Source organism: Sutcliffiella tianshenii (genome assembly GCF_016908565.1).
Classification (GTDB): domain Bacteria; phylum Bacillota; class Bacilli; order Bacillales; family Bacillaceae_I; genus Sutcliffiella_A; species Sutcliffiella_A tianshenii.
Window position 1 is genome coordinate 115,344 of sequence record NZ_JAFBED010000004.1, and the last position, 57,671, is coordinate 173,014.

The 57,671-nt window shown below is 42.5% G+C and carries 62 protein-coding genes and 1 riboswitch (1 of these 63 only partly in view); of the genes, 12 read left to right on the forward strand and 50 right to left on the reverse strand.

What is annotated here, in order from left to right:
- Positions 1-405, reverse strand: partial view of a hypothetical protein gene (locus JOC95_RS10135; protein WP_204415787.1) — the 5' portion only. 60 nt of this gene lie to the left of the window's left edge; the window shows 405 of its 465 coding nt (coding positions 1-405); it begins with the start codon at positions 403-405; the stop codon falls past the left edge of the window.
- 254 nt (positions 406-659) lie between these two features.
- On the opposite strand from JOC95_RS10135, the gene JOC95_RS10140 reads away from it, so the two are divergent.
- The gene (locus tag JOC95_RS10140; protein ID WP_204415788.1) at positions 660-1,043 is read left to right on the forward strand and encodes a hypothetical protein; all 384 of its coding nucleotides are present in this window, start codon (positions 660-662) and stop codon (positions 1,041-1,043) included.
- On the forward strand, positions 1,033-1,515 hold the full coding sequence (locus JOC95_RS10145; protein ID WP_204415789.1) for an endolytic transglycosylase MltG: 483 nt from the start codon (positions 1,033-1,035) through the stop codon (positions 1,513-1,515). Before JOC95_RS10140 ends, JOC95_RS10145 begins: the two co-directional genes overlap by 11 nt.
- Before the next feature lie 48 nt (positions 1,516-1,563).
- Here JOC95_RS10145 and JOC95_RS10150 read toward each other — a convergent pair whose 3' ends face one another.
- The 8 genes from JOC95_RS10150 to JOC95_RS10185 all read right to left on the reverse strand — a co-directional run bounded on the left by JOC95_RS10150 (position 1,564) and on the right by JOC95_RS10185 (position 7,718).
- Positions 1,564-1,914: a cupredoxin domain-containing protein gene (locus JOC95_RS10150; protein ID WP_204415791.1), complete on the reverse strand. Its 351-nt coding sequence runs from the start codon at positions 1,912-1,914 to the stop codon at positions 1,564-1,566.
- A gap of 29 nt (positions 1,915-1,943) precedes the next feature.
- Positions 1,944-3,599 (reverse strand): b(o/a)3-type cytochrome-c oxidase subunit 1, encoded by a 1,656-nt coding sequence (locus tag JOC95_RS10155; protein ID WP_419096235.1) that lies wholly within the window; start codon positions 3,597-3,599, stop codon positions 1,944-1,946.
- 1 nt (position 3,600) lies between these two features.
- A complete protein-coding gene (locus JOC95_RS10160; RefSeq protein WP_204415793.1) occupies positions 3,601-4,068 on the reverse strand; it encodes a cytochrome c oxidase subunit II in 468 nt (155 codons plus the stop codon).
- 19 nt (positions 4,069-4,087) lie between these two features.
- Positions 4,088-4,249: a cytochrome c oxidase subunit 2A gene (locus JOC95_RS10165; RefSeq protein WP_318245812.1), complete on the reverse strand. Its 162-nt coding sequence runs from the start codon at positions 4,247-4,249 to the stop codon at positions 4,088-4,090.
- 170 nt (positions 4,250-4,419) lie between these two features.
- Positions 4,420-5,145: a Crp/Fnr family transcriptional regulator gene (locus tag JOC95_RS10170; protein ID WP_204415795.1), complete on the reverse strand. Its 726-nt coding sequence runs from the start codon at positions 5,143-5,145 to the stop codon at positions 4,420-4,422.
- Positions 5,146-5,312: 167 nt separating this feature from the next.
- Positions 5,313-6,407 (reverse strand): PAS domain-containing sensor histidine kinase, encoded by a 1,095-nt coding sequence (locus JOC95_RS10175; protein ID WP_338083086.1) that lies wholly within the window; start codon positions 6,405-6,407, stop codon positions 5,313-5,315.
- Positions 6,408-6,457: 50 nt separating this feature from the next.
- Complete coding sequence (locus tag JOC95_RS10180) at positions 6,458-7,108, reverse strand: response regulator (protein ID WP_239582835.1); 651 nt, start codon at positions 7,106-7,108, stop codon at positions 6,458-6,460.
- 235 nt (positions 7,109-7,343) lie between these two features.
- Positions 7,344-7,718 (reverse strand): hypothetical protein, encoded by a 375-nt coding sequence (locus JOC95_RS10185; RefSeq protein WP_204415797.1) that lies wholly within the window; start codon positions 7,716-7,718, stop codon positions 7,344-7,346.
- Between the two features lie 272 nt (positions 7,719-7,990).
- On the opposite strand from JOC95_RS10185, the gene JOC95_RS10190 reads away from it, so the two are divergent.
- The gene (locus tag JOC95_RS10190; RefSeq protein ID WP_204415799.1) at positions 7,991-8,767 is read left to right on the forward strand and encodes a hypothetical protein; all 777 of its coding nucleotides are present in this window, start codon (positions 7,991-7,993) and stop codon (positions 8,765-8,767) included.
- 120 nt (positions 8,768-8,887) lie between these two features.
- Here the strand turns inward: JOC95_RS10190 and JOC95_RS10195 are convergent, their stop codons facing one another.
- The 4 genes from JOC95_RS10195 to JOC95_RS10210 form a co-directional block, all read right to left on the reverse strand.
- Positions 8,888-11,023 carry a heavy metal translocating P-type ATPase gene (locus JOC95_RS10195; RefSeq protein WP_204415801.1) on the reverse strand — a complete coding sequence of 712 codons (2,136 nt, stop codon included), beginning with the start codon at positions 11,021-11,023 and terminating at the stop codon, positions 8,888-8,890.
- Positions 10,995-11,399 (reverse strand): metalloregulator ArsR/SmtB family transcription factor, encoded by a 405-nt coding sequence (locus JOC95_RS10200; RefSeq protein ID WP_204415803.1) that lies wholly within the window; start codon positions 11,397-11,399, stop codon positions 10,995-10,997. Before JOC95_RS10200 ends, JOC95_RS10195 begins: the two co-directional genes overlap by 29 nt.
- Positions 11,400-11,572: 173 nt before the next feature.
- Entirely contained in the window at positions 11,573-12,439 is an 867-nt protein-coding gene (locus tag JOC95_RS10205) for a permease (RefSeq protein WP_204415805.1), read from the reverse strand.
- Positions 12,440-12,514: 75 nt separating this feature from the next.
- A complete protein-coding gene (locus JOC95_RS10210; RefSeq protein ID WP_204415807.1) occupies positions 12,515-12,961 on the reverse strand; it encodes a MarR family winged helix-turn-helix transcriptional regulator in 447 nt (148 codons plus the stop codon).
- A 388-nt stretch (positions 12,962-13,349) separates the two neighbouring features.
- Here JOC95_RS10210 and lepB point away from each other — a divergent pair, with 388 nt between their 5' ends.
- Positions 13,350-13,874, forward strand: a complete 525-nt coding sequence (lepB, locus tag JOC95_RS10215) for a signal peptidase I (RefSeq protein WP_204415809.1) — start codon at positions 13,350-13,352, stop codon at positions 13,872-13,874.
- A gap of 38 nt (positions 13,875-13,912) precedes the next feature.
- On the opposite strand, the gene JOC95_RS10220 is transcribed toward lepB, so the two are convergent.
- From JOC95_RS10220 to JOC95_RS10310, 19 genes are all read right to left on the reverse strand, one after another.
- Positions 13,913-14,086, reverse strand: coding sequence for a hypothetical protein (locus tag JOC95_RS10220; protein WP_204415811.1), 174 nt, complete (start codon positions 14,084-14,086; stop codon positions 13,913-13,915).
- 137 nt (positions 14,087-14,223) lie between these two features.
- A complete protein-coding gene (locus JOC95_RS10225) occupies positions 14,224-14,649 on the reverse strand; it encodes a protein-tyrosine phosphatase family protein (protein ID WP_204415813.1) in 426 nt (141 codons plus the stop codon).
- Positions 14,650-14,682: 33 nt separating this feature from the next.
- Positions 14,683-16,413, reverse strand: coding sequence for an arsenical pump-driving ATPase (gene arsA / locus JOC95_RS10230; protein ID WP_419096236.1), 1,731 nt, complete (start codon positions 16,411-16,413; stop codon positions 14,683-14,685).
- 12 nt (positions 16,414-16,425) lie between these two features.
- The gene (gene arsD, locus JOC95_RS10235) at positions 16,426-16,794 is read right to left on the reverse strand and encodes an arsenite efflux transporter metallochaperone ArsD (protein WP_204415815.1); all 369 of its coding nucleotides are present in this window, start codon (positions 16,792-16,794) and stop codon (positions 16,426-16,428) included.
- A gap of 67 nt (positions 16,795-16,861) precedes the next feature.
- Positions 16,862-17,281, reverse strand: coding sequence for an arsenate reductase (thioredoxin) (gene arsC / locus JOC95_RS10240; protein ID WP_204415817.1), 420 nt, complete (start codon positions 17,279-17,281; stop codon positions 16,862-16,864).
- A gap of 58 nt (positions 17,282-17,339) precedes the next feature.
- Positions 17,340-18,638, reverse strand: coding sequence for an arsenic transporter (locus JOC95_RS10245; protein WP_239582836.1), 1,299 nt, complete (start codon positions 18,636-18,638; stop codon positions 17,340-17,342).
- Between the two features lie 15 nt (positions 18,639-18,653).
- Positions 18,654-18,995, reverse strand: coding sequence for an ArsR/SmtB family transcription factor (locus tag JOC95_RS10250; RefSeq protein ID WP_204415818.1), 342 nt, complete (start codon positions 18,993-18,995; stop codon positions 18,654-18,656).
- Between the two features lie 467 nt (positions 18,996-19,462).
- On the reverse strand, positions 19,463-20,917 hold the full coding sequence (locus JOC95_RS10255) for a SulP family inorganic anion transporter (RefSeq protein ID WP_204415819.1): 1,455 nt from the start codon (positions 20,915-20,917) through the stop codon (positions 19,463-19,465).
- Positions 20,918-21,171: 254 nt separating this feature from the next.
- Positions 21,172-21,834, reverse strand: coding sequence for a phosphate signaling complex protein PhoU (gene phoU, locus JOC95_RS10260; RefSeq protein ID WP_204415820.1), 663 nt, complete (start codon positions 21,832-21,834; stop codon positions 21,172-21,174).
- A gap of 12 nt (positions 21,835-21,846) precedes the next feature.
- Positions 21,847-22,671 (reverse strand): phosphate ABC transporter ATP-binding protein PstB, encoded by an 825-nt coding sequence (pstB, locus tag JOC95_RS10265; protein WP_239582837.1) that lies wholly within the window; start codon positions 22,669-22,671, stop codon positions 21,847-21,849.
- Between the two features lie 20 nt (positions 22,672-22,691).
- Positions 22,692-23,576, reverse strand: coding sequence for a phosphate ABC transporter permease PstA (pstA, locus tag JOC95_RS10270; RefSeq protein ID WP_204415821.1), 885 nt, complete (start codon positions 23,574-23,576; stop codon positions 22,692-22,694).
- A gap of 1 nt (position 23,577) precedes the next feature.
- Complete coding sequence (gene pstC, locus JOC95_RS10275) at positions 23,578-24,483, reverse strand: phosphate ABC transporter permease subunit PstC (protein ID WP_204416437.1); 906 nt, start codon at positions 24,481-24,483, stop codon at positions 23,578-23,580.
- A gap of 139 nt (positions 24,484-24,622) precedes the next feature.
- Positions 24,623-25,594, reverse strand: coding sequence for a PstS family phosphate ABC transporter substrate-binding protein (locus JOC95_RS10280; protein WP_204415822.1), 972 nt, complete (start codon positions 25,592-25,594; stop codon positions 24,623-24,625).
- A 241-nt stretch (positions 25,595-25,835) separates the two neighbouring features.
- Positions 25,836-28,016 carry a peptidoglycan D,D-transpeptidase FtsI family protein gene (locus tag JOC95_RS10285; RefSeq protein WP_204415824.1) on the reverse strand — a complete coding sequence of 727 codons (2,181 nt, stop codon included), beginning with the start codon at positions 28,014-28,016 and terminating at the stop codon, positions 25,836-25,838.
- A gap of 127 nt (positions 28,017-28,143) precedes the next feature.
- Positions 28,144-29,433, reverse strand: coding sequence for an MFS transporter (locus tag JOC95_RS10290; RefSeq protein WP_204415825.1), 1,290 nt, complete (start codon positions 29,431-29,433; stop codon positions 28,144-28,146).
- A 143-nt stretch (positions 29,434-29,576) separates the two neighbouring features.
- Positions 29,577-30,185, reverse strand: coding sequence for a superoxide dismutase (locus tag JOC95_RS10295; protein ID WP_224838481.1), 609 nt, complete (start codon positions 30,183-30,185; stop codon positions 29,577-29,579).
- Positions 30,186-30,307: 122 nt separating this feature from the next.
- Entirely contained in the window at positions 30,308-31,267 is a 960-nt protein-coding gene (gene pfkA, locus JOC95_RS10300; RefSeq protein ID WP_204415826.1) for a 6-phosphofructokinase, read from the reverse strand.
- Between the two features lie 112 nt (positions 31,268-31,379).
- The gene (locus tag JOC95_RS10305) at positions 31,380-31,859 is read right to left on the reverse strand and encodes a DUF456 domain-containing protein (RefSeq protein WP_204415827.1); all 480 of its coding nucleotides are present in this window, start codon (positions 31,857-31,859) and stop codon (positions 31,380-31,382) included.
- A 72-nt stretch (positions 31,860-31,931) separates the two neighbouring features.
- A complete protein-coding gene (locus JOC95_RS10310; protein ID WP_419096238.1) occupies positions 31,932-33,551 on the reverse strand; it encodes a Na/Pi cotransporter family protein in 1,620 nt (539 codons plus the stop codon).
- 258 nt (positions 33,552-33,809) lie between these two features.
- On the opposite strand from JOC95_RS10310, the gene JOC95_RS10315 reads away from it, so the two are divergent.
- From JOC95_RS10315 to ispG, 3 genes are all read left to right on the forward strand, one after another.
- The gene (locus JOC95_RS10315) at positions 33,810-34,586 is read left to right on the forward strand and encodes a DUF1189 domain-containing protein (protein WP_204415829.1); all 777 of its coding nucleotides are present in this window, start codon (positions 33,810-33,812) and stop codon (positions 34,584-34,586) included.
- Positions 34,587-34,696: 110 nt separating this feature from the next.
- Entirely contained in the window at positions 34,697-35,047 is a 351-nt protein-coding gene (locus tag JOC95_RS10320) for a hypothetical protein (RefSeq protein ID WP_204415830.1), read from the forward strand.
- 163 nt (positions 35,048-35,210) lie between these two features.
- The gene (ispG, locus tag JOC95_RS10325) at positions 35,211-36,308 is read left to right on the forward strand and encodes a flavodoxin-dependent (E)-4-hydroxy-3-methylbut-2-enyl-diphosphate synthase (protein ID WP_204416441.1); all 1,098 of its coding nucleotides are present in this window, start codon (positions 35,211-35,213) and stop codon (positions 36,306-36,308) included.
- A gap of 31 nt (positions 36,309-36,339) precedes the next feature.
- Here the strand turns inward: ispG and JOC95_RS10330 are convergent, their stop codons facing one another.
- Positions 36,340-36,753, reverse strand: coding sequence for a hypothetical protein (locus JOC95_RS10330; RefSeq protein WP_204415831.1), 414 nt, complete (start codon positions 36,751-36,753; stop codon positions 36,340-36,342).
- Between the two features lie 614 nt (positions 36,754-37,367).
- Here JOC95_RS10330 and JOC95_RS10335 point away from each other — a divergent pair.
- A complete protein-coding gene (locus tag JOC95_RS10335) occupies positions 37,368-37,946 on the forward strand; it encodes a 5' nucleotidase, NT5C type (protein WP_204415833.1) in 579 nt (192 codons plus the stop codon).
- 71 nt (positions 37,947-38,017) lie between these two features.
- Positions 38,018-38,109, forward strand: a riboswitch (cyclic di-GMP riboswitch).
- Between the two features lie 54 nt (positions 38,110-38,163).
- Positions 38,164-38,286 (forward strand): hypothetical protein, encoded by a 123-nt coding sequence (locus JOC95_RS21545; protein WP_263629492.1) that lies wholly within the window; start codon positions 38,164-38,166, stop codon positions 38,284-38,286.
- 59 nt (positions 38,287-38,345) lie between these two features.
- Here JOC95_RS21545 and JOC95_RS10340 read toward each other — a convergent pair whose 3' ends face one another.
- The 5 genes from JOC95_RS10340 to JOC95_RS10360 form a co-directional block, all read right to left on the reverse strand.
- Complete coding sequence (locus JOC95_RS10340; protein WP_204415835.1) at positions 38,346-38,510, reverse strand: YwzD family small protein; 165 nt, start codon at positions 38,508-38,510, stop codon at positions 38,346-38,348.
- A 171-nt stretch (positions 38,511-38,681) separates the two neighbouring features.
- Positions 38,682-39,092: a zinc uptake transcriptional repressor Zur gene (locus JOC95_RS10345; RefSeq protein ID WP_204415837.1), complete on the reverse strand. Its 411-nt coding sequence runs from the start codon at positions 39,090-39,092 to the stop codon at positions 38,682-38,684.
- Positions 39,093-39,929 (reverse strand): metal ABC transporter permease, encoded by an 837-nt coding sequence (locus JOC95_RS10350; protein WP_204415839.1) that lies wholly within the window; start codon positions 39,927-39,929, stop codon positions 39,093-39,095.
- The gene (locus JOC95_RS10355; RefSeq protein WP_204416443.1) at positions 39,929-40,699 is read right to left on the reverse strand and encodes an ATP-binding cassette domain-containing protein; all 771 of its coding nucleotides are present in this window, start codon (positions 40,697-40,699) and stop codon (positions 39,929-39,931) included. The genes JOC95_RS10350 and JOC95_RS10355 overlap by 1 nt, the downstream gene beginning before the upstream one ends.
- Positions 40,700-40,852: 153 nt before the next feature.
- The gene (locus JOC95_RS10360; RefSeq protein WP_204415841.1) at positions 40,853-42,259 is read right to left on the reverse strand and encodes an ATP-binding protein; all 1,407 of its coding nucleotides are present in this window, start codon (positions 42,257-42,259) and stop codon (positions 40,853-40,855) included.
- Between the two features lie 150 nt (positions 42,260-42,409).
- Between JOC95_RS10360 and JOC95_RS10365 the strand changes: the two genes are divergently transcribed.
- Positions 42,410-42,664, forward strand: a complete 255-nt coding sequence (locus JOC95_RS10365) for a DUF2624 domain-containing protein (protein ID WP_204415842.1) — start codon at positions 42,410-42,412, stop codon at positions 42,662-42,664.
- A gap of 41 nt (positions 42,665-42,705) precedes the next feature.
- Here JOC95_RS10365 and JOC95_RS10370 read toward each other — a convergent pair whose 3' ends face one another.
- A complete protein-coding gene (locus JOC95_RS10370) occupies positions 42,706-43,608 on the reverse strand; it encodes a deoxyribonuclease IV (protein WP_224838470.1) in 903 nt (300 codons plus the stop codon).
- 76 nt (positions 43,609-43,684) lie between these two features.
- A complete protein-coding gene (locus tag JOC95_RS10375) occupies positions 43,685-44,992 on the reverse strand; it encodes a DEAD/DEAH box helicase (protein ID WP_204415843.1) in 1,308 nt (435 codons plus the stop codon).
- Positions 44,993-45,314: 322 nt separating this feature from the next.
- Between JOC95_RS10375 and vrrA the strand changes: the two genes are divergently transcribed.
- Both vrrA and JOC95_RS10385 read left to right on the forward strand, forming a co-directional pair.
- The gene (gene vrrA, locus JOC95_RS10380; protein WP_204415844.1) at positions 45,315-46,103 is read left to right on the forward strand and encodes a VrrA/YqfQ family protein; all 789 of its coding nucleotides are present in this window, start codon (positions 45,315-45,317) and stop codon (positions 46,101-46,103) included.
- Between the two features lie 123 nt (positions 46,104-46,226).
- Positions 46,227-47,177, forward strand: coding sequence for a 4-hydroxy-3-methylbut-2-enyl diphosphate reductase (locus JOC95_RS10385; protein ID WP_204415845.1), 951 nt, complete (start codon positions 46,227-46,229; stop codon positions 47,175-47,177).
- 618 nt (positions 47,178-47,795) lie between these two features.
- Here JOC95_RS10385 and JOC95_RS10390 read toward each other — a convergent pair.
- The 10 genes from JOC95_RS10390 to JOC95_RS10435 all read right to left on the reverse strand — a co-directional run bounded on the left by JOC95_RS10390 (position 47,796) and on the right by JOC95_RS10435 (position 57,558).
- Positions 47,796-48,914 carry a Nif3-like dinuclear metal center hexameric protein gene (locus tag JOC95_RS10390; RefSeq protein ID WP_204415853.1) on the reverse strand — a complete coding sequence of 373 codons (1,119 nt, stop codon included), beginning with the start codon at positions 48,912-48,914 and terminating at the stop codon, positions 47,796-47,798.
- Complete coding sequence (locus tag JOC95_RS10395) at positions 48,901-49,620, reverse strand: tRNA (adenine(22)-N(1))-methyltransferase (RefSeq protein ID WP_204415855.1); 720 nt, start codon at positions 49,618-49,620, stop codon at positions 48,901-48,903. Before JOC95_RS10395 ends, JOC95_RS10390 begins: the two co-directional genes overlap by 14 nt.
- Positions 49,621-49,734: 114 nt before the next feature.
- Positions 49,735-50,133 (reverse strand): cytochrome c550, encoded by a 399-nt coding sequence (gene cccA / locus JOC95_RS10400; RefSeq protein WP_204415857.1) that lies wholly within the window; start codon positions 50,131-50,133, stop codon positions 49,735-49,737.
- A gap of 235 nt (positions 50,134-50,368) precedes the next feature.
- Entirely contained in the window at positions 50,369-51,508 is a 1,140-nt protein-coding gene (locus tag JOC95_RS10405; RefSeq protein ID WP_204416447.1) for an acyl-CoA dehydrogenase family protein, read from the reverse strand.
- A gap of 166 nt (positions 51,509-51,674) precedes the next feature.
- Positions 51,675-52,205 (reverse strand): hypothetical protein, encoded by a 531-nt coding sequence (locus tag JOC95_RS10410; protein WP_204415859.1) that lies wholly within the window; start codon positions 52,203-52,205, stop codon positions 51,675-51,677.
- Between the two features lie 113 nt (positions 52,206-52,318).
- Positions 52,319-53,443 (reverse strand): RNA polymerase sigma factor RpoD, encoded by a 1,125-nt coding sequence (gene rpoD, locus JOC95_RS10415; RefSeq protein WP_204415861.1) that lies wholly within the window; start codon positions 53,441-53,443, stop codon positions 52,319-52,321.
- 45 nt (positions 53,444-53,488) lie between these two features.
- A complete protein-coding gene (dnaG, locus tag JOC95_RS10420) occupies positions 53,489-55,303 on the reverse strand; it encodes a DNA primase (RefSeq protein ID WP_204415863.1) in 1,815 nt (604 codons plus the stop codon).
- A 30-nt stretch (positions 55,304-55,333) separates the two neighbouring features.
- Positions 55,334-55,804 carry a YaiI/YqxD family protein gene (locus JOC95_RS10425; protein ID WP_204415865.1) on the reverse strand — a complete coding sequence of 157 codons (471 nt, stop codon included), beginning with the start codon at positions 55,802-55,804 and terminating at the stop codon, positions 55,334-55,336.
- Between the two features lie 300 nt (positions 55,805-56,104).
- Entirely contained in the window at positions 56,105-56,914 is an 810-nt protein-coding gene (locus tag JOC95_RS10430; RefSeq protein ID WP_204415868.1) for a pyruvate, water dikinase regulatory protein, read from the reverse strand.
- A gap of 14 nt (positions 56,915-56,928) precedes the next feature.
- On the reverse strand, positions 56,929-57,558 hold the full coding sequence (locus tag JOC95_RS10435; RefSeq protein WP_204416449.1) for a transcriptional regulator CcpN: 630 nt from the start codon (positions 57,556-57,558) through the stop codon (positions 56,929-56,931).
- Positions 57,559-57,671: the final 113 nt, after the last annotated feature.

A 57,671-nucleotide genomic window follows, 5' to 3' on the forward strand; every position in this document is an offset into this window, starting at 1 on the left:
ATCATCCAAGGAAAATGGCGTCCATTCACCCTTTTCGGGGTGGCATGTCATTTGTTTGCCATAGAATCTCTCACAATCTGACTGTAGGACCGGAAAGAAATCTTCCCCACTTCCAAATCCAACCTCGACCATGAATTGATTACTTTCAGGTATAGACTGGCCAATTAAACTACTGGTGCCTTCTTCTACCACTATATCGAGATACTGCCCATAAAGGCCATTTTTCTGAGAGTTTTCCTTCCATACAATAATTCGGACCGTAACCGGCAAGGACTTTTCGAACTTACCCTTATACATGTGAACAAAGGACTTGCGCCAGGAGGAAAATTTCCATTCAACAGATAATTTGCCATTGTTTTCAAAATGAGTATGGAGGAATTCAGTATGGGCTTCGGACAATTTCAATCACTCCTCCTATCATTGATGAACCAAGCTTTCTTTCATCATATCATGTGAATTTTCTTTCCCACAACCACCCTTTTTTGTCGTCTTTTCAGTTATTGTGTTAATTTTTCAAAGAATGGAGTATTTTTTATGACCGTACCTTAAAATATTTCACAAATATGTCATATTTAAAGGAGGAAATTGTCGAAGAGGTATGTTGCCCTGCTTTTGTGTATGTTATAAAAAAGAGAGAGAAATTTAGATGAGGTGACAACATGTTAATCGCAAGTATTCTACTAATAGCCATCGCTGCCGGGCTAATAGCCCTTTCATTCTTTGTAGGCGACAAATATTCCGAGCTTCAGGAAGAAGTGGAACAGCTGTCATTAGACGTAGTTCAGGATAAATACAAGCTTGAAAGAAAAATCAAAGTATTGGAAGAAGAGCTTCTAATCGGAGCAGCACCCTTACATAATAAGAAAGTCCAAGAAAAGAAAGCTGCCCATCAGGATGTCAGCCAGGAAGATGTAACCATTTCCCTTTTCAAAAAAGGATACACTGCTTCACAAATCTCCCAATTCACTTCCACTTCCATCGAAAAAGTGGAAAGTGTACTGCAGTCAGCAAAACTGAAAGGGAATGCAGTCAATGAAAACTAATTTACGTGCATTTGCAGTCGGGATCATTTTTGCAACCGGAGTAATGGGAGTAGCATATTCCATTGTCAGCTCTGACACTTTAGGAAAATCGGAAGTCAAAGCTTATGCCAAAGAGAACGATATGCATTTATTGACAAACGAAGAATACCAGGAGCTTCTTCCTTCCATTGAAGAAGAGAAGCCAGCAGAACAAAGCACTGAACAAAAACCTCCTGCCGCTGAGCAGGAAAAGCCTGAAGAGGAAGCCCAAGCTGAAGAGGCGAACGAACCTTTTGACGTGAATATTCCGGATGGGATGGCAACCTACGAAGTTTCTGAGCTTTTGGAAGCTGAAGGCGTGATCAAGGATGCAGATGAATTTGATGCATTCCTGGAAGATCGCGATATTGCCACCCGTGTAAGGGCAGGTACTTTCACGATGAAAAAGAACATGAGCTATGAAGAAGCTGCCGGCGTCCTGATTCGCCAATAAATATAGATAAACGAGGATGATGCTTGATGCATGATCCTCGTTTTTTGTTTATTCCACTACCAATAGTGCGGTCATTTCTTGGTGGCCTTCGCCACATGGGATGCTGCAGATGATTTTGTAGGTTCCCGCTTTCAGGTTGGCGGTAGCTTTTCCTTCTCCGTCGATTTTCATGTCAGTTCCCTCGACCGTGATACCGTGGTAGCCTTCCGCATTTTTCAATTGGATGGTTACGTCGCCAGCCTTTGCCTTATATTCCTCTTTATCAAATTTGTAGTTGGAAGCGTTCAGGGTTACTGTTTCCCCGCCTCCTTGTTCAGAGCTTGCATGGTCTTCTCCTCCGCATGCAGCCATGATGGATACTAGCATGATAATCATAAATGACAAGACTAACTTTTTCATTTTCTATTCCTCCCAATGTTTTTAGTTGTTTACCAGAGTTTAAAGCCCGGTGATCCAGGTGGTGCATGGTGGATCATATCTATGATTGGTATTGTATAGGCAAATAGGATAAGGGCGATCGTGATGCCGATCCATAGTTTCCAGTTTTCCAGGATCCTCGGCGTTTTTTCCGCATTTGGTGCAACTTCTCCTAAAGGGAACTCCTCCACACCCTTAGGTGCAAACCAAGCCAGGTTGATCATTACATACATCAGTAACAGAATTGCGATAAAAAGAATGCTTCCCCCTACCGCCATTGCCACTTCATAAGGAATCCAGCCTAATGCATCAGGATGATCGTTATAGGTCGTATAAGAGGTCCGACGAGGCGCCCCGAACAGACCGACCGTGTGCATCGCACCAGACATGAAGAACATTCCGACAGCCCACAGGATGGTTTGAAGGTTGGCAAGCTTATGCATCTTCGCAGTCAGCTTCCTGCCTGTCAAATGGGGTACGAGCCAATATCCGATCCCAAAGAATGTCAAGGCAACAGAAGATGCAACCGTCAGATGAAAATGTCCGGTGACCCAAAGTGTATTGTGCACCACCTGATTCAGCTGGTTACTTGCGTTTACGATCCCGCCCGCTCCGGCAGGAATGAATATGAGCATCCCCATCATCGGTGCAAAAAATCTAGCGTCCTTCCATGGAAGCATTCTGAACCATCCAAACAGGCTTTTCGCTCCCCTTTCGCGCCCTGATAATTCAAAGGTTGCAAATAAGGAGAATGCAGTCATAAGGGATGGAACAATTACCATGAACGTCAAGACAACCTGCAGGTATTTCCAGAAAGGCGATATCCCAGACTCGAGAAGCTGATGGTGGAATCCTACAGGAATCGAGAACAGCAGGAACAGGACAAACGCCAGCCTTGCCAACGAATCACTGAAGATCTTGCCTCCGATTATCTTTGGAATGATCGCATACCAGCAAATATAGGCTGGAAGCAGCCAGAAGTAGACCAATGGATGACCGAAATACCAGAAGAGCGTACGGCTCAACAAGATATTGATCGTCTCCACCCAACCAAAGGACCAGGGGATGAACTGGAACAGTACGGATACTGCCACACCGATCGTTGCAATCAGCCATAGAAGCATAGTCATGATGGCCATGAAGCTGAGTAGTGGCGATAACTCTCCTTTATGTGCTTTTTTCCACAGGTAATATTGACGGATCATGCTGAAGCCGCCGATCCAGCTACCCACAATAACAAGGGTCAGGGCGATATAATACCAAGGTGATGCCTGCAGAGGTGCATAGAATGTATAAAGGACTGTCGCCTTGTTCAGCAGGATCATGATGACACCAAGAACGGTCCCGGCAGTCATCGTCATGAATCCGATCCAACCACTTAGAAGCGATCCAGAGTTAAGCTTGCCGGTGGTACGGCTGATACACGCCAATAAAAATCCGATAATGAAAAATGTTGTAAATATAAGTCCAAGCAGCACGCCATGTGCCGTTAATAGCTGGTAATAGCCTATGCCTGTAGGCAAAGTCAGTGTCCCGCTCCTGACCAGCGTTTGCAGAAGACCTGCCACCGCACCAAGAAACAAAGCGGTAAATGCCACAAAAAAATGTGCCAAAATAAGTTTTGCATCCCGTTTATCAATTATTTCGGAAACCTTGTTCAAATTCATATCAGCTCACCTCAATCTTTGCGCTCATTACTTGATGACCGGCACCACAGTACTCATTACATAGGATCAGATAACTTCCAGCCTCATCAAACGTATGTGTAATGGAATTGATATGTCCTGGAGTTATCATCATATTGACATTGGTATTGGCAATGGCAAATCCATGAACAACATCCTTGCTCGTCACCTTGAAATGTACGGTGGCACCTTTTGGAATCTGAATGTCATTAGGCGTAAAGGAAAATGCCTGGGACACCATCACCAATTCATATTCGTTTTCTCCAATCTTTTTCAAACCCGGTTCATTAAATGGCGCCGTTTCGTCCACTTTTGCAGGATTGATGGTCATATGGTCACTAGGTGGTGTATGCCCCATGGCAAAAGCGCTGACGCCGATGATGGATAGGAATAAGATCAAGGTTCCCCCACCTATCAGAAGCCACCATTTTTCATATTTGTGCATATGCATTGCGATTCACCCCAAATTTTTATAGTCTCGTTAAGAAAAGAGCATAGATCCCAGCCCATAAAAGGAAGATAAAAGCACCAACCAACAGTACGGAAATAAAAGTCCCTTTTAATGTACTTTCAGTCTTTGGAGTTGTTTTGACATTGACCTTATTGATAGGAGTAATTTTAGGCTCCATCATGTGTCTCCCCCTTTCCTTACCTCCTATTGTCAGTGTATTGGATTTGATAAGTTGACACTGTGATAAATATCACATTCAAAAGGATTATTTTGACAGAATGATGAACAAAAAAAGATTAGAGAAAAATGGTGATATTCCATCCTGCTCCAATCTTTTCACAGTTTTTTTAGCTAGATCCTGCAGACCTCCAATGGGCATAACTCACAGTGACACTCATCTCTTAAATACTGCAGATTCAAGATGCGCAGCAATCCATTTTCATCATGATCAATCACTTTTTCCTTCTTTAATGCAGCAAGCATCCGATTCACCGTTTCCCTTGAGGTGCCGATCATATCCGAGAACTCCTGGTTTGTCAGATTTATCTTGATCGTGATTCCGTTCCCTTCCACTTCACCGAAGGAGTTGGAGAGCCTGATAAGGGTGGAACAGAGCGCACCTTTCTTTCCATATAATAAGAGATCACGCAGCTTTAAATTAGTAATCTGGTTTTTCCTGGCCATCCACCGCACAAACTCCATCGCGGCTTTACCATTATTGGAAAGAATGAAATCGAGATCTTCAAGATAGATGACATCTATGATGCAATCCTCTTTTGCCACTGCGCTGAAGCAATGTTTCCCCTCATCCAGACTTCCAAACTCACCCAAAAGATCTCCCTCTCTGAAAAGATGAATCATGATTTCCTTCCCATCATCAGTCATTTTCGTCATCTTCAACTGCCCTTTACTTACGTAAAAAAGCCTGTTTGAAATTTCATTTTCGGCAAACAAATAGGAACCTTTTTTTATTTTGTGCTCGAACATTATTTCATTCAAAAGCTTCCATGTTTCTTCTGAAAAAATGTGCTTGCTATAATCGCTCTTTGGGGGTTGTGGCATTTTCGTAGATTCCATTGGAACCTCACCTTTCGTTACTGACATTTGAATCACTCTATTTCATTTTAGAAAAAGCGGTTCTGTTCAGGTATCAGGGAATATCCCCATAATGATCTGGGGACTCCCCTATTCTTTTGACCATCAAAAAAGGCAGCAGATCATCAAACAGATCGCTGCCATTTCTCTTACTTAATATTATTTGATTCCAGCGGGATTGGAATCGTTGCTCTAACCAAAGTCCCTTTACCAGGACTGGTATCAATATGAAGCTTTCCATGTACGGATTTCGCCCGTTCCTCCATACTGAAAAGTCCGACCCCTAGTCTCTCCTTTAAAGGGTCATATCCTACACCTTTATCCAATACCTCAAGCTCTATCCTATCTTCATCACCATGTATCGATACGCTGACTTCGTTTACTTCGGCATACTTCCTGACATTGGTGAGCGCCTCTTGGACGATGCGATAAACCGCTGTTTCGATTTGAACATCATATCTGCCGGAAACTTCACTTTGAAAATCAACCTTTATCCCGTAATGTTGGGAGTAACGATTAATAAAGGAACGCAAGGCAGGAATCAGCCCCAGATCATCAAGAAGCGAAGGTCTGAGATCCCAGGAGATGCCTCGGATATCTTCTATCATCTTTGTTACATCCTTCTGCAAATGATGAATCAATGGATGTTCCATTTCCGTATGAAGCCGGTTGATGGTGATAAGCAGGCTATACAGGTTTTGACCTATTCCATCATGCAGCTCACGCGATACCTTCTTCCGCTCCTCCTCCTGGACATGGATGAGCTTAGTCATCATTGCTTGAAGCTCTTCCTGGACAAGCTTCCGCTCTGTAATTTCCGTCCGGATAGATAGATATTGATAGGGAGTCCCGTTTTTATCCAAAAAAGGGACGATGGTCGTATCCACCCAGTAGTAGGAGCCGTCCTTCTTTTTATTTTTAATTTCTCCCTTCCAAACATTCCCTTGACGGATGGTTTCCCAAAGATTACGGAAAAAATCTTTCGGATGATGATAGGAATTGATGATCCGATGAGTCTTTCCCATTACTTCTTCTCGTTTGTACCCTGATATCTCACAAAACTTATCGTTTACATAGTTGATGACGCCATTTTTATCAGTGAGTGCAACAATGGAGGATTCATCCAATGCATATTTGATATCCGCCAATTCCCGATCTCTTTCCGCTTGAAATCCTGCCTGGCCATCCTCCGGACCATTCCACCCATCCGTTTTCAACCTTCTTGATTCGGTCTTTTCCTTCACTATGGAATCCTCCAATCTATAGTTTTTCAGAGACAGAATACCTTGCTTTCCTAAAAATCCAATAACCCTTTTTTGGCCGCATATTTTACAAGCTCCGGGCGGCTTTTCATTTGCAGCTTTTCCATCAGATTGCTTTTATGCGTCTCCACCGTTTTGACACTGATATAGAGCATCTCCCCGATTTCTTTATTGGAGTATCCTTTGGCAATCAAACCGAGGATCTCTCTCTCCCTTTCCGAAAGAATTGAATAAGTATCATGATTCTCCCCTTGCTTCAGCCTGGTTACATAATCCTCCATCAGCCTTTTCGTAGCTTTCGGATAAAGGTAAGCCGCTCCTGTAGCAACTGTTTGTATGGCTGAGAGAAGCTCTTCATGTGGTGCACTCTTCAAAATGCAGCCGGATGCACCTGACTGTACGACCCGGAACAAATATTCATCATCGTCATGCATCGTCAGAATCAATATCACTACCTCTGGCATACGCTTTTTCAGTTCTATGGTTGCGGTCAGCCCATCTTTTCCATGTGGCATGCTAAGATCCATCAGGATTACATCAGGCATGAGCCTCTCTGCCATTTCAATGGCTTCATTTCCCTCTGAAGCCTGACCTATCACTTCCATTTCAGAATTTGCATCGAGCAGCATCTTCAAGCCCATCCGGACCATTGCATGATCATCAACCAATAAAATTCGTATCATTGCGCATCACCTCTCTATCCAAAGTATACAACAAATACCTCTTCTATAGTTTTATTTGGGATTATGTTTAGAGAGGGAAAAACTGAAATCACAGACTTTTTAACACATGAAATAACATAAAAGTCAGCCCTCTAATTTACTACTTATAGCAGTGTTTTTTGCAAAATAAAACTCAGTTCATTGTTGAACTGAGTTAATAAGTTATGCGGTTATCGCATTATTTAAATTGATACATCTATTTTTTTTCAATCGCCATACGCAAGTTCGAGATAACTCCAATAAGCACTACTAACGAACAAACCATTTTTTCAAAAGGTGTTCCAAACAATTGTTGGATAAATCCAAAAGACCAAAGTACAACCAAAAACCAACATATTTCGGTTATTCCTCTTTTGTATTTATATAGTTTAATTCTACCAACAATCAACGTAAAAACTACTCCAATAATAGAAATAACGATACTTATAACAGATATTGGTAGCTGTTCAGCGAATGATTCAGACCTTCCACCATTAACCCATGTGAATGGAATACTTTTGCTTATAATAAGAAAGTGGATTAAGATAGTCAAAGAGTAAAAAATGATTCCCATAAATACAGCAGTTTTCATATTAATTTTCCTGAGTTTTTCTAAAATAAAATCACCTCATTTTTCTTCCTGTTTCAATTTTATTAATCCAGTAATATACTATTCCTATATCTCTTGCCAATTAACAGGTAACTTAAAGTAAGAAAATATCCATCCCTTTTTCTGTAGAAAAAAATTAAGGTTCATGGTAAAATCACATTAGGAAAATAAAGGCAATGTAACCTTTGGGTTCAACCTCGCTGAAAAGTAGGTTGGACCCTTTTTGCATTCTTAAACTTAAAGGAGGACTTTTGATGTTGAGAACAGAAACGCTGTTGCATCGGCTCGACGAGATCGGCAAATCGCTCGAAAGAAAAGGGGGTGCACTTTTATTGTTAGGTGTCGGTTCCGTTGGAATCGAGACTGCCCGGCTGGACGATTATTCAGATTTGGATTTCTTTGTCATTGTAAGGCATGACCAAAAAAGCAGATATATCGACCATTTGGATTGGCTAGAGGAAGTTCACCCATTAGCTTATTCTTTTAAGAATTCGGAGATTGGCTATAAAATTCTGTTCGAGGACGGCATCTTTGGTGAATATGCGGTATTTGAGGAATCGGAGCTGATTAATGGTTCTTATACGGAAGGGAGAGTCGTTTGGAAGGATCCCTCCTACAACAATACGGGAATTTCAAAACCTTCCAACCCGATACCTAGCCCCCAAAAAGACTCCTTAGACCATCCTTTGAACGAAGCTTTAACTAATCTCTATGTGGGACTTTGCCGCTTTGCCAGGGGAGAGCGCCTATCAGCGACGAGGTTCGTACAAGGTTATGCTGTGGACAGGATTTTATCTGTACTTCATTTGATTGAACAAGAGGTGGATTACTTTCCCGATCCTTTTGGAAACGAGAGGCGCCTGGAAAAAAGATACCCTCGTTTCGCGGAAACCATTGCAGACATGGTACAGGGATATGATCATGTACCTGAATCTGCACTTCGTATTTTAAGCTTCATAGAAGAAGTGTATCCCGTTAATCGAAAACTAAGCGATGAAATACGACGTTTAGCCAAAATAAACTGCTGTTAACCTTGAAAAAACTAGAAAAAAATAGCAGGTCTAATTCTGTTGCGAATTAACCTGCTATTTTTTATAGTTATAAAACGGAATCACTCAGGAGTATACTCCGGGGAGATTTATTGACTCGGTTTATTTTCTCACTTTCAATAATCTCAATGAATTGACGATGACAATCACAGTAGCACCCATATCTGCAAGGATTGCCATCCATAAGGTAAGCCATCCTGGAATGATCAATAGGAGCGCCAAGACTTTCAACCCTAGTGCAAGAAGGATATTCTGCTTGATGATGGCTAGTGCTTTACGGCTCAGTTTAATGGTATACGGCAGTTTTTCCAGATCATCGGCCATCAGGGCAATGTCTGCCGTTTCCAAAGCCGTGTCTGTCCCTGCTCCACCCATTGCGATGCCGACCGTTGCAGATGCCAATGCCGGGGCATCATTCACGCCGTCTCCAACCATCGCTACCTTACCGTATTCTTCCCTAAGTGACTTGATTGCTTCAAGTTTATCCTGTGGAAGCAATGCAGCCTTCACTTCGTTTATTCCTACCAGCTTTCCAATCGCTTGGCCGGTAGCCATATTATCACCGGTTAACATGATTGTTTTTTTGATACCGATACTTTCTAGCTGTTGAAGTACTCGTTTACTGCTCTCCCGTACTTGATCTGCCACTGCAATCAAGCCGATTATGTGTTCACCGGTCCCAACAAGCATGACTGTTTTGCCTTGTGTCTGCAGGTCTTTTATTTGTTCATTAATGCCCGGAGAAACAACCATCAACTCGTCAAACAGTGATGGACTTCCGATAAAGTAAGTTTTATTTTGAATGGTTGCTTTTGCACCTTTACCGGTTATCGATTGGAAGTCTTCAGCATGATAGTCAGCTTGGGAAATCCCTTGCTGTTCCGCTTTTCTCATAACCGCGGATGCAAGGGGATGCTGCGAGTACTTTTCAATGGCCATGCTGATGCCAAATATCTCTTCTTCTGCCCTGCCGTTAAAGGTCAGAATATCGGTAACCTCAGGCGTTCCTTGCGTCAGGGTTCCTGTTTTATCAAAAGCGATGACATTCAACCGGCCGGCTTCCTCCAAATGAATGCCACCTTTTATCAATACTCCCATTTTGGCTGCGTTTCCTATTGCCGTTACAATGGCGACAGGGGTGGATATGACTAACGCACACGGACATCCAACCACCAATACCGCCAATCCCCTATAAATCCATTCGGACCAATCCCCTCCAAGAAACAAGGGAGGAATGAGGACAATCAAGAGTGCAATGACCATGATTGCAGGAGTATAGTATTTCGCAAATTTATCAATGAATGCCTGAGTAGGCGCCCGCTCTGCCTGAGCCTCCTCCACAAGATGGATGATTTTCGCTATCGTAGTATCTTCCACCCGTTTGGTCACTCTTACTTCAAGTGCGCCTTCTTCATTTAAGGTTCCGGCAAAAACTTCATCGCCTACTACTTTCAGGACTGGGATCGACTCACCGGTTATGGTGGATTGGTTAATGGACGACTGTCCGCTTACCACTTCCCCGTCCATGGCAATTTTCTGACCGGGTTTGATGAGTAGGATATCATTGATCCTAATATCCTCAACATCAAGTTCAAACTCCTCTGTCCCTCTTCTAACGGTGGCTTTTTTAGGGGCAATATCCAAAAGGGAACGAATGGATTCCCGGGCCTTATCCATGCTATAGCCTTCAAGTGCCTCGCTGAGGGCAAACAGGAAAACAACTACCGCACCTTCGCCCCATTCCCCTATGATGGCTGCCCCGATGATGGCAACGGTCATTAAGGTTTTCATATCAAATTCCAGCTTGAAAAGATTCTTGATCCCGACCTTGAATAACGGGTACCCTCCAACAATGATGGAAACCCCGAAAAGAAGGATGGCAGGGAAATACTCCTCGTCGTACCTATAGACTGAAATATAGCCTAAGAGAAGAAAGAACAAAGAAATCATTGTATTCCTGTTTTCTCTCTTTTGCCAGAATGGGATTTTCTGCTCCACATCCCTTTTCTGTTTTTCAGGAATCACTTTTATCCCATCAAAAGCTCCCGCTGCTTCAAGTTGTTCGACCGTTGCTTCCCCATAAACAGTAATTTTTGAAGCCCCAAAATTTAGCTGCACTTCATTTACCGTCTGGATATCACGGATGTTCTTTTCGAATTTAGCAGCACAGTTCGTACAGGAAAGCCCCTGTAATCTATATGTCTCTTTACTATTTTGTAATGCTTTCTCCTCCATCATGGACTACACCTTCTTTGGAATGTATTAATGCTATGGAAACCAATTGATGAATATGGTCGTCCGCCAATGAATAAAATACGAGCTTCCCTTCCTTGCGGACCTTTGCAAGGTTCATGCCTCTCAGCAATCTCAGATGGTGGGAGGCTGTTGCGGTGGAAGATTTAATGATATTCGCCACATCACAAACACACAGCTCCTTCTCCAGGGTTAATGCATAAGCTATCTTTAATCTGGTGGAATCTGAGAGTGCTTTGAATATCAGTTCCACTCCATTCACTTCTTCCACTCTATTTTTAAGAATGTCTACCTTCTGCTCGTCATAGCAAAATGTATCACATGTATCTTTTTCAACAGCTTGAATCACTTTTTCTGTCACCAGTCATCCCCCTATTCAAACGAACATTTGAATGTTATTCATATTGTTATCGTATGTGTTGATGAGGAAATTGTCAACGATTATTCAAACGAACTTTTGAATATATACAAAAAATTGACACCTTCCCTTTAGTATCCTGAAGAGGGGAAGATGTCATCCACATAAACTTTTCTTTACACCAGGTAAAATAAGAATCCTGACACTGTACTCATACTAATGACGGAAAGCACAAATGCAGCAACCAGCTTCTTTTTGAAAATAGAGTTCAGCAGGGCCAACTCCGGTAGGCTTGCGCCAGCAGAACTGATGACAAGTGCCATGACTGGACCGAGCGCCATGCCTTTTGCAATCATCATTTGGGATATTGGGATCATTGTGCTTAATCGGATATATAACGGAATCCCGATTATTGCAGCGATCGGTACGAGCCACCAATTATCCCCACCGAAATATTGTGTAATGAAGCTAGTAGGAACTGCACCATGAATGATCGCCCCGATCGCAGCACCGATAATGAGATATGGGTACACTGTTTTCATCAGCACAAGTGTTTCAGAGGCCGCTTGTTTAATACTGAATCCTTTCTTTTCTGGATTATAACTTTTCAGGATGACATTTTTCACTTGCTTCTCAAACCCCAATTTTCCAAGTGTCAATCCAATCGCCACAGAGAGTGTGGTTGTGATGATGGTGTAGAATAGTGCCACCTTCCACCCGAGAAATGCAGTCATGATGGTGAGTATCGTTGGATCCAGTACAGGTGAAGCAAAAAGGAATACCATCACAATGCCAAAGGAAACCTTCTTCTGAAGCAGCGTTACAACAACAGGAATGGTCGAGCAGGAACAAAATGGTGTAACAAAAGCGAACAGCACTGCAAGGAAAGAACCGAGCCAAACATTGGGATGGTTCATCCACTTTTCCATTTTGTGATAAGGAATGATCATTTGAATCACGGAAACCAGGAATGTAACAAGAATAAATAATAAGGTTAGCTCAAGCGCAATATAGAAAAAGCTTGAAAGGACTTCTTTCCACATAATAGACACCTCTTCTTCGGATTTATTTGCATTTTGCAAGTATTATTTAATTTTAAAAGCAAGCTTTTCACTTGCTTAGGAGAAGGGTTTGCAGCACATATTGCTTTTGCCCATTGCTGCATTCAGTATTTGCAGTGATTTGATTACTTCGTTTTGCTCTTTTTCATTTAAGTGGGAAAAGACATTTTCCAGGTAATGCTTCATTTGATCGTTGATGCCTTCTTCTACTTGCTTCCCTTTGGCAGTCAAGGATAGATGGTATACTCTTTTGTCTTCTGCAGATTGGTTTCTTTCCACGAGTTCCATTTTTTTAAGTGTTTGGATCTGTCTGCTGAAGGTGGTGATGTCCATCCCGATTGTATCTGCCACCTCCTGCATGGAAGGGAGATTCTTTCGTGCTATTTCATAGAGGATATGACTTTGCACCATTGAGATATCCAGACAGTCGACTGTACAGCAGTTTTTGTTCAGCATGCCAAATCGGCGCATGGTGACTTGTAGCATCGCTCTTATATCTTCCATTATTTTCACCTCTTAAGTTTATTATAAAGAATTATTTGCATATTGCAAGTATTTTCTAAATGGTTTTTTGAATATTTTTTTTGCATCTAATTGGGTATTTTTGTTTGACGGTTTTTGTCGAAAAATGCGTTTTATCGATATCTCAAGAGTTTTCGTTGATATATGGAAAAATTCGTTGATAAAAATATATTTTCATTGATATCTGGGTCAAATTCGTGGATAAATCCTTATTTTCGTTGATAAAAGATTTTGAGGGACAAAACTATGTACAACTAGGGCGTACAATTAAATAAAAATGCGGGTTTTTATATAAAATGGAAACTTTTCTAGTATTTGTTTCGTATTTATTATAGGATAGTTGATCAGAAAAGCTTTAGGTGGGTTGCATATGGAGAACGATAGCACGAAAACAGAAGTCTTCTCTTGGATCAAATCTCTTTTGGCTGTGGTGGTGCTTGTGATTGTATGCCGACAGTTTCTATTTACACCAGTCACTGTCAATGGAGGTTCCATGAGTCCTACGTTTCAAGATAATGATCGCGTTATGGTGTTGAAAATGAGTGAGATCGAACACTTTGATATGATTGTGTTTGAAGCGCCAACTTCTAGCGATAAGCATATTAAAAGAGTGATTGGGATGGCCGGGGATACTCTGAAGGTAATGAATGATAGGCTATACATAAACGATGCGCTTGTGGAGGAACCATATTTGGAGGAAAACAAGGCGTCTTCTCCTTTTGCATTGACAGAGGATTTTGAAGTAGTGGTCCCGGAGGATTGTTTGTTCGTCATGGGTGATAATCGATTGAGCAGCGGTGACAGCAGATTGTATGGATTTGTCCCGAAAGACAATGTGTTCGGGGAAGTGAAAATCCGGTTTTATCCTTTGAGCGGGATCGGTCTCCCTGAATGATTAAACGAGCATGGCGTCATTGCCATGCTCGTTTTTTTTTAGCAACAATCGCTATCCTTCATACCATGCAACACAAGGCCTTTACCTTGTGGACCTTCCTGGACATCCAAGACCAGATCTGTTGTCATGCTTTCGATTTTCGGATCGATTGCGACTATTATTTCATTTAATGTTTCCACTTTATCATCTGCTTTTGCCTCATCCAGAGACAATCCTAATTGTGGACTTCCTCAGCCCCAGCCTGCAAAGTAGACACGTATGTTTTTTGCTCCGTTTTGACGGAGTATATCAACAAGGACGTCTCTTGCTTCGTTTGTAACCTTCACGGCCAGTCACCTTCCTTTGCTTTTTATTTTTGATACATGTTATGAAGTACTTCCTTCAATTCAGGCTTAACGTTTATGATGGGACGAATGGCTACCGCCTGTTTCTCTGCATCCTCTACAGTATTAGCCTTCCCCATCTGCAGAAGGGTACCCATGGCAACCGTCCCTGTTCTGTTTCTTCCACCTGAACAATGGAAATAAACCTTTTTGCCTTCTTTTTGAGCCTGTACCACGTAGTCGATGGCTCTTTTCACGGATTCATCTTGTTTGGCTTCATCGTCTACAATCGGCATATGGATTCTTGGGAGACCACCCTCCAGATTGTCTGATTCTGCCCGCAGGTCGATAATCACATCCAGTCCTTCATTTTGGTGAGCTTCTCTTGCTTGATCTGCCCCACCGATAAAAATGTTTTCCATTAATGCTTGATAGCTTTTTTCTTGTGGCATATCTATCCCTCTTTTCTAATCAGTGGCTCCGCTTCATGGGCGCCATGGTATGATGGCACATTTCTCATGTTTACTTGCGACCCTATCAATCCAACGTATCTCGTGCTTTCCTCGTCCACCCAATACTTTATCATCTGTCTTCGTTAAGGCAAAGCTTTGGTTGATGATCCACCACCTCGGTAAAATGGAGGCACGTTCAAGGTCTGCATGCAGCCGCTCCGCTTCAAGGACAGGTGTAGCCTCTGGCAAGGTAACAATGAGAACGGCAGTTTCCTCTTTGTTTCTCAGACGCGGTAAGAGATTCTGCACTTCCGGAGAGACCTCTCCTGTCGACCGAAGGAGCTCTTTATGATAGGACTTTGCAGCATCCAAGAGCAGCAGCGTATGACCTGTGGGAGCTGTGTCAATGATGACAACCTCTTCATCTGCCTGACCAACGATTTTGGCGAATTTCTGAAAAACAGCAATTTCTTCAGTGCACGGAGAATTCAAATCCTCCTCCAGGTAAGCAAGCTGCTCCCCTTCCAGCCCCTCTCCTGCCCTATCTAGCACCGTTTTTTTGTATAGCTCCACTTCACGCTTGGGATCTACCCGACTTAGGGAAAGATTTCCCGCCACCTTACGGGAATGCAGCGCCTGCTCAAGGTGGGCCGCCGGATCTGTAGTAGTAAGATGAACGGCAACCCCTTTTTCTGCAAGCTTAACAGCTAACTCAGCTGCCAGCGTCGTTTTACCTACTCCGCCTTTCCCCATTGTGAAAATGACCCTCAGATTCTCTTGAATGACATCCTGTGCGACATCGTCGAAACCAGATAGGTCGGATAAGAGTGTGGGAGGCATAGCTCCCGCCTCATCAAGTTTCAGAGTCTCACCTCTTATCCACGCTTTCAAGGACTCCATGCCGGTCAAAGAGAATGAAACGTACGGCAAATAAGAAATGTCCGTCCCTTTAAAATTATCCGTTACCATCCCCAAAGCTTTTTGCTGCTTTTCATAAAATGCATGGGAGACTTCGTCGTCAAGCACCGGATTTCCTAATAGACCATTTACAATAAGATGCTGGTTCTTCAAGCCGATATCCTTCAATTCAGCTGAAGCACGGGCCGCTTCCACAATGGGGGACTCATCCGGACGGGTCACAAGGAATAGCTGTGTCTGATCCGGATCTGATAGAGCTTTCACCGTCTGCTCGTATAATGACTTTTTTGCATCAAGGCCGGAAAGAGGCCCTAAACAGGATGCACCATGTGTACTTTCCTCCAAAAAGCTGTTCCATGCAGACGGCAATGACAAGAGTCTTAGCGTATGTCCCGTTGGTGCCGTATCAAAGACAATCACGTCAAACTGTTCCGTAATATCTTTCTTCGTCAAGAGTGTAGAGAACTGGTCAAACGCAGCAATCTCAACGGTACATGCCCCAGATAACTGTTCCTCCATGGTGGCAAGGACAGAATCAGGCAACTTTCCTTTATAGGGTCCGATCACACTTTCCCGATAATCCTTCGCCGCTTCTTCCGGATCGAGGTTACAAGCGAACAATCCATTTACCCCTTGAACCTCCGATATCTCATTAGTTAAATCCTGTTCAAAAACATCCTGCAGATTTGAGGCAGGATCCGTACTGACAATCAATACCCTTTTGCCCTCTTCAGCAAGGGAAATAGCTGTGGCGCAAGCGGTTGATGTCTTCCCTACCCCTCCTTTTCCTGTGAAGAAAAGATAAGGGGTCTTCACCATCTCTTTCGGATCAAAAGTTAATAGCAAGGTAGACACCTCCTAGCTTTTTGGATTTAACGTGATATTCAGCTTTGTCTTAGGTTCTTGGTGTGTAAGGTCTTCTTTCTTTATCCCTGTCCAGGAAGCAAGCTCTTCATTGGTAGGATATGAGGCAATTTTTTTCACTTTGTCATCGACGATCACAACAGGCAAACACTCTGGACCTTTTTCCATCAACAAGTCATTTACTTGCTTATTTGTTACAAATGGCTCAGGTTCGGAACCGAGGTTGTATCTGCTGATCTTTATGCCTTTTTGCTGTAAGGAGAATATGGAGCTTGCCACTCTTGTAAGTTCGGGATCGACCGAAGGACCACATACACCTGTAGAGCAGCACATTGCCGGATCAAATATTTCAATCTTCGTCATTTCTAATACCTCCCCTTTTTATAAAAAGAGCCGAGAATGGTTAGACTCGGCTCTTCGTTTTTGGTTATTATTTTCCAGTCTCTGCAAATGTCTTGATACGATCGCCGATTTCATCACGAACGCGTTGGAAGAACTTCCACTTTTCCTCTTCGGTGCCTTCCGCTTTAGCAGGGTCATCGAAGCCCCAGTGCACGCGCTCCTTGTTAGGAGGTGTTGCCGGACATACATCAGCCGCATGGCCGCAAAGTGTTACAACAAGATCTGCCTTTTTCAAGATTTCAGGGTCTATCGTATCGGAAGTTTGGTTTGTGATATCCACGTCCACTTCATTCATCGCTTTTACGGCATTCGGATTGACACCATGTGCTTCAATACCAGCACTGTAAACATCCCACTCATCGCTCAAATATTTTTTTCCCCAGCCTTCTGCCATTTGGCTGCGGCAAGAGTTACCTGTACATAGGAAGTAGATAGTCTTTTTTGTCATGATGAAAAACTCCTTTAAGTTATATTTGATAGTTTATATTAACAGAGAATCTCTGTTATTAACCGATAATCAATAACCAGAAATATAGGCCAAGCAAGGTGATGAATAGTGTCGGGATGGTCAGGATGATACCCACTTTGAAGTAGTATCCCCAGGAAATTTTCACACCTTTAAGGCTTAGTACATGCAGCCATAGAAGTGTTGCAAGAGAACCGATCGGCGTTATTTTTGGACCCAGGTCAGATCCGATGACGTTTGCATAGATCAGTGCCTCACGGATCACACCGTCTGTTGCCGTATCCTTGATCGCCAGTGCATCAATCATGACAGTCGGCATATTGTTCATGAAGGACGACAGAATTGCTGCGATGAATCCCATGGAAATGGTAGCAACAAACAGTCCTTCATCCGCTGCCATCTGGATGAGATCCGTCAGGACATTCGTAAGTCCCGCATTTCGAAGGCCATATACCACCACATACATCCCGATGGAGAAGAATACGATGGCCCATGGTGCACCTTTGACAATTTGTCTAGTATGAATGACAGGACTTCTTCTGCTTACAAATAAGAAGAAGATGGCTACTGCTGCCGCTACAAAGGAAACCGGGATTCCTGCAAACTCACTGATGAAATACCCACCAAGCAGAACAGCAAGTACTGCCCAGGAAAGTTTAAAAAGCTTTTTGTCTTGGATAGCTTCCTCCGGCTTTTTTAACACGGACATGTCATAGTCCTTTGGAATGCTTTTACGGAAGAACAGATAAAGCACAGCAATGCTTGCCCCAATCGCAAAGAAGTTCGGTACAACCATTCGTGTTGCATATTCCACAAATCCTATTCCAAAGAAGTCCGCTGAAACGATATTTACCAGGTTACTGACCACAAGGGGCAACGAAGTCGTATCTGCGATGAATCCACTCGCCATGATGAATGGAAGGATCATTTTTTCCTTGAAATTCAAATTTCTTACCATTGCCAGAACAATCGGCGTTAAAATCAACGCAGCACCATCATTGGCGAAAAACGCTGAAACCAATGCCCCAAGCAAGGTAATGTAGATAAACATCCGAGTTCCGCTGCCTTTTGCAAAGCGGGCCATGTGCAGTGCAGACCATTCAAAGAATCCGATTTCGTCCAGAATCAATGAAATAATGATGAGTGCAACAAATGTAAGTGTTGCATTCCAAACGATGGAGGTAACGTCATACACATCCTGCAGTGAAACGACTCCGACAAGCAGCGCCAGTAGCGCCCCGGCACAGGCTGACCAGCCAATGGAAAGACCTTTGGGCTGCCAGATGACAAATATTAATGTAAGTAAAAAAATCACAGATGCTAAAATAATTTCAAGCAAGCGTAAAACCCCCGTCTAGTTACAAGTTATTCTAAGTCCTTTTCTCTCCAGCTCCAGCATTTTCTCCTCAAGCTTAGGTACATGCTCCAAAATGGAACTGACCATCTCATAATGGGCATGGCCACTGTTTAGTGAATACATGATCCATTGGCCCTTTCTGGATTCCTTTACAAGCCCGATGTCCTTGAGTTTCTTCAAGTGCTGGCTGATGGAGGGTTGACTCATCTGAAAGATCTCGACAAACTCACAAACACAGCAGTCATGATCCTGGAGCAATGCCACCATGGATAGCCTTGTTTTGTCCCCTAACAGTTTAAGAGTTACAGCCGCTTCTTCCATTTTCAAGACAGTTTGCATAGTATCACCAACCTTTGGAAAAAATAGTTATATAATAAACCGCTTATATAACAATATGTTTATATAATAAAACACTTATATATAAGTTTCAACCTCTCTATTGTAAAAAAAACGTAAAGATTAATTGCAGAATAATGAGACAGTTGATACACTAAAATTAAGAAAGCGCTTCCAATAAACACATGACCGGGAAAGGTGATGGCTGTAAGATGATGGATTATCAGTTCAGACGACGAGCTTTTCAAAACCTGCATGTGGAACAAGAAGAGGCTAAAAATGAAATGATACAAATTTCCAAGAAAAGCAAATCAGTGATGGCTTACCTATCATCATTTTTTTCCTTTTTTCATCACACTTGATAAAGGGGCCTTTTAACGCTCCTTTTTATTATGCTCATTAATATTTTCGTGATTAATTTTAAAACTACCAAAAAAAAGAGTGAGACAATTTGTCTCACCCTTCATACTTTAATGCCCCGATGGAGCAGATAATCCAATTCTGTTAACAAGTGCTTCACTTTCTTCGTTCAGCCCAATCATCGTAACCTTCTTGCCTAGGCGTTGATATTTAATCACCGTTTTGGAAATTGCCGTAACGGCAGATTGATCCCAAACATGTGTGTTGCTGAAATCAATCACGATTTCTTCTGGATCGTTTTGATAGTTGAATAAATCAACAAAATGACTCATTGTTCCAAAGAACATCTGTCCTGTAATTTTGTATACTATTTTATCGTACTCCAAGAGTATGGTTGCTCGAATCTTTGCCATTTTCCAGCCAAAAATCAAAGCACTTAATACTACTCCTGCGCCTACACCTTTTGCAAGATCATGTGTATAAACCACAATGGCTACTGTTACTACCATCACAATGGCATCGGACCGCGGTATCTTGTGCAGTTCTCGGATGGACTGCCAATCAAACGTTCCAATGGAAACCATTATCATGACACCGACCAAGGCAGCCATTGGAATTTGCACAACAATGTCACCCAGGACCATGATCAGGAACAATAGGAATACCCCGGCTACAAAAGCGGAAAGCCTTCCTCGTCCTCCAGATTTAACATTGATGACAGATTGGCCGATCATCGCACACCCTGCCATCCCGCCAAAGAATCCGGTAACAACATTGGCGATACCTTGTCCTTTCATCTCACGGTTCTTATCACTCTTCGTATCTGTCATTTCATCTACGATTGTTGCTGTTAACAATGACTCTAGTTGCCCCACAATCGCAAGTGTAAATGCGTATGGCAAAATGATCATGAAGGTTTCCCATGAAAACTCCACCATAGGCACATGGAACATAGGTAATGACCTCGTTATTTCACCCATATCACCAACAGTATTTAATCCGAATCCTCCTCCGAATACTACAACTGCAGTGATGACGACAATTGCAAATAAAGCGGAAGGAATTGCTTTAGTAAAACGAGGCAAGATATAGATGATTGCCAGTGTTGCAGCAACAAATGCGTACATCACCCATGTTGCATCCACAAATTGCTCTAACTGAGCCATAAAAATCAATATTGCCAAGGCATTTACAAATCCGATGATTACTGCCTGAGGTAAAAAGGAAATAAATTTACCGAGCTTAAATATTCCCATCAATATTTGAATGATTCCGGTAAGGACGGTCGCAGCAAATAAATACTCCAGCCCATGGTCCGCCACTAATGTAACCATCAATAGCGCCATTGCTCCGGTTGCAGCAGAAATCATCCCTGGTCTCCCGCCTGTAAAAGCGATAACCACGGCAATACAGAAGGATGCATATAATCCTACCATCGGATCCACTCCCGCAATGATGGAGAATGCAATAGCTTCCGGAATGAGGGCCAAGGCAACGGTCATCCCTGAAAGTATATCCCCACGCACGTTACCAAACCATTCTTGTTTTAAAGTTGCTATGTTCATAGCACACCTCTTCCCTGTTATTTAGTTTTTGTGACTTTCTACTCTCAAGAAAGTCGGGTCCGTTTGCAACAGGAAAAATCATAACATAACTTTGAAAACGTGAAAATGACTAGGAAAACGCAAACAAATGAATATACGTCTATTTATCTCTATTTTTCTCTACTTTTCTCTACTTTTCGTATATCCATCAAAAAATGACAAATTTCATTACCAAAAAAAAAGCCCTGTCTATAAAGTGACAGAGCCTACCGTTCCTATTCATTCAATTCGTAGTGTCGACCTTTTACAAGGTATAAAATGTTTTCCGAAATATTTGTCGTATGGTCAGCCATTCTCTCAATATAGCGGCAGATGAAGGATAGCTGTGTGATCTGCGGGATCATGTCAGGAAAATCCTTTGTCATTTTCAACAGCTCGCGGATGTTTTCGCCATAAAGCTCATCCACTTGATCGTCCATCTCAGCTACTTGCTTTGCCAATACAACATCTTCATCATAATAAGCCTTTAATGAAAGTGATAGCATTTCCGTTGCGATATTATGCATTTTTACTATCTTATCAATCGGAATTAGATCCTCTGATTTTTCACCGATACGGATGGTTGATTTTGCAATGTTTACAGCAAAGTCCGCGATTCGTTCCACATCCGTAGAAATTTTGATGGCAACAATGATTCTTCGAAGGTCAACTGCCACCGGCTGCTGTTTTGCTATCAAAAGAATCGCAAAATCGTTGATTTCCTCATCAAGTCGATCTGCTTTGTAGTCATCTTCAATGATTTGAAGCGCTTGTTCTATATCCTTGTTTGTCAGGGTATTGATGGATTTGCCTAATGCAATTTCCGCCAGGCTCCCCAGTTCCAATAACTTATCTCTTAATGTGTTCAAATCTATCTGAAACTGTCCACGAACTGTCATTGTTCTCTCCCCTTATCCGAAGCGACCTGTAATATAGTCTTCTGTACGTTTATCAGACGGGTTGGAGAATAGCTTATCCGTTTCGGTGTATTCTACAACTTCCCCGCTCAAGAAAAATGCTGTTCTATCAGAGATACGTGCTGCCTGCTGCATGTTATGCGTCACGATTACGATACTGTAATCCTTTTTCAGTTTCTGAACCAGTTCTTCCACTTTTAATGTAGAAATAGGGTCAAGTGCGGATGTAGGTTCGTCCATCAGGATCACGTCAGGCTCAATGGCAAGACAACGCGCGATACATAGGCGCTGCTGCTGTCCGCCGGATAGGCCGTATGCATTTTCGTTCAGGCGATCTTTGACCTCATCCCAGATTGCAGCTCCACGCAAGCTTTTTTCCACGATTTCATCCAGAACCTTTTTATTGCGGATGCCATGGATTCTTGGTCCATAAGCAATATTGTCATAGATGGATTTTGGGAATGGATTCGGCTTTTGGAATACCATACCTACATTTGTTCTTAATTCTTCCACTTTATATGATTTGGAAAGGATGTCTTTATCTCTGTATAAGATTTCACCTGAAACCCTTACACTTGGCACAAGTTCCACCATACGGTTCAACGTTTTGATATAAGTTGATTTACCACAACCGGATGGTCCGATGATAGCTGTCACTTCGTTCTCGTAAATCGGAAGGTTGATGTTTTTCAAAGCCTGATCTTCACCGTACCAAAGGTTCAGATCTTTTGTATGATAAACTATTTTTTTGTCTGTTGGAGTGTTTAGAGTTGAAGAAGTCGCATTCTTCGTTTCACGTTCAGGTACCACAACTTGCATGGATGATTCCTCCTCTTAGATTAAAATCTTCTTTGGAATTTATTTCGAATAATAACCGCAATAGAGTTCATGACCAATAAGATGAACAGCAATACCACAATCGTTGCTGCCGCCAGATTTGCGTATTCTGCCACAAGAGCTGCGTCAATGGTCCAGTAGTAGATCTGCATCGGAAGCACCGTGAACTTATCAAAGATTCCTTCTGGAAGTGGAATCAATAGTGCAGGGATCCCCAATACAACAAGTGGAGCAGTTTCCCCGATTGCACGGGATAACGCTAGGATTACTCCTGTTAAAATACCCGGTATGGAAGCCGGCAAAACGATGTTCTTAATGGTCTGCCATTTTGTGGCACCCATTCCATAGGATGCTTCCCTTAAATATCCAGGCACGGAACGAATTGCTTCCTGACTGGCTACTACTACGATAGGAAGAACAAGTAATGCCATGGTCAATCCACCAGCCAGAACAATATTTCCAAGGCCTGCTGCGCGGACAAAGATAGTCAACCCCAAGATACCAAAAACGATCGAAGGAACACCGGCAAGATTAGAAATATTCATCTGTAAAAATCGTTGAAGACGGCCTTTCTTGGCATACTCTTCAAGATATATCGCAGTACCTACTCCCAGGAACAATGTAATGGGTGCTACAACAAGCATCAGCCATAAAGTTCCCATTATTGCTCCCATGATCCCGGCTCTATCGGCCATGGTGGATAATTTATTCGTAATAAACTGAAGATCGATCCAACCCATACTTTGTGAAATAACACGGTAGAATAATATGATCAGAACAACAAGGCCGATTAGCGTGGCAAACAGGAAAATGGATTTAGCAAAATTGTTTACCGTCAGTCTTGAGTTCATCTTTTTTTGCACTTGTGCTGCATCAACATATTTCATCTTAATATTCCTCCCTATACTTGCGAGAGATATACTGAGCGATCAGGTTCATGATCAAAGTAAATACGAACAGAGTCATCGCAACAGCATACAAGCTGTAATATAAAGTTGAACCAGCTGGTGCATCTCCACCGGTCACTTCGACAATATAAGCAGTCATCGTTTGCATTGATTGTGTTACATCAAACGTAAAATTCTTTGTACTTCCACTTGCAATCGTCACGATCATCGTTTCTCCGATCGCACGGGAAATGGCAAGAACAAAGGATGCGACAATTCCAGACATTGCAGCAGGAACGACAACCTTCCATGCCACCTCAAGTTTCGTAGATCCAAGTGCTAATGCTCCCTCTCTCATTGCATTGGGAACGGAACTCATGGCGTCTTCCGATAATGAGGCGACCATTGGAATGATCATGATACCCATTACGATACCCGGACTGAGGATATTTGTTGGTTCCAAACCAGGAATGATTGCTCTTAATAGAGGCGTTACAAAAGTAAAAGCGAAAAATCCATACACGATTGTCGGGATTCCGGCAAGAACCTCTAGAATCGGTTTTAATATTCTTCTGACTTTATCTGAAGCATATTCACTTAGGAATATCGCTGACATTAATCCGATGGGGATTGCCACTACCATTGCAATGAGTGAAGAAATGATTGTTCCTGTCAATAATGGCAATACTCCGAATTGGGCATTTTCACCCAAAGGCTTCAAAACCGTACCTGTAAAGAAATCCAGGAAAGGGACTCTTTTAAAGAATTCCACTGTTTCAAATAATAAAGTAAATACAATGCCGATAGTAGTGAAAATGGAAATTGTTGCAATCACCAAAAGGAATTTTGGCACAAAAGCTTCGATAAGCCTGTTTGTATTGAGAGTTGACTTATTCTGTTGAATCATTTCTCTCACATTGATATTATCTTTCTGTTTCGCCAATTTAAAATACCCCTTTCATCCTAAAACAAGGTTCATCCAAAGCCTGTTTTAGTACACATGGGAAGATGAGCAGCATCATAGCTCCCCATCTCCCCAGAAAAATTTACTTTAGACCTTCTAGTTCTTCAACAGATTTCTGGATTTCTTCATCTGTCAATGGAGCAAAGCCTGTTTCACTTGCAACTTTTTGTGCATTTTGCATAGTGTAGATTGCATAATCAAGAACTTGCGGCTTTTCTTTCGCCAGTCCAACATTCAAGTATGTGAATACTGGACGAGTGAAGTTTGCATATTCTCCATCTTCAGCAATTGTGTCAAGGGATGGTTCTACAGGTCCGTTCCCGAAGTCAACCTTAACTGCGGTTAATTTATCTTTGTTGCTTTCATAATAGCCATATCCGAAAAATCCGATTGCATTTTTATCTTTTGATACAAGATCCACTAAAGTGGAGTATTCTTGCTGTAGGTTTGTACCTTCAGCTAGATCTTTTTCTTCAAGGATGTTTTCCCAGAAGAACTCATATGTTCCGTGGTTTTCGTTTGGTCCATAAGTTTTGATTTCTTCATCAGGGAAATCAGAACGAACATCAGACCATTTTTTCTTGTTTCCTTCAGCTAAGAAGATGTCGATGATCTCTTGCTCAGTCAATTCTTTAGCCCAGTCATTCTCTTTATTGATCACGATTGTTAAACCGTCAAGTGCAACTTTCATTTCTTTAACTTCCATACCTAATTCGTCAGCTTGTGCTTTTTCTTCATCTTTAATTTGACGGGAAGCGTTGTTGAAGTCTGTACCATCTTCAACCAGGAATTTCTTGAAACCAGCAGAAGTACCTGCACGGCTTACTTCAACTGATACGCCTTCTTGAGCTTCTGTCATGTATTTTTCAGCCATTACAGACATGAAAGGGAATACCGTTCCAGATCCATCAATCACTACGCTACCTTCAAGTTCTTCTCCACCTTCAGCAGATGTACCATCTGAAGATCCATTGTTTGAGTTACCGCATGCTGCAGCAAAGACTGCCAGTGATGCCACGATTGTAAGTAATAAAAAACGTTTGAAGCTTTTCATTTCTTAATTCCCCCTAAGGTTTTTGTTTTTTGATGTTTCTGTTTATCTTGCCCTACGAGATTTATAATATAATCAACGTATTAACCACGTATGAATCAAGTGTAAAGGTTTTGTAAATCTCTGCTTTTTTGATGAAATTTGGGGGATAATAGCGATTTTTGTGAGAATAAAGCCATTGAAATAAGATATTCTGGGTAGATTGCAACAAAAAAAGCACTCGCAATGAGTGCTTTTTTACTGTTTATTCGTTGTCTTCAGGGTCTTGTTGTGCATCTTCCGGCAATGTGCCATCTTCAGTTGTGATGGTGTTTTGTTCTTCCGGATTATCTTGACCAATTGTACGTTTCTTTTTAAGTTCAAAATAAACTCTCATAATTTCGTCCCCGATTTCGGTACTGATTCCCCCAGTTTGGGAGAAATTCGTAGAAGCATTAGGAACCATGATTGCAAATGCAAGCTCAGGATTATCATATGGAGCATAACCAATCAGATTGAAGTTCAATGTACTGTGGATAATAGGTTCCTTGCCTTCTCTAATTTCACGATAGAAGGATTGCGCAGTTCCAGATTTACCTGCAGGTTTGAACTCTTTCATTTTGGATCCACGTGCCGTTCCTTGAAGTCCATGATAAACACGTTTAAATCCCTCTTGGACTCTCTTTATTTCGTCATCTGACATGTCAACCCTGTTTAAAATTTCCGCTTTGAATGGCTGAAGCACCGGCCCCAAACCCTCTTCCTCGACAGGCTCCCTTATTTCCCTTACCAATTGCGGGCGCATTCTATATCCTCCATTGGCAATTGTAGAAACATATTGAGCAAGCTGCAATGTTGTATATGTGTCATATTGTCCAATTGCCAAATCGAGAAGTTTACCTGAAGTATCATACTTTCCAATAAGTCCTGCAGACTCCCTCGGAAGATCGATTCCTGTTTCCACTCCCAGTCCAAACTGTGCGAGATAGTTCCTAAAAACATCATAATCCTCATTGTCTACCGGCAAAGGTTCGCCAGGTCGGTAGGTGCTTCCAGCTATCCCCATGACGGTTCGGAACATGTACACGTTGGAAGAGCGCTCAAGTGCTGTCAGATCATTAATATTACCCATGGCAACATAAGATGCTTTTCTAGGTGTTCCTTTGATGTTAAGTGGTGCATCATATAAATATTGCCCCGGGCTGATTGCACCATGTTCAAACCCTGCCAGTACTGTTGCTCCCTTTACAGTAGAACCTGGCTCGTAAGCTTCTTGTATGGTACCTAAAGCGTTATCCTCAACTTTAGTTTGCCCATTTTCATCTTTAACGAGCTGTTTCCCTGCAAGAGATAGTACTTCCCCTGTTTTCGGATCCATTACAACTGCAAAAGCCCTGTCCAGAAATCTTGCAGGTGCACCTTGGGTTGCTCTAGCTTCTAGTATTTTATCGGCTAGAACCTTTTCCACTGCCTGTTGTAATTCCATATCTATGGATAGAACCAGGTCTTTTCCGCGTTTACCTTCAAAGACTTTTTCCTGTCGCAGTAGATTACCGGATGAGTCCGTTACATTTTTTACTCTTGCTTTTTGTCCTTGAAGTACATTTTCATAAAATAATTCGATTTGACTCTTACCGACCCGGTCATTTCTACTATATCCTCTGGCAAGGTATTCTTGAATACGGTCCTCCGGGATTCCGCTTTCCGAATCAGAGACACTTCCTAAAACTGACCTTAGTGTATCATCAAATACATACTCACGTTTCCAATCAGTCATGATGTCTACGCCTGACAAGTGTCCTAAACTTTCACTGATGATGGCATATTCCTTTGCAGTAACATCTTTATTCTTTACGATTTGGGGTGTTAATGCATAACCTTTATTAAATTCCCTGAATATTGCAAGTACCTGCATTTCTTCTGGGTTTGAAGTGATTTCTTGTAGATTCTTATCTGTGATTCGATCCAATTGAAGCTGATACAGTTCACTTTCTTCCAGTTCTCCATCTTCAACTTTTTTCAAATCAGCTTTAGTAATAAGTTTCTCTGCTTCTTCCGGACGTGTAAGGATCCAATAATCCTTTTTATCACGTTCTTGTATATCTTCCGTGTCCAGCGTGATTACTTCCGACAATTTTTTAGCTATCTCCAACTGTTCCTTGGAAGAGGTTGATGCCATCCTTGTATATGTAATCGCATTTAACGGTGTATTATCCACCACCACGTTATGGTTGCGATCGAATATCTTTCCCCTTGGTGCCAATGTATTTACAGTGACATTCTCTTCTCTATCCACTTCCTTGCGATAGTCCTCCCCAAACACGATCTGGACAAATCCCAAGCGAAGTATAAGGGCAGAGAACAATAGGAAAACCGCAAAAAACAAAAGATTCAACCTATATGGGACATAATTCTTTTTCTTCTTTTTTTGTTTCTGATTGGTCATACCCTACACCTTTTCATCTGTAATTTTTGCATAAAAAGCAATAGACACCTATTTGTAATCTCCCTAGGTGTCTTTGTCTATCTTTATTGTATAAGAAAACTCTTCAAATATCTATTAATAAATGGAACTAAGGCTTAGATTCTCCCTCACCGTCCCGTAAAGTTGTCACAATTGGGTGAGGTTCTTCCTTTATGACGGGTTTAGCCGGCTCCAGTTCGATTTTCCTTACAAAAGGATAAATCATTGCGTGACCTGCACCGATGATACACATGAGGACCGGTATACTTTTTTGCTGATCGAAAAATAGGACGGCGATCAGGAAAAGTATAACGGAAACGGCCCTGCCCCCGTTCAGGAAAATTTCGCGGACCACAATATACTCGATTCGCATCTCGCCTGCCTTCCAGCTTCTTCCTATCACGTCATATGTCAGGGATACGTACGGCACCAATAATAATGGGTAAGCGATCGCAATCGTCACAGCGTAGAAGAGAAGCTTCACATATGTAAGCTCGAAAACAAGAAAGAATATCGCCCCGTACAGGATCAGCCCGCCAATCAGTATGGCTTTTTTCCTGTGGTGCTTCTTGATCAGCCTTGTGGCAAAATAGTAGGCTACAAATGCCACAGCCGAATTCAATAGCCCAAAGGTTCCGAGAGCCATTTCACTGTTCGTTGTGATATATACCAAGACGGATACTGCAAAGATGAAGGTACCTTCCCTTAATCCTTGAAAGAAGTGGGCATTTGTAATATAACGCCAATTGTCATTGTTTCTTCTTTCCTTGATGATGCGCTTCAGTTCATAGCTTCCCTCTGCTCCCCTCCGCTTGATAAACAGGCTCAAGACGACCGCAGCAGAAAATAGGACCAGTGAAATCGTAAAGATGACCGTATATCCAGTAAACTTCTCCAAGTTGGAAATGATGTAACCTGCAGCAAAGGGTCCAATCATCCCGCCAACAGATGACAGTATCCCTAGAAATCCATTGAAAAAGTCCCTTGTCTCCGGCTCCGTAATTTCAAAAGTCAACACATTAAACGCTAGCCAATAGAACCCGTAGCCGATTCCAAGTAAGGAACCGAGCATCAATAAATAGGTAGAAGCCTGATCCCCGATAAAGAGTACGGACAAATAAAAAAGTGCTAAGAATACGACTCCTAAACGTAGCACTATGACCCGATCGATTTTTTTTGCCCATCTACCTGCCAGGATGAATGTCAAAGGCTGAAAGATGACCACTGCCAGATTATAAAAGCCCAGATCGCTGAACTCCCCAGACTGCTTCCACAAGTAAACATTCACAAAAGTGTTTGATAAAGCGATACTTAAGGAATAGAGTCCCCCGATGACCAAGAGCAACAGTAAGTCCTTATTCACTTCCACATCACCAATTAACTTTTTTAGTGCAACCATAATACCCTCGCTCCTTTATCTACGTTTATTGTGGCTTAAAGGGGAGGTAATATGTATTGTTTTTGGAAGCCTTTATATCACACTTCTGGAATCCCAACAAAAAAAACTCCCGCCCACTAAGGACGAGAGTCATCAATCAATAATTATTTCGCTTCGTTATAAAGCTTTCCAACAACATCCCAGTTGATTACATTGTAGAAAGAAGAAATGTAATCAGGACGGCGGTTTTGGTAGTTCAGGTAGTAAGCGTGCTCCCAAACATCAAGGCCAAGGATTGGAGTTTTACCTTCCATCAATGGGTTGTCCTGGTTAGGCGTGCTTGTCACTTCAAGCTCACCGTTGTTTACTACCAACCAAGCCCAGCCGGAACCGAAACGGGTTGTAGCAGCTTTAGTGAACTCTTCTTTGAAGTTTTCGAAGCTACCGAATTTGCTAGTGATGGCATCTGCCAATTCACCAGTTGGGGAAGTGGAGCCACCTGGAGTCAGGATGTTCCAGAATAGGCTGTGGTTCGCGTGTCCACCACCGTGGTTGCGAACTGCAGTTTGGATTTCTGCAGGAACAGCTTCCATGTTGGAGATCAGCTCTTCGACGCTTTTTCCTTGAAGATCAGTTTTGCCTTCAAGTGCAGCGTTGATTCCAGTTACATAAGTATTGTGGTGCTTAGTGTGGTGAATGTTCATTGTCTCTTTGTCGATATGAGGCTCCAATGCGTCATAAGCATAAGGTAATTGTGGTAGTTCGTATGCCATAATTATCTCCTCCTAATTTTTATGTAGGTATAAACCATGGTCAAGCCCATGATTCATTATTTTCAGATTACCAAAACTTGTAGTATCTTTCAAATAATCCGCCTTAATTTTGTCACAATTATTTAAATGGATAGTTCCTGTGAAAGGCGGTACATCGTTTCATCAATATGATGCGGCTTGGAAAAGACTTCATCAAACGAATAGTCGACGATTCTGTTCTGTTCCATTCCGACTGCACGTCCACCTTTTCCTTCTATCAGCAATTCAACAGCACGTCCACCTAGCCTGCTCGCCAGAACGCGGTCAAAAGCCGTCGGTGTGCCTCCTCTTTGTATGTGACCCAACACAGATACCCTTGTCTCAAGGCTTGTTTCCCTTTCAATCAGCTTCGCGAAGTCCATTCCGTTGCTTACGCCTTCAGCAAGGACGATGATGGTATGCTTTTTGCCACGCTTTTGCCCGCTTTTTATACGTCCCACAACATCCTCGAGCTTGAAATCTATTTCGGGGATGATGATGGTTTCCGCTCCACCGGCCAAGCCAGCCCATAAAGCGATATCACCGGCATGGCGTCCCATTACTTCTATGATAAAGGTCCGTTCATGCGAGGTTGCTGTATCCCTGATTTTATCAATAGCATCGATTACAGTGTGCAAGGCCGTATTGAAGCCGATTGTATAATCGGTCCCTGCAATATCATTGTCGATTGTGCCCGGCAGTCCGATACAAGGAAAGCCGTGTTCCGTCAGCTTCTGCGCACCTCTATAGGAGCCATCCCCGCCTATGACAACAAGACCCTCCACACCATGCTTGTTAAGCTGTTCTATCCCACTATGCTGGCCTTCAAGTGTCTTGAATTCCTCGCTTCGTGCGGTATAGAGCATGGTTCCACCCCTGTGAATGATATCGCCTACCGAACCAAGCTCAAGTTTCTTGAAATTCCCGGCCATCAGTCCAGCATAGCCCTGATAAATCCCATATACATTCAAATTATGATAGATCGCTTTTCTTACCACCGCACGCACGGCTGCATTCATACCAGGCGAATCTCCACCGCTCGTCAGAACCCCAATGGTTTTCATCTTCTTCACTCCCTATAATTGAAAAATAAAAGCTTGCCAGTTAAACCAAGCTTAGTATATCCATATTAAACCATTCCATGTCGGTAAAATGCCAATGTTAAGCTATTGTGTCCTAAATAAAGAATAGGAAACAAAGGATCATCACCATCTGGATCAATCCTTTTGCAAGTACACTGCTAAAGAGTCCAACTACAGAACCAAAGCCGATTTTCACCGCTGACTTCCATTCCTTTTTGTTGAAAAGCAACTCCCCAAGTATTGCACCCAAAAACGGTCCAAGGATAATGCCTGCAACCGGAATGACAAAGGGGCCGGCCAATAGACCGATTGTACTTCCCCAAATCGACGCTTTACTTCCACCGAACTTTTTTACACCCAACAGGTTGGCAAAATAATCGGCAACAAATAAAAGTACAACAAAGAGAGAAGTGATGATCCAAAACCAGACGGTCAACTCTTCGAATGAAAAGAACACTCCATACAACAGGAATCCCCCTACAATGAACAGCACACTTGGGATAATCGGGTAAATCAAGCCAACGAATGATACGACAAACAAAGCAATGATGATGATCCAGTATACAATTTCCATGACTAACCTCCCTTTCATATAAAAGAAAAACCGGACCCCTAGAGAGTCCGGCATTTTCTAAGTTACTATCTATTATAGCGTTTCGTGGTCCTCACCTAAAACTGCTTCTGCAATATTTACTGCATGATCCCCGATACGCTCTAAGTTGCTCACGATATCGACAAAGACGATACCAGCTTGACCAGAACATAATCCTTCGTTTAAGCGAAGAATATGCTTTTTACGTAAAGCTCTTTCCATTTTATCGATCTGGTCTTCCTTCAGTCTTACATCGTTTGCAAGTTCTTTATTGTTAGTACGTAATGCTTCGATTGCTTCTTTTACAGTAGTAATGGTCAATGTAAACATTTCTTCTAGATCTGTATCGGCGGCTTCAGTCAGGTCCACCTTATTAGCGATCTGGAAGTCCACCAATTCCACTATGTTCTCGAAGTGATCTCCGATTCTTTCGATGTCTCGAACAGTATCCATCAATACGGAATGTTCCTCCGACTCATTATCAGATAAGGAGCTTGAAGATAATTTGATTAGATAGTCCGTGATTTTTCTGTCAAGATTATTGATTGCATCTTCGATCTGATAAGCCTGTTCAGAATACTTTGTCGTACCCGTTTTCAAATACTCATGAGAGGACTCTAGTCCTTTAACAGAAAATTCACCCATTCTGAGTACTTCTTCTTTTGCCTGACCGAGAGCAAGTGAAGGTGATTGTTCAATGAAAATCGGATCCAAATGTTTTGCCTTATACTCGACTACACTATCTTCACCAGGAATAATCTTGGTAACGATAAGCGCCAGTATTCCAATAAACGGAAATTGGATAATCACGTTTGCCACATTGAATGTACCGTGAGCAAATGCAATGGTCATTTCAGGATTCAAATTTAATGACTCCCTAAAGAACATGATCAACTTTTCAAATGGCCCTAAAATTATCAGGACGAGCGTGGTACCAATGACATTGAATAAAACGTGTGAAAGTGCTGCACGTCTTGCAGCAACTGAAGCACCAATTGCAGCTAGCACAGCGGTAATGGTTGTTCCTATGTTATCACCGAACAATACAGGTAAAGCAGCATCCAAGTCAAGCGCTCCTTGACCAAACAATTCCTGCAGAATACCAATGGTCGCACTTGAACTCTGAACAAGTACCGTAAAGACTGTTCCTACAACAACACCCAAAATCGGACTGTCACTCATCGACACAGTGAGATCGACGAAAGCTTGAAGCTCTCTAAGCGGCTTCAATCCGTCTCCCATGATATCCAATCCATAGAATAATGCTCCAAAACCAAAAACGATTTGACCCAAATAATGTATCTTCTGATTCTTAAAGAAGAAAAGAAAGATTGCCCCTAACGCAATTATAGGTAAGGAATACTCCGATATTTTAATACCAATGATGAAGGCCGTAACAGTTGTTCCGACATTCGCCCCCATGATAACACCGATTGCCTGGCGCAATGACATAAAGCCGGCACTGACGAGACCAACTGTCAATGCAGTTGTACCCGAACTAGATTGAATCAATACCGTTACAATTATACCTGCAAGAACTCCCATGAAAGGGTTGGTCGTGAATCTATCCAAAATATCCCGCAGCTTATCTCCTGCTGACTTCTGCAGTCCGTCTCCCATATATTTAATACCAAAAAGGAAAATACCGAGACCACCAATAAATTCAAATATCATTTTCTGAATATCTAAATCCAATACGTTCAACCCCTTAATTTATGTACTTATAATCGACAAAAAACAACAAAACCAAGTACAATTATTAACCTAGAGTGAAGTTAATGTAAATAGAAAACCTGATAAATTTACATTATCTTTACAAACTGTAACTTGAAATTAACAAAGGATTCTGATGCTTCAATAAAATATTGTATACATACCCATATTAAGGTAACATTAGGATGAAAAATCAATATCTTTAAAGGACTGATCTCATTGAATATTTTCAAGCAATTCATTAAAAGCCTATACTCGCCTAAAACGATGGCAAGCTTTCGATTTCAGGGAATCGGAAAAACGATACTTTTTGTATTTTTCCTTGTACTTCTTACTTCTATTCCCAAGTTTGTCAATATTGGAACCGATGTAACCAATTTCTATAATAATGCCCAAGAAATCTTTGAGTCGGATGTTCCTGCTTTCTATATAGAAGAGAACCAATTTCACGCTGATGTGCAGGAGCCATATGTTATGGAGGAAAGTGGGATGACCATCATTTTCGATCCTGAAAATGAACTTTCCCTAAGTGAACTCAAAGGATATCAGGAAGTGCTCGCGTTTCAGAAGGATGAAGCCCTGCTTGTTTATCAGGGAACTGTCGAATATATTCCCTTCTCTGATTTCCAGGGTGCATATATAGGAAAGGAAGAGGTGGTCTCATTCCTGGATTCCATGGAAGGGACGCTTCCCGTTTGGATCACCGTCATCATCATTGCAAGCTACGTTTTCTTTAGTGCAACCAAATTCATTCAAGTGACCATTCTTGGTCTTATCGGGCTGATTTTAAAGAATGCCCTTCAACGTTCGAACCTGAACTTCCGTCACACATGGATCATGTCTGCTTACGCTGTCACTATACCTAGCGTGTTCTTTGCCATCATGGAGGCACTATCCATCCCTGTACCTGGCGCGGTATGGTTGAACTTTGCCATTGCGGTATTTGTTCTTTTCCTGATAATTAAGGAAGTGAAGGTCAAAAAAATTCAAGAATAATTTATTGAACCGCTGGCATAGGTCCGGCGGTTTTTTTGTTCTGATTTGTCATAACCTCCGTGGACAAGCATATAGTGAACTAACTATATTGTCTTAGGAGGAACTTTCTCATGATTCGACTATTCATTGCAGCCCTTATTTGCATCACTATCTTCAGCATCTATTATGACCTGTCAAAAGGCACAATACCCATTGCTAACGAACAACAGGCAGCCCCGGTCATGACCACCCCTTCTTTGACAGAGGAACAGGATACAGATACGGAAACTGATTCCAATGCAACCTACATAGAAGTGGAAGTGAAAGCCGGAGATACTGTTCTTACTGTAGCTGAGCGAATCGCCAATAAGCCCATCCCTGTCAGCATCACACAACTCGTGGAGGACTTTCAAATACTGAATGAAGGAATGGCGCCCGAGAAGATCCAAGTAGGTAAAACATATAAGTTTCCCCTATATTAGACGCAATTAAACTCAACACTTGCCAATCCAAAACGCAGTTGTTAAAATATGTTGGGAGTTAGTGGATAATACTAGCTTTTTTCCAGGATTAAAGGTAATCTGATGAAGATAGATGTTTTGATCTTAGATCATTCCTAAAAGGAGCGATTCACTCGTGAATGAAATGATACATCGTACTAAAACACGCCCTGTAAAGGTTGGCGACCTTACAATCGGCGGAAGCAATGAACTATTTATCCAAAGTATGACCACAACAAAAACTCATGATGTAGAAGCGACAGTTGCTGAAATCAAGCGATTGGAAGAAGCCGGCTGTCAGGTTGTCCGAGTTGCAGTTCCTGATGAGCGTGCTGCCAACGCCATTGCTGACATCAAGAGACAAATCAATATTCCATTAGTGGCAGATATCCACTTTGACTATAAGCTAGCTTTAAAAGCCATTGAAGGCGGCATAGACAAGATTCGAATCAATCCGGGTAATATCGGACGACGCGAAAAGGTGGAAGCTGTAGTAAATGCAGCCAAAGCCAAGGGCATTCCAATCCGTATCGGTGTCAATGCAGGTTCCCTTGAGAAGCGCATCATCGAAAAATACGGCTACCCTACTGCTGACGGCATGGTGGAAAGCGCGCTTCACCACATCAAGATACTTGAAGACCTGGATTTCCACGATATCATCGTGTCCATGAAAGCATCTGATGTGAATCTTGCAATCGAAGCTTATGAAAAAGCTGCTAAAGCTTTCGACTACCCTCTTCACCTTGGTATCACTGAATCCGGAACATTGTTTGCCGGCACGGTGAAAAGTGCAGCAGGACTCGGAGCGATCCTCAGCAAAGGCATCGGGAACACTCTACGTATTTCCCTAAGCGCCGATCCTGTTGAAGAAGTAAAGGTAGCCCGCGAGTTGCTGAAATCATTTGGACTTTCCTCAAACGCTGCTACATTGATTAGTTGTCCTACTTGTGGACGCATAGAAATCGACTTGATCTCTATTGCAAATGAAGTGGAAGAATACATTTCCACTATCAAAGCACCAATCAAGGTCGCTGTCCTTGGATGTGCCGTAAATGGTCCAGGTGAAGCACGCGAAGCGGATATCGGAATTGCAGGGGCACGAGGCGAAGGTCTTCTTTTCCGTAAAGGAGAAATCGTCCGCAAAGTTCCCGAGGCAGTCATGGTCGAAGAACTAAAGAAAGAAATCGATAAAATTGCAGAAGAATACTTTGCAAACCAGGAAGCCGAAAAAGCAAAAGCTTGACACTGAAAAGTGCCAAGCTTTTTTCTTTGCTTTAAAAAAGTGGAAGTACAAACAAACCAACGACGATCGATACTATACCGATACCTATCGCCCATGCTCCTAACCCTGCGGCACCGCGTTTGCGGGCAATGAAGCCCACAATGATGCCGGCAGCACCCATGATGATCGGTAAGAAGAATAAAGATAATATAGAAAGAGCAAGTCCCAGGAAACCAAGTCCCCTACCGCTCATTCCCATAACATCGCTTCGTTCTTCCTCAAAGACCTCTTCTCGTTCCATGCTTCTATCGGATCGCAGTGCAGTTGGAGCAACCGCAACCTCTGCCGCATTTTCTTCCAAATACAGCTGTTGCGATTTTCCTGCAGCTACGTGAGGATCTTGATAAGCTAATTCTGAATCAAAACGGTCACGTGCTTCTTCGTTTTTCTCCATTTCATTTGCCATTCGTATCCCTCGCTTTCATAAGAAGTTAGGAGCATTACTTATTATGACCCCCGCCATCGAAAGAATAGATGTTAACTTTTTCCGAAGCGAAATGCTTTTTTCAAGAGGGCTAGGCTAAAAATCAGGTGTCAACATTAAACACCCTGTTTGTCTCCGTTCCAGGTGTTCGCTTTCCGCGGGCGGCCTCGGGAGCCTCCTCGGCGCTTCGCACCTGCGGGGTCTCCCTTGACACGCTGCTCCCGCAGGAGTCTCACACCTTGCACTCCAACCAACAGGGGTGAAATTTAGTATAAAATTTGCCTTTCAAAAATTTGAAAATTGATTTTTTCTGCAATTTTTCATTTCAGTGGAGCAAATAATGTTAATAAAACTGAGTTGATTGTAGCGGAGGACACTTGACTCCTGCGGGAAAGTAGAAGGCATGGGAGACCCCACAGGCGAAGCCGAGGAGGCTCCAGGAGCAGAAATCAACGGGCTACATTTAATGCTTACTTACCTAATAACAACAATGAATGTAAAAACAGCCTAATTTGAAAGTAAACTTAGTTCTTATTAACTGTTTTTAGGACAAATTATGATAAGATATCTTTATGTAGAAAAGCGGGAGGTACCTTATGAGAAAAAGACTTGGCATCGATATTGATGGAACATTGACCTGCCCCACCACCTTTGTTCCATTTATCAATAAAACCTTGAATAAAAATATCACCCTCGATGATATGACCCAATACGACCTCACACCTCTAATGGGATTGTCTGAGGAAGGCTTTTGGGAATGGATGGACGAAATGGAGCCTCTCATCTATCAGGATGCCCCATTGGCCAATGGCGCAAAGGAGATTGTCCAAAAGTGGCAGGGTGAATATGATCTATTTTTTATAAGTGCACGCAGGAACCATCTGTTTGAAATCACGAATAATTGGTTTGCCAAGCAAGAGATTGATTATGATCATTTGGAACTGTTGGGCACCCATAATAAGATAAGTGCTGTCAAGCAGCATAATATCGACCTCTTTTTTGAAGATAAACACGATAACGCTGTGGAAATCAGTGAGGAATGCCAAATCCCTGTGATACTCTTTGATACACCCTATAATAGAGAGCCTGTTCCAAAGGGAGTACATAGAGTGAGCAACTGGTTTGAAGCGGAGCAGATTGTACAAACAATTCTTCATTCCACTTCCATGAAGTAAGACTTATTACCCATTTTCGACATTTTTCTTTACTTTCTGGATATTTTTGTCGATAATTATGATGAAAAAGCCGTACGAAAAGGCAAAATCATTGAAAAGTGATGACGCAAAGCCATGGAGCTAAAGTTCTTTTTATAAAGAGCCATGCCAGCCAGCTACCGAACACGCACACGAAACAACCTCCGTATCGGCTTTAACGAAAAAGGAGGAAAATATTATGCATAATGAAGAAACATGGTTTACACCAGAACGTAAAGAAAAGGTCATGTACGCATCCCTCATTGCCTTCGCAGTATTTGTCGGTGCCGGGATTACAGTACTTGTTAACACAGCCATCTAATTAAAAAAGCTGACTTATCACACGCATTATATGCGTGGATAGTCAGCTTTTTCAATTTGTCAGCCATGTTTTCTCATGGCTTTAATTAACTGATTTTTTATGCTATCAACAAAATCAATTGTATTGATGTTCTGATTTTTCGTGCCTATTTCTTTTGCTGTTTCCAAAATGACAACAAGGTCCTCCTGATTCAAAGAGGACTGCTCTACCTTCTCCCTGGACATTGCATACACCCTTATTTTTTCATATATGAAAAGGTTCGACTGCTTTCCCTATTTTTCGAGGGCTAGTCATACAGATAAGACTATAGTACCTTTATATGACGGTTTCGTGGAAAAGGTGAAGTAAAAAAACGACTGCAGAAGCGCAGTCGTTTTTTGATCTGGACATCAAGTCTATACACATTCAGGACATTTCCCATAGATCTCAAATTTATGCCCGGTTACATCGTACCCGTTAAGGTCTTCACCTAGGTCTCGCATCGGGCAGGTTTCGATTTCCTTCGTTTTCCCACAGTCCAGGCAGATAAAATGGTGGTGATGATGGGTTGTTGAACAGGTAAACCGGAAATGCTTTTCTCCGGACAGCTCCGTACTTTCCAAAATATCCAGCTCGACAAAGAGAGCAAGATTCCGATAGATCGTATCGAAGCTGAGTCCTGGATAGCTGTCCTTCATAGCATCCAAAACATCCTTTGCTGTCAAATACTTATCCTCTTTTGCAAACAGCTCCAGCATTTCCTGCCTTTTACCTGTATACTTGTATCCCTTGTTTTTCATTAAGAGCAAGGCTTGTGAAACATTCATTTACTTTCCTCTCCTTACTTTATTCCAAAGAATCGTAATAATGAGAATCAAGACAGAAATAATGACGATTGTTCCCCCTGGAGCAAGGTCAAGGTAAAAGGAAGTTGCAAGTCCACCAATCACTGCAATTTCACCAAATAGCACAGAGAGGAAAATGGTCTGTTTGAATCCACGGCTCAGACGCATGCTTGCCGCCACTGGCAACGTCATGAGGGAAGAAACAAGCAGGATCCCGACAATACGCATGCTTGCTGCAATGACAAGCGCAACCATGATGATGAAAATCAAATGAAATATTCTGGCATTCACCCCTGATACCTTGGCATGCTCCTCATCGAAAGATAACACAAAAAATTCTTTATAGAAAAGGACAATGGTTGCAACAACCGCAATCGCGATGACAAAAATGGTCCAAAAGTCCACACGCGTGACCGCACTGACACTACCAAACAAAAAATTGAACAAGTCGGTGTTAAATCCATCTGCAAGCGAGATGAATATGACTCCAAGGCCAATTCCGGATGAAAGAATGATGGGTATGGCAAGCTCCTGATAATGCTTATAGACTCCCCGAAGCTTTTCGATGAATAGCGCCCCTGTCACAGAAAACGCCATCCCAAAATAGATCGGGCTTAAACCTGTGAAAAGCCCGAGCCTCTTTTCCATCAGCAGGCTGGCCGCTATCCCTGCAAGCGTCACATGGCTTAGGGCATCCGCTATCAATGACAATCTTCTTACGACAACGAAGACACCTAATAATGGTGCTAAAAAACCAATCAATAATCCTGTATAAACGGCATTTCTTAAAAATTCGAATTGCATGAGTGCTGAAATCATTACATATGCCCTCCATCATGGTGGTGGTGACTCAACACATGGACATCATGACCATAAAACTGAGATAGGTCATGAGAGCATAATTTTTCAAATTCATCTGTCAGGCCATGGAAGTGCAAGGTTCTATTCAGGCATGCTACATGGGTCACTTTTTCTGTTATAGTCCCGATATCATGCGTGACCATCACCAGCGTGATTCCGAGATCTTTGTTCAGCTTTTCGAGCATCTGATAGAAGTTATGGACATTTTTCGCATCCACGCCTACTGTCGGCTCATCCAATATAAGCAGTTCAGGGTCACTTACAAGGGCTCTAGCAATGAAGATGCGCTGTTGCTGACCGCCTGAGAGGTCGCCGATATTACGATGGGCAAATTCCTCCATCCCTACAGCCTTAATCGCATCCAACACTTTCCTGTTGTGTTCTTTATTAAAGAAACGGAGCAAGCCGACTTTTGAAACAAGTCCTGTAGATACCACTTCAAAGACTGTAGCAGGAAAGCCAGAATTAAAGCTGTTGGCCTTTTGTGAAACAAATCCTATTTTATTCCACTCACGGAATTTCCGGATGTCCTTGCCAAAAAGCTGAATGGAGCCTTTTTGTGGTTTAAGCAAGCCAAGGATACATTTAAGCAGGGTGGATTTACCGGAACCATTCGGACCGACCAAACCTAGGAATGCCCCTTTTGGTATTGTCAGCTCGATATTCTCCAAGACATTCTGCTGTTCATATTTAAAGGAAAGTCCTTTTATTTCTAATACATTTTCGATAGGTTTCATCTATTTCACACCTTAAAGATAAGAATCATTACGATTTTACAACAATAGTTTAGTATACAGGAGACATGTTGAAAAGTAAATCAATAAAACTGGCTTCTTATATTATCCTCCACCATTTTCAAAGCTAAACAAAAAAGCCTGATATCAGGCTTTTTTATGCAAGGGCAGACGATAGCAGAAAGTGGACCCTTCTCCAAGCTTGCTATCGATGAATAGCTCCCCATCATGATCTTCAATTATCTTTTTGCAAAGAGGAATGCCAAGTCCATTTCCTTTTTCTTTCGTAGTGAAGAATGGTTTACCGATCCTCTCAAGTACCTCTTCAGTCATGCCTTTTCCATTATCCATGACGGTTATTTCATAGAACAGGTCCGATTTCTTGGCACGTAAAAGAAAAAATTTGCTCTTCTGATTATCCTGATATGCCTCGATTGCATTTCTAAGGAAGTTTAGCATCACCTGCTTGATCATCGCCTCGTTCACTACTACCTGTTCTTCCACTTCATCAATTTCAAAATCAAAATCGATATTATGAAGCAAACACTCTGATTGAAAAATGTAAACGAGTGAACGGAAAATCTGTTGCGGCTGAATTGGCTGCTTTTTCACTTTTTTACGTGAAACCGACAGGAAGTCCTCGATAATGGAGTTCATCCGATTGATCTCCGCCATGATGGTATCATAGTATTTGCTCCAGTTGTTTGTTATCTGGGATAACTGAATAAACCCCTTGATAACGGAAAGAGGGTTCCTCAATTCATGGGCCATCCCAGCAGATATCTGTGAAACAGACTCCATCTGTTGCTTGTATATCAACAGATTTTCAAACTTTTGCTGATAAGAGCGGTCATGGATAATGAAAAATACCTTCTCCGTCTGTTCAAAGTAGACACCTTGTATCTGGAATAGCATTTCATCGTCATAACAGATGCGTTCCTTGAAAGTTTTATTGAGATAAACTTCCTCGTGGATTTCCAATAGCTTCTGCTTCAAAAAGCTTGGAGTATGTATGCTGGAAAATTCGGCATTGCGGTATGTATCCTCTCCCACATCAAGCTCAAGGACGGTCAGGCAGCGGTTGTTGATATATTCAATGGTAGCCTGTTTGGTAAGGACCAATATGGCTACATCCAGGGAGTTTGTCGTGAATTCATTCAATTTAAGGGATTGCTCGATGGTGCCATAATGCAATGGCAGGATACTCATCACATCGTTGGTTTCAATGACATTGCCGCTCAAATAAATGCGGTTCTCCGCAAACTTGCCGTTGTACACTACTTCTATGTACTTTCCATCAATTCGATGAAAAAGAATCTTTTTGCGCATTTCCCCATTTGCCGCAATCAATTCTTGTATGTATGTAAAGACCTTTTCCCTGTAGCTGGTGGGAAAAGTCAAGAAAAACGATTTTTCCTCTTCCAATAACGTGAAAAAAGAAGCAGCATGCTCATTCCACTCTTCAATTGAACCGTTAACATTCAATATCAAGCGTAAATCAGAGCTTAATGTATGAAAGATTTGTTGTTCTTTCCGATCTATGATAAAAGACAAGGTCACTCCCCCTTGTTACCTTTGGCTACTATTAATGTTAAATTTGTTTATCTTTTTTTAATTATACAATAATTTCCCAACTGTTGTCATATTATTTCGTAAAGGTAGCACTTTTGTTTATTTTCCATAGGCTATCATGGGAGGGATTTGATGAATATCTATCAACAAATAGTCAACAAGAAGCTTCATAATATTTCACCCGAGGAACTATTGAACTACAGTGCTCAGTACAATATTTCATTGACTTCAGATCAGGCGAAAAAAGTTTCCGCTCTTTTACAATCTAAAAAAGTGAATGTCTTTAACACTTCTGAACGCATCCAGCTGATGAAGGAAGTTGCGAGAATCACAGGCCATGAAACGGCTAAAAAAGTGAATCAGTTATTTATGGAGTTTACAAAATAAAGAAGAGGAGCAGGGGTTGATCCCCTGCTCCTCTTCTACTATTAGTCATTCATTATTTTAGTCAGAATATCTTCCTCAAACACTTTGTTTCTCAGCATTTGGATCTCGTGCTTGTAAGGAGGTTTTCTGTCTTTTTTATCTTCTCCGACATAAGGCGTCTCAAGTATTTTCGGAATGGCTGAAAGCTGATCATGATGCACGATGTAATTCAGGGCATCAAATCCGATGTTACCGAATCCGATATTCTCATGACGGTCCTTCGCGGCGCCACGCACATTTTTACTATCGTTGATATGAAGTACCTTGATACGATCCAGACCTACTATATCGTCAAACTGCTTCAACACGCCATCAAAGTCATTTACGATATCATAGCCTGCATCATGGACATGGCAAGTATCAAAGCACACGGAAAGCTTTTCGTTGAGATGCACACCATCGATGATAGCAGCTATTTCTTCAAAGGTCCTTCCGCACTCCGATCCTTTCCCGGCCATCGTCTCCAAGGCGATTTGCACATTTTGTTCTTTAGTAAGTGCTTCGTTGAGTCCCCGTATTATCTGGGAAATACCGATTTCTGTCCCGGCTCCAACATGTGCGCCTGGGTGAAGCACAATCTGCTTCGCACCGATCGCTTCGGTCCTTCTCACTTCTTCCGCCAAAAAGTTCACACCAAGCTCGAAGGTTTCCGGCTTTTCCGAATTTCCGATATTGATGATATAAGGCGCATGTACAATAATGTCCTTGATTCCATTGGCCTTCATATGACTGAGGCCCGCTTCAATATTAAGATCTTCTATTTTTTTTCTTCTTGTATTCTGGGGAGCGCCTGTGTAAACCATAAATACATTCGCCCCATAAGAAGCAGCCTCTTCACTTGCAGCTAGAAGCATTTTCTTCCCGCTCATCGATACATGAGAGCCGATTAAAAGATTATTTTCCACTACAACATCACCTCTTTAAAAAATCCATCTTCATTCTACCATAATGTTGTCGGGAAAAGTCGGATTAGAGCTCGCATTATCTTTTCTTTAAACGACGTTGTCTTTTCTTGAATTGCTCCACTTCGTACTTATGCTTCTTTTTATAGCCAGGTTTAACTTTCTCTGACTTTTTAACCGCTGTTTTCGCAGCAACATCTATCTCATTGACTTTCTTTTGACGATTCTGACGCTTATTGCGGGCACCGATCTCAACAAGCTCGCCGCCTTTTAGGTCCATCTGCGTGAAGGTGATCCCAAGCTTCTCAATTTGAGACAATGCGTTTTCATCCGTCGGTTCATAAAAAGTAATCGCTTTTCCGGAATATTCGGCACGGCCGGTACGTCCAACACGGTGTACATAAAAGTCCAGGTCAGTCGGGATCTCAAAATTGATTACATGACTGACACCTTCAATATCGATACCTCTTGCAGCCAAGTCAGTTGCAACTACAAATTGATAGTCCAGCTCATTGATCTGCTTCATCATCTTCTTGCGCTCACGTGGATTCAGGTCACCATGGATCCTTCCTACCTTCAATCCTTGTTCAAGGAGGGAATCCGCCACTTCATCGGCTTTCTTCTTTGTATTGGTAAACACAATTGCAAGGAATGGATTTAATTGAACAAGTACATCATGCAAAAGCTTCATCTTATTTTTGGATTTAACCGGGATGAGCAAGTGATTGATTTTCGCTGCAGTAACCTGCTTCGGTGCTACATGTGTATATTTCGGATTTTCCATATACTTGCGCAAGAACGGTTTAAGCTTTTCAGGAATCGTTGCAGAAAATACTAAAATCTGAAGATCCTTTGGCATAGCGGAAGCAATTTTATCTATATCTTCAATAAAGCCCATTTCCAGCATCAAGTCCGCTTCATCGACGACGATCGTTTTGGCTGTATATACCTGTAGTGCTTTTTCACTCATCAAGTCCTTGATACGGCCTGGAGTACCCACTACAATTTGCGGCTGCTGCTTCAAACGGTCTATTGTACGTTGTTTGTCTGTTCCGCCTATATAGCAGCGGGCCGTGATTTCCTCTTCCGGCGCACAAAACTTTGTCATTTTTAAAACTTCCTGGTAGATCTGGTTGGCTAATTCTCTTGTTGGCGCAGTGATGACGGCTTGTACCTCTTGAACAGAAGGGTCGATTTTGCTTAAGATCGGGATCAAATAAGCATGCGTTTTACCTGTTCCTGTTTGGGATTGGCCGATGGCGCTTTCTCCATTCAATAAGGATGGGATCATTCTTTCCTGGACCTCGGTCGGTTTTTGAAAACGAAGTTCTTTTACCGCTTCCAATATAAACGGTTTCACGTTGAATTTCTCGAATTGTGTATTCATCTATCTTCCTCCAGCATTTCTAATTTAAAATCATGATTTATCTATATTAATGTTCCATAATTTTCAAAAGGATCATATACCTAAATTTGTCTTGTCTCATTTTTTACCCAAACTACTATTATAAATGACTTTTCCCGTTTTGGCTACATTACGGTTGTGCCCATTCTTATAGGACGATAAACATTTCATATGGTTACCGCATAAATTATAAAAGAATAAGCATTTGACTAGATATAAAAGCTTAATGTTTTTCTATTTTCCCCATTTATCACTCTGAAGTAACATTCACACAAGAATTTATATGACAGAAAGGAGGATTACCATGTTTTTTGGACCAAACCGACCGATGCCACCCAATAATGCTTCACCATTTCAGTTCGGGGGTGGCATGCAGCCCTTTGGACAGATGCAACCACCAAACATGTCAAATATGCCTAATCCGATGATGATGAGAAACCAGTCTCCATTTATGGGGGGGATGGGGGGAGCATCGAGAGGACCATTATTTGGAGGTAATTTCGGTGGACCTGGTATTAGCGGCCTTGGATTTGGAGGACCTGGTTTTGGTGGCTCCGGTTTTGGTGGCTCTGGTTTTGGAGCACCGGGATTTGGAGGTGCGAACATTGGCGGTTCCAGTGGCGGCGGTGGCTTACTGGCCAAACTTTTTGGCAGGGGTGGAGCAAGGAGCATCGGCGGAATGGGCGGACTCGGCCAGCTGGCTAATGCCGGTGGCGGCTTAGGACAATTGGCAAACAGCGGCGGCGTACTGCAGCAGATTGCTAACCCAGGGAATCTCACCGGGATGTTGACGAATGTTCAAAAAGCTCTTAAAATGGCTGAATCCGTAATGCCGATGGTTCAGCAATATGGGCCTCTAGTACGAAATGTGCCTGCCATGATAAAGTTATACAGCGAATTGAAAAATGTCGATGTAGATGATGAGGATGAATCAGCATCATCTGAATCATCCGATGTAAGCACAGAGTCTGAAAGCAAAAAGAGCGCTTCTGCCTCTGCAAAACCACGCAAAAAGAAAAAAACCGAATCAGATGTTAAGGAAGTAAAAGAAGCAAAAACCAAGGGAGCACCCGGACCAAAGCTATATGTATAGAGCTGCCCTTATCTTCCTTTTGTACTATCCCTCCCATTTATATTATAATAAGAGAATAGTAGCGAGAGAGTGTGTATCGGATATCACTCTCTTTGTTCATTTATAAGGAGGGTAACATAGTATATGGAGATTATTAAGATTGCCCCACGTGGCTATTGCTACGGCGTTGTGGATGCTATGGTTATTGCAAGAAATGCAGCTTTAGACAAAACGTTACCACGCCCAATCTACATTCTTGGTATGATTGTTCATAATAAACATGTTACAGATGCATTTGAAGAAGAAGGTATCATTACGCTTGACGGTGCGAACCGAAAAGAGATCCTGGACAAGATCGATCACGGAACCGTCATTTTCACCGCTCACGGCGTATCACCGGAAGTCAAGATCCTCGCACGTGAAAAAGGCCTGACAACCATCGATGCGACATGTCCCGATGTAACCCGGACGCATGACCTTATCCGCGCGAAGGAAGCGGAAGGCTATGATGTCATCTACATCGGTAAAAAAGGTCATCCAGAGCCGGAAGGTGCAGTCGGGGTTGCTCCTGGAATCGTACATCTTGTTGAAAACGAAGCAGATGTAGCAGGGCTCGACATTGAAAATGAAAAGATCATCGTTACGAACCAGACTACAATGAGCCAATGGGACGTTGCTGACATCATGATAAAGGTGCAGGAGAAATATCCGCATGTAGAGCAGCATAAAGAGATCTGCCTTGCTACCCAGGTCAGACAGGAAGCTGTTGCCGAGCAGGCTGGGGAAGCGGACGTAACGATTGTGGTCGGTGACCCAAAAAGCAACAACTCCAACCGCCTTGCACAGGTATCCCACGAGATTGCAGGTACACCTGCCTATCGTATTTCCGATATCAGTGAATTGAAGGTCGAGTGGCTGATGGATGCGAAAAAAGTCGCAGTGACTGCCGGGGCGTCCACTCCAACACCAATCACGAAAGAAGTCATCGCGTTTATCGAGAACTTCGATCCGACGAACGAAGCAACCTGGAATACGACGAAAAATGTTCCTTTGCAGAAGATACTGCCAAAGGTGAAAAAAGCGAAGACGGTTTAAAAAAGATTGCCGCCGGGATTGGGTTCCGGTGGCTTTTTTGTTTGGATTCTGATCCTGTGCGGGTGAACTAGGTAAGCTATCGACATGGTGAGGGTATCTCCCCCGGGCCAGCCTGTTTGATTCCCTCTCTTCTTCTTTTTTGACTGGGGGAAGGTATCATTTCGGTGTTTTGATTCCCTCGCTCCTTCTTTTTTGGTTGGGTGAAGGTATCATTCCGGGGTTTTGATTCCCTCTCTCCTTCTTTTTTGACTGGGGGAAGGTATCATTCCGATGTTTTGATTCCCTCTCTCCTTCTTTTTCGGCTGGGGGAAGGTATCATTCCGGGGTTTTGATTCCCTCTCTCCTCCAATTCCGACTGGGCAAAGGTATCATCCGGCACATTTGATTCCCTCCCTCCTCCATTTCCGACTGGGTGAAGGTATTATCCGGCACTTTTGATTCCCTCTCTCCTCCAATTCCGACTGAGCAAAGGTATCATTCCGACCTTTTGATTCCCTCGCTCCTCCAATTCCAATTAGACGAAGGTATCATTCCTGGACCCCACACCTCTTACCACCAACCACCCATACAAAAAAGCAGTCCGACACCACATGTGCCAGACTGCCCCTTAAATACCAATCACATAAACGTAAAAGGATCTGTATTCGATTCTGAAACCACTACTTCGAGGTCCCACTTCCCATCAGAAGCGGCAGCCACAAGCTTATCTGCTGTCCCTTTTTTCATGATCTTTTCTGCATAGTGACCAGGGTCCACTACATTCAACCCGATTGCCATCGCATCATGTGCGGTGTGGAAATAAAGGTCACCTGTCACATATACATCAGCGCCAGCGAATTTGGCATGGTTGATATATTTATTCCCATCGCCACCAACTACAGCAACTTTCTTTACGATATCGTCGACATTGCCAACTACCCGGACATTTTTCACATCAAGCGTCTGCTTCACATGCTCGGCAAATTGAGACAGAGTCATCGTCTCAGCAAGCTTCCCTACCCTACCCAAGCCAAGTGTTTCCCCTTCGTTCTTCAGGGCGAAGATATCGTAGGCCACCTCTTCATAAGGATGAGCTTTTATCATCGCATTCAACACTTTTTTCTCCACGGATACCGGATAGATGGTTTCCACTTTCACTTCCTCGACCTTTTCAAGCCTTCCCTGCTTTCCGATAAAAGGATCTGTTCCTTCCATCGGTAGGAAACGGCCTTCGCCTAACGAGCTGAATGAGCAGTGGCTATAATTGCCGATATGACCTGCTCCTGCTTCCCCCAATGCTGTACGCACTTCCTCTGCATGAGAATCCGGCACAAAAACACTCAGCTTCCGCAGCTCCTCTGTCATGGTCGGTACAAGTACCTTTGTATCGACCAAGTCAAGCGCTTCTGCGAGCATGTCGTTCACCCCGCCGACGGCTATATCCAGATTTGTATGTGCCACATACACACTGATATCATGCTTGATGCATTTTGTGACTATGCGACCTGCTGCATTAGCATCGGTTACATGAGGCAACGAACGGAAAATTGGCGGATGGTGCGCGATGATCAGATCTATTTCCTTTTCAATCGCTTCATCGACTACGTTGTCCAAAACATCCAAAGTGACCATCACTTTTTTCACCGGTTTATTCAATGTTCCGATCTGCAATCCGATCTTATCGCCTTCCATTGCGTAGCGCTTAGGTGAAAAACGCTCAAACCATTGAATGATTTCATGGCCGTTAGCTGTTTTCAATGCCAAGTTCCTCCTCTACCAGCTTGATCTTCGCTTTCAATTCGGCTTTCTTCATTTCATTTGCTTCTGTTACAGGAGCTTCTTCAAGCTGACCTACGATCTTCATCCAATGCGCTCTTTCATTTGTCCACTTTTGAATAAAAATATCATTCTTCTCCTGACTAAGAAATGGTCCCATTAATAATCCCGCTTCTTTATTATTCAAGTATGGCTTAAAGCTATCGCCACGGTCGGCAACCAAAATTTCATAGATACGGCCTTCATCATCCAAGATCTGTTCCGCAGTGAGCTCCCAACCATTGGACAGTAGCCATTCCCTTACCTTCTTTGCGCCGATATTGGGCTGGAGGATCAACCTTTGCACGCCTGCAAGCTTATCCTTCCCTTTTTCAAGAATGGTCTGGATAAGCGTTCCGCCCATCCCTGCAATCGTGATGCATGTCACTTCGTTCGGGGAGATGACCTCAAGCCCATCCCCTTTTCGCACATCAATCACATGGGAAAGGTCCGTTCTTCTTACCTGGTCCAATGCCGATTGATAAGGACCTTCCACCACTTCCCCTGCAATCGCCCGCTCGATCATGCCTTGCAAATAGGCATAACACGGCAAGTAGGCATGGTCAGATCCGATGTCTGCCAATACGCTGTTTTTCGGGATAAAAGAAGTGACAGCTTCTAGCCGCTTTGATAGTTTTAATTCATTCATCTAAGATCACCACAATTATTATGTATTTTGTTTCGCATGCATTAAGTATAAAAAAAAATCCTTCACAAATGCAAAGGACCTTTTATATGAAAACATGTTGTAAAGAATGAGGGATTAATGGCCTCCGCCGTCTTCTTTCTTTTCGCCTTCTGCGCCTTCTTTACCGTAGTTAGCCAACCATTCGGATAATACTTCAGCTTCCTGCGCGTTAGCTTGGCCAGCTGGCATCGCGCCTTGACCATTGATGATGATATTCTTGATTTCTTCTTGATTTAATCTTTCGCCTACATCAACAAGAGCCGGTGCTCCCGCTCCACCTGCAAGGTCATTACCATGACAGCCAATACAAGACTTGGATGCATAGATTTCCTCAGCAGACATGTCCGCTGTCGCTCCATCTTCACCGTTAGCAATTTTCTCGGCTTGATCTAAACCAATAAAAGAGAATAAGAACATCAATCCCAGTCCTAAAACTGCAATGAATGCAAAAGGAATTAGTGGATTACGATTCATAATTTTCAAACCTCCTTATGTACATGTACGAATGTCGAAACTTATACAAGCACTATCTATTTTACTTTATATTTTACTATAGGAAAAGACCAAAATGCCAACTTCTGTTTTAAATTCACAGTTTAGACAAAAACCTTCATCCACGATGAAGGTTTCAGTCTGTTGGCAATATATTTAGTTTTCTCTAAAGCTTCTTCTATATTCTATCTTTTTAAAAAGTTTTTCACAAAAATAATCAGCAGCCTAAATGTCTGGCAATGACCATTCTTTGGACTTCAGAAGTCCCTTCGCCGATCTCAAGGAGCTTGCCGTCCCTCATGAATCTCTCGACATGATATTCTTTCATGTATCCATACCCGCCGTGCAGCTGGACTGCCTGATCTGCAATCTCCATGCAGACTTCTGACGCATACAGCTTACACATGGACGCTTCTTTTGAAAACGGTCTTCCTTGATCTTTCAGCCATGCAGCTTTATAAACCATCGTTCTTGCAAGCTCGAGTTTCATTGCCATGTCGGCCAGCTTGAATTGGTTTACTTGGAAGCTTGATAAAGATCTGCCGAATTGTTTACGTTCTTTGGAATAAGCGAGCGCTCGCTCAAAAGCTGCCTGAGCTATTCCCAAAGCCATTGCACCAATCCCGATGCGTCCGCCATCGAGCGTGATCAGGAACTGTCTGAAGCCCTCTCCGCGTTTCCCAAGAAGGTTCTCTTGCGGTACACGTACGTCTTCAAGCACTAATTCAGTCGTATTGGAAGCGTTTAGCCCCATTTTTTCATAGTTATCGATAACCTGGAAGCCCGGTGCATCCGTCGGGACAATCACAGCTGATATTTCTTTTTCATTTCCATTTCTGCCTGTAATGGCAGTCAGCGCCAAATGCTTAGCATAGGATGCATTCGTTATGAAGCATTTATTTCCATTGATGATATAGTCATTTCCATCTTCCACTGCCGTCGTCTGTGTCCCTCCGGCATCAGAGCCCGCGTTCGGTTCTGTCAACCCGAATGCCCCCAAGGATTCACCCTTACAGATAGGAACGAGGTATTGGCGTTTCTGTTCTTCCGTACCAAAAAGGTTGATCGGCGCCCCTCCCAATGAAACATGGGCGGAATAGGTAATCCCGGTGGATCCGCACGCACGACTTAGTTCTTCTACTACAATCGCAAAGCTTACTGTATCAGCTCCCGCTCCCTCGTATTCTTCAGGAAAAGGCAGACCCATCATTCCCAAATCAGACAACTGACGGAAAACTTCAACCGGAAACTTTTTGTCACGATCCCTTTGAAGCGCCCCTGGTGCCACCACTTCATCAGAAAACTCCCTAATGGTCTTTCTTATCATTGCCTGTTCAGATGTTAAATCGAAATTCATCATTTTCCCCCCTTGATGTTTAGCAAAAACCTTTTCCCGTGAAATTCCTATCAAAAGGAAAAGTAAATCCCATCTGCATTTTTCATATTGAATACGCTTTCAAATGTATTATAATAGAAAGGAGGGAATATTCTCAACTTTTTAAAATAACAAAATTATAAGTAAATTACTTTAATATAATAACTCCAGCAATCAGAATAACAGTGATTATGGCAGCTGCATTCATGTAGTACCATTTCTTCAGGACCCCCATCACAAACCATCCGATAGCCTGAACGCCTACTGCAGCCAGCATCCTTGTGGAATCATAGCCTGTCGCTTCCACAAGTTTCAATGATAGGAGAAGTACCAGCAGGGCGATTGTAATGACTGGTATATGTATAAAGAAATGTTCTTTTCGAAAAACATAATATCCCAATAACGATAGCAGAATAAAAAATATTATCGGGAGCATTTGCAAATCAATTGACAATTCAGTAAAATAAATGACAAGAAATGTTATTGGAACGAACATCGGAATAAGGATTGCAAGAAACAAGTGTAAAAGATTCTTTTTTGGAGCCTTTTCCCGTTTATTGCTCCCTTCTCCCTCGGTATACAGCGCTAGCAGATAGTCACAATAGTGTTCCGGAAGCATGCGGCTTTCCTTCCAATACTTTATCTCGCGAATGATAGTATCTTTTCTTTGTCTATCCAAAGTATTTAACACTCCTCTTGCAGGTGCAGATAACTGAAAATTAAAAATAAATAAAAGAAAAAAAAGAAATAGTCCACCTTAATATAAAAGCGAACTATTTCGGAATATAGATTCTATTCGAGGAAATCCTTTAGGCGTTTGCTGCGGCTTGGATGTCTCAGCTTCCTAAGTGCCTTCGCTTCAATTTGTCGGATACGCTCTCTTGTCACACCGAATACTTTCCCTACTTCTTCAAGTGTGCGAGTACGTCCGTCATCAAGACCGAAGCGCAGTCTCAGTACATTTTCTTCACGATCAGTCAAGGTGTCCAATACATCTTCAAGCTGTTCTTTCAGCAATTCATAGGCAGCATGATCGGATGGAGATGTAGCGTCCTGGTCCTCGATGAAATCGCCAAGATGCGAGTCATCCTCTTCACCAATCGGAGTTTCCAATGAAACAGGCTCTTGTGCAATTTTCAATATTTCACGCACTTTATCCGGCGTAAGATCCATATCTTCCGCAATTTCTTCTGGACTTGGTTCACGTCCAAGATCCTGAAGCAGCTGTCTTTGGACACGGATCAATTTGTTGATGGTTTCCACCATGTGTACAGGAATACGGATGGTTCTCGCCTGATCTGCTATGGCACGGGTGATTGCTTGACGGATCCACCATGTGGCATATGTAGAAAACTTGAAACCTTTTCTGTAATCAAACTTTTCTACCGCTTTAATCAGACCCATATTACCTTCCTGGATCAAATCAAGGAACAGCATTCCGCGTCCGACATAACGCTTTGCTATACTTACCACAAGGCGCAGGTTCGCTTCGGCAAGGCGACGTTTTGCTTCTTCGTCCCCTTCTTCGATGCGGTTTGCCAGGCTGATTTCTTCTTCAGCAGACAACAGGTCCACACGTCCGATTTCTTTTAAGTACATGCGCACAGGATCATTGATTTTAACACCCGGTGGTACAGTAAGGTCGTTAAGGTCGAATTCCTCTTCCTTTGCAAGCTGTTGAGTGTTTGGGTCATCATCTGATTCAGCTTCACCGATTATTTCGACACCTTGTTCACCAAGGAACTCATAGTACTCATCCATCTGGTCGGATTCCATTTCGAAGCCGGACATTTTTTCTGCTATCTCTTCATAAGTCAGGACTCCACGTTTCTTCCCAACCTCTGTTAGTTGCTCTTTTACTTGATCGATGGTCAATTCTGTTTCCATCTCTTTTGATTGCGCTGATTTTTCAGCCATCAACAGTCCCCTCCTTCCAACATTGAACGCGATAAAGAGGCATATTTATTGTTTTAACTCTTTTTTCAATTGGATAATTTCCATCGCGATTTGTGCAGCACGCAAGAAGTCGTTTTGAACTTCTGCCTGTTTCTTTTCTTGTTCTTTTTCCTTTATTGTTAACAACTTTGGGTAATTAAACACCTGTTTCATATAATCCCGGAGAACTGCTTCACTTAATTCATCCTCAAGTGTCAGCATTCCGAGCTCCGAAATCTTCTTCTTCAACTCCATCTCTGGGATGCGCTCCATCAATACGCTGATATTCGGTTCATATCCTTCCTCATAAAAGGCATAAAGATAAGCTGCTATCGCCCGATGCTCCTCCATTATGAAAGCACCTTCTATGGATGCTTGCACTTTGTCGGAGACTGCTCTATCTTTCAGCATATGTGCCAATAGAAAGCGTTCTGCATTTTCGTAGGCAGGTTTTAACGTTTTGGAAAAAAGCTTAGGCTGGTTAGATATAGTAATTCTATTCTGCTCCCGATAATCCTTTTTTTGGTTAAGAGATTTATACACCTGAAACTGCTGTTGCTTCAGGGCATCAAGGGAGATGGAAAATTCATCTGCCAGCTGACGTAGATAATGATCCCTCTCTACCGCTTTTGTGAGCAGGCTTATTTCCTTCAGGACATCTTCTATATACCGTATCTTTTCTCCTTCGTCTTTTAAGTTTCTGCCTCTGCGAAGGTATTGCAACTTAAATGCCATAAACGTTAAACTTGCCCCTATTACATCCTGTTTGAATGACTCTGGCCCTTTTTTGCGGATATAGTCATCAGGGTCTAGTTTATCTGGCATCAAGGCTACTCGAACATAACAGTCCTGCTCTATAAGGATCTTTGCCGCACGGTATGCAGCCTCGATCCCTGCGTTGTCACCGTCATAGCAGATGATGACACTTTCCACATGACGGCGGATGATCCTCGCCTGATCCTCAGTGAGGGAAGTCCCCATCGTTGCAATGGCATGATGCAAACCTGCACGATCGGCAGCAATGACATCTGCGAATCCCTCAAAAAGTATCACTTGCTCCTGTTTGCGTATGTGTGGTCTTGCCTGATGGAAATTGTACAGGATCTTGCTTTTATTGAAGAGTGCAGTTTCGGGGGAGTTCAAGTATTTCGGCTCCCCTTTGCCCAGCACGCGTCCGGAAAAGGCAATGACATTTCCTTTATGATCATGTATAGGAAACATGATGCGGTCTCGGAAACGGTCAAAATATTCAGCAGTATGCTCCTTTTCAATGAGAAGACCCGCTTTTTCCAAAAGTTTTTGGCTATAGCCCCTTTTGGTTAAAAACTTGAGGGCGAAATCCCAGCTGTTAAGCGCATATCCGATACCGAACTTTTTCATCATGTCATCGGTAAATTCTCTTCCGCTTAAGTAGTCGTAGGCTTCCTGACCCTCTTTTGTATTTAAAAGTAAATGATGGTAAAATTTCTGTAGGAGCAAATGTGCATCCATCATCCATTTTGTTTCTTTTGACTGACCCGAATTTCCGGAAGTTTCATTTTCCGGGACTTCCATTTCGATGTTCGAGGTTTTGGCAAGCTTTTGTGCCGCCTCTACAAAACTGACACCCTCGATATCCATGATGAAGTTAAAGGCGTTGCCACCAGCTCCGCACCCAAAGCAGTGAAATATCTGTTTATCCGGGGAGACGGAAAAGGAAGGTGTGCTTTCTCCATGAAAAGGGCACAATCCAAAATAATTCCGGCCTTGCTTCTTTAGTTGTACATATTCACCAACTACATCGACTATGTCGGTTGATTGTCTGATTTGATCAATGGTCTGTTCAGGAATTCTATAGTTCATAACAACACTCCGTGACTAACTATTCGCTTTCTATTCCCGAATTCCTGCAATATTCGACAAAGTTTTTTTGAATGAATGCACAAAGTTTTCCCGATCCTGCTGAGAAAACGCTTTTGGCCCTTTTGAATAGTTTCCTTTTCGTCTTTCTTTTGCCGATAAAAACCTCATGTGAAGCATCATGTCCATTTCACTCTCTTTGTAATGTTTTCCACGAGGAGATAGAACATAAACGTTACGCGACACCAACATACTGGCAAGCCCCTGATCCTGGGTCACCACCACATCATTATTTCTTGCATGGTTGAGTATGTAAAGATCTGCAGATTCCTTTTCATCATCCACATATACCCATGTCCCTTTTATTTCTTTTTTGACTACATGGGAGTAGGATGCGACAAAGTATACGTCCATTTGATATGTATGACCGATACTACTGATCTCTTCTTTAACAGGACACGCATCTGCGTCTACCAAAATAATGGGTTGTCGATTATTTTGCATGTTAAACTGTTTCTACATCCCTTCCCAAAAACCTTCTTTTTTCGCTAGTTTTTTTATGGTTGTCGAACGAAACTGTCACCCCACTATTGACTTATAGCTAGTTTTAGTTTATTCGATTAACTGGAACTCTAAACCCTATACAGGAATTTTTTTATCACAATTTTTTATTATAATATAAACCTTTTGAATTGACCACTAAAAAACATGCGGAAAAATATGTTTTTGCCGAAGAAAAAGAGCACTTGGTGTAAGCGCTCCTTCTTCATATAGTAATTTTTATTTGACGTTTATCAGGGCTATTTATTTCAACCGGTTGTTGTAGATGTTGGAGATGAGGTTGGCTGTTTCTTCTACTGCTTTGTTGGTGACGTCGATGACTTCACAACCTATTTTATTAACGACTGTCTCAAAAAATGCAAGCTCTTCTTTAATTCTTTCGAGATTGGCGTAGGCAGCCTTGTCGTTCAATCCGAGTGCTTTAAGGCGCTCTTTTCGGATGTCGTTGAGCTTTTCGGGGCTGATTTTCAAGCCGAAGCATTTTTCCGGTGAAACCTTGTACAGCTCTTCTGGTGGATCGACTTCAGGCACGATCGGTACATTTGCCACTTTCAGGCGTTTGTGTGCGAGGTATTGGGATAAAGGTGTCTTCGATGTTCTGGACACTCCTACCAATACGATGTCCGCTTTGATGATTCCCCTTGGATCGCGGCCATCATCATACTTTACCGCAAACTCCACCGCTTCAATTTTCTTGAAATAGTCATCATCAAGCTGGCGCACCAGGCCTGGCTGATATTTCGGCTTAACCTTGTATTCCTGCTCCATGAGGTCGACCAATGGCCCGATTATATCGTAAACCGGAACCCCTTCCTTCTTGGCAAGTGAAATCAGATGCTGCCTCATATCAGGTACAACAAGGGTGAACGCGATAAGTCCGTGATTTATTTTTGCAATGGATATCACTTCTGTGATGGTTGCGATATCCTCCACGTATGGTATTCTCTTTAAATGGAAATTCGCTCCATTAAACTGGCTGATTGCCGCTTTTACTGCGAGCTCTGCAGTTTCTCCAACTGAATCTGAAAGAATATAAACTGTTCGCTTTTCCATGATTCTCCCCCAATCTAGATTATTTCGTTATGCGCAAGAGCAACAAGAACCTTGGTAATATTTGTTTTCGTAATTCTTCCGATCACTTCATAGCCTTTGTCCGTTTGCTTTACGACTGGAAGAGCGTCAATCTGCTTTTCGATTAATTTCTGAGCAACATCGATGATTAGATCCTCTTTAAAACAATAGGTGACATTCGGCATTCTTGTCATGATGATATTGACTGGGATGGAAGTGAGCTCCTGTTTCCCGATGCTTGCCCGCAACAGGTCTTTCCTTGAGAGCACTCCCACTATGATGGAAAACTTATCCACCACGAAAAGTGTTCCGACATCCTCCAAGAACATCGTGCAGATCGCGTCATAAACAGAGACGCTCTCGTGAACCACGACAGGGATCGAGGAGTGGTCATGTACCTGGATTTTATTGATCTTATCAGACAGAAGTTGGGACCCAGTCTTTCCAGTATAAAAATAGCCGACTCTTGGCCTTGCATCCAGATAGCCTGCCATGGTCAGAATGGCAAGGTCGGGACGAAGTGTCGCTCTCGTCAGGTTAAGTTGATCTGCAATAGCTTCTCCGGTGATAGGTCCTTGATCTTTTACAATTTGCAGAATATGTTCTTGCCGTTTATTCAGTTCTATTGTCGTTCACCACCTATCTTTGAAATGCGGAGCCGGCTTGTTCAGCTCCGACAAGCATAAGGCAGGTTCCTGTAGGAGGTGGGTTTTTACCTCCGGAAGGAATATGACTTATG

Coding starts and splice junctions, on each gene's coding strand:
- rpoD (WP_204415861.1), bottom strand. CDS start 53,443: ATGGCTGAAAAATCAGCGCAATCAAAAGAGATGGAAACAGAATTGACC.
- JOC95_RS10290 (WP_204415825.1), bottom strand. CDS start 29,433: ATGGTTGCACTAAAAAAGTTAATTGGTGATGTGGAAGTGAATAAGGAC.
- JOC95_RS10280 (WP_204415822.1), bottom strand. CDS start 25,594: ATGAAAAGCTTCAAACGTTTTTTATTACTTACAATCGTGGCATCACTG.
- JOC95_RS10425 (WP_204415865.1), bottom strand. CDS start 55,804: ATGCAAAATAATCGACAACCCATTATTTTGGTAGACGCAGATGCGTGT.
- JOC95_RS10145 (WP_204415789.1), top strand. CDS start 1,033: ATGAAAACTAATTTACGTGCATTTGCAGTCGGGATCATTTTTGCAACC.
- JOC95_RS10340 (WP_204415835.1), bottom strand. CDS start 38,510: ATGTCCAGGGAGAAGGTAGAGCAGTCCTCTTTGAATCAGGAGGACCTT.
- JOC95_RS10285 (WP_204415824.1), bottom strand. CDS start 28,016: ATGACCAATCAGAAACAAAAAAAGAAGAAAAAGAATTATGTCCCATAT.
- JOC95_RS10170 (WP_204415795.1), bottom strand. CDS start 5,145: ATGGAATCTACGAAAATGCCACAACCCCCAAAGAGCGATTATAGCAAG.
- JOC95_RS10165 (WP_318245812.1), bottom strand. CDS start 4,249: ATGATGGAGCCTAAAATTACTCCTATCAATAAGGTCAATGTCAAAACA.
- JOC95_RS10180 (WP_239582835.1), bottom strand. CDS start 7,108: ATGATACGAATTTTATTGGTTGATGATCATGCAATGGTCCGGATGGGC.
- JOC95_RS10205 (WP_204415805.1), bottom strand. CDS start 12,439: ATGTGGAAAGAAGTCCTTTCAAGCTTTTTCTATATTGCGCTTGAGCTA.
- pstB (WP_239582837.1), bottom strand. CDS start 22,671: ATGCAAGTTGTGGTACCTGAACGTGAAACGAAGAATGCGACTTCTTCA.
- JOC95_RS10335 (WP_204415833.1), top strand. CDS start 37,368: ATGAGAAAAAGACTTGGCATCGATATTGATGGAACATTGACCTGCCCC.
- cccA (WP_204415857.1), bottom strand. CDS start 50,133: ATGAATCGTAATCCACTAATTCCTTTTGCATTCATTGCAGTTTTAGGA.
- JOC95_RS10150 (WP_204415791.1), bottom strand. CDS start 1,914: ATGAAAAAGTTAGTCTTGTCATTTATGATTATCATGCTAGTATCCATC.
- JOC95_RS10140 (WP_204415788.1), top strand. CDS start 660: ATGTTAATCGCAAGTATTCTACTAATAGCCATCGCTGCCGGGCTAATA.
- JOC95_RS10385 (WP_204415845.1), top strand. CDS start 46,227: ATGGAGATTATTAAGATTGCCCCACGTGGCTATTGCTACGGCGTTGTG.
- JOC95_RS10405 (WP_204416447.1), bottom strand. CDS start 51,508: ATGAATTTCGATTTAACATCTGAACAGGCAATGATAAGAAAGACCATT.
- phoU (WP_204415820.1), bottom strand. CDS start 21,834: ATGACAGTTCGTGGACAGTTTCAGATAGATTTGAACACATTAAGAGAT.
- JOC95_RS21545 (WP_263629492.1), top strand. CDS start 38,164: ATGCATAATGAAGAAACATGGTTTACACCAGAACGTAAAGAAAAGGTC.
- arsC (WP_204415817.1), bottom strand. CDS start 17,281: ATGACAAAAAAGACTATCTACTTCCTATGTACAGGTAACTCTTGCCGC.
- JOC95_RS10185 (WP_204415797.1), bottom strand. CDS start 7,718: ATGAAAACTGCTGTATTTATGGGAATCATTTTTTACTCTTTGACTATC.
- lepB (WP_204415809.1), top strand. CDS start 13,350: ATGGAGAACGATAGCACGAAAACAGAAGTCTTCTCTTGGATCAAATCT.
- JOC95_RS10155 (WP_419096235.1), bottom strand. CDS start 3,599: ATGAATTTGAACAAGGTTTCCGAAATAATTGATAAACGGGATGCAAAA.
- dnaG (WP_204415863.1), bottom strand. CDS start 55,303: ATGAACTATAGAATTCCTGAACAGACCATTGATCAAATCAGACAATCA.
- JOC95_RS10345 (WP_204415837.1), bottom strand. CDS start 39,092: ATGAATGTTTCACAAGCCTTGCTCTTAATGAAAAACAAGGGATACAAG.
- pstA (WP_204415821.1), bottom strand. CDS start 23,576: ATGAAATATGTTGATGCAGCACAAGTGCAAAAAAAGATGAACTCAAGA.
- JOC95_RS10295 (WP_224838481.1), bottom strand. CDS start 30,185: ATGGCATACGAACTACCACAATTACCTTATGCTTATGACGCATTGGAG.
- JOC95_RS10195 (WP_204415801.1), bottom strand. CDS start 11,023: ATGATGGAGGAGAAAGCATTACAAAATAGTAAAGAGACATATAGATTA.
- arsD (WP_204415815.1), bottom strand. CDS start 16,794: ATGACGAAGATTGAAATATTTGATCCGGCAATGTGCTGCTCTACAGGT.
- JOC95_RS10250 (WP_204415818.1), bottom strand. CDS start 18,995: ATGCAAACTGTCTTGAAAATGGAAGAAGCGGCTGTAACTCTTAAACTG.
- ispG (WP_204416441.1), top strand. CDS start 35,211: ATGATACATCGTACTAAAACACGCCCTGTAAAGGTTGGCGACCTTACA.
- pstC (WP_204416437.1), bottom strand. CDS start 24,483: ATGATTCAACAGAATAAGTCAACTCTCAATACAAACAGGCTTATCGAA.
- JOC95_RS10350 (WP_204415839.1), bottom strand. CDS start 39,929: ATGATTTCAGCACTCATGCAATTCGAATTTTTAAGAAATGCCGTTTAT.
- JOC95_RS10395 (WP_204415855.1), bottom strand. CDS start 49,620: ATGAATGAATTAAAACTATCAAAGCGGCTAGAAGCTGTCACTTCTTTT.
- JOC95_RS10255 (WP_204415819.1), bottom strand. CDS start 20,917: ATGAACATAGCAACTTTAAAACAAGAATGGTTTGGTAACGTGCGTGGG.
- JOC95_RS10190 (WP_204415799.1), top strand. CDS start 7,991: ATGTTGAGAACAGAAACGCTGTTGCATCGGCTCGACGAGATCGGCAAA.
- pfkA (WP_204415826.1), bottom strand. CDS start 31,267: ATGAAAACCATTGGGGTTCTGACGAGCGGTGGAGATTCGCCTGGTATG.
- vrrA (WP_204415844.1), top strand. CDS start 45,315: ATGTTTTTTGGACCAAACCGACCGATGCCACCCAATAATGCTTCACCA.
- JOC95_RS10430 (WP_204415868.1), bottom strand. CDS start 56,914: ATGGAAAAGCGAACAGTTTATATTCTTTCAGATTCAGTTGGAGAAACT.
- JOC95_RS10365 (WP_204415842.1), top strand. CDS start 42,410: ATGAATATCTATCAACAAATAGTCAACAAGAAGCTTCATAATATTTCA.
- JOC95_RS10210 (WP_204415807.1), bottom strand. CDS start 12,961: ATGGAAGATATAAGAGCGATGCTACAAGTCACCATGCGCCGATTTGGC.
- JOC95_RS10160 (WP_204415793.1), bottom strand. CDS start 4,068: ATGCATATGCACAAATATGAAAAATGGTGGCTTCTGATAGGTGGGGGA.
- JOC95_RS10320 (WP_204415830.1), top strand. CDS start 34,697: ATGATTCGACTATTCATTGCAGCCCTTATTTGCATCACTATCTTCAGC.
- JOC95_RS10310 (WP_419096238.1), bottom strand. CDS start 33,551: ATGATATTTGAATTTATTGGTGGTCTCGGTATTTTCCTTTTTGGTATT.
- JOC95_RS10375 (WP_204415843.1), bottom strand. CDS start 44,992: ATGAATACACAATTCGAGAAATTCAACGTGAAACCGTTTATATTGGAA.
- JOC95_RS10225 (WP_204415813.1), bottom strand. CDS start 14,649: ATGCCACAAGAAAAAAGCTATCAAGCATTAATGGAAAACATTTTTATC.
- JOC95_RS10330 (WP_204415831.1), bottom strand. CDS start 36,753: ATGGCAAATGAAATGGAGAAAAACGAAGAAGCACGTGACCGTTTTGAT.
- JOC95_RS10305 (WP_204415827.1), bottom strand. CDS start 31,859: ATGGAAATTGTATACTGGATCATCATCATTGCTTTGTTTGTCGTATCA.